This is a genomic window from Acinetobacter sp. GWC1_38_13 (genome assembly GCF_001767535.1).
Taxonomy (GTDB): domain Bacteria; phylum Pseudomonadota; class Gammaproteobacteria; order Pseudomonadales; family Moraxellaceae; genus Acinetobacter; species Acinetobacter junii.
In genome coordinates, this window is sequence record NZ_MELG01000131.1 from 2,931 (window position 1) to 60,601 (window position 57,671).

At 39.4% G+C, this 57,671-nt stretch carries 54 protein-coding genes, 2 pseudogenes and 1 riboswitch (1 of these 57 only partly in view); of the genes and pseudogenes, 20 read left to right on the forward strand and 36 right to left on the reverse strand.

Annotated elements, in window-relative coordinates; genetic code table 11:
- The 13 genes and pseudogenes from A2003_RS14270 to A2003_RS14330 all read right to left on the reverse strand — a co-directional run.
- Window positions 1-117, reverse strand: a pseudogene (locus A2003_RS14270) (phosphoglycolate phosphatase); the annotation flags it as partial.
- 65 nt (window positions 118-182) lie between these two features.
- Complete coding sequence (locus A2003_RS14275) at window positions 183-794, reverse strand: FHA domain-containing protein (RefSeq protein ID WP_286687535.1); 612 nt, start codon at window positions 792-794, stop codon at window positions 183-185.
- 63 nt (window positions 795-857) lie between these two features.
- Complete coding sequence (gene gspD, locus A2003_RS14280; RefSeq protein WP_004957392.1) at window positions 858-3,113, reverse strand: type II secretion system secretin GspD; 2,256 nt, start codon at window positions 3,111-3,113, stop codon at window positions 858-860.
- Between the two features lie 41 nt (window positions 3,114-3,154).
- On the reverse strand, window positions 3,155-4,003 hold the full coding sequence (locus A2003_RS14285) for a type II secretion system protein N (RefSeq protein ID WP_004957388.1): 849 nt from the start codon (window positions 4,001-4,003) through the stop codon (window positions 3,155-3,157).
- Window positions 4,003-4,746, reverse strand: coding sequence for a type II secretion system protein N (gene gspN, locus A2003_RS14290; RefSeq protein ID WP_286687552.1), 744 nt, complete (start codon window positions 4,744-4,746; stop codon window positions 4,003-4,005). Before gspN ends, A2003_RS14285 begins: the two co-directional genes overlap by 1 nt.
- 180 nt (window positions 4,747-4,926) lie before the next feature.
- A complete protein-coding gene (locus A2003_RS14295; protein WP_004958548.1) occupies window positions 4,927-5,253 on the reverse strand; it encodes an H-NS histone family protein in 327 nt (108 codons plus the stop codon).
- Window positions 5,254-5,635: 382 nt separating this feature from the next.
- Window positions 5,636-6,067, reverse strand: a complete 432-nt coding sequence (locus tag A2003_RS14300) for an acyl-CoA thioesterase (protein ID WP_004957383.1) — start codon at window positions 6,065-6,067, stop codon at window positions 5,636-5,638.
- Between the two features lie 8 nt (window positions 6,068-6,075).
- On the reverse strand, window positions 6,076-7,269 hold the full coding sequence (locus A2003_RS14305; RefSeq protein ID WP_286687536.1) for a heme biosynthesis protein HemY: 1,194 nt from the start codon (window positions 7,267-7,269) through the stop codon (window positions 6,076-6,078).
- Between the two features lie 6 nt (window positions 7,270-7,275).
- Window positions 7,276-8,106: a hypothetical protein gene (locus A2003_RS14310; protein WP_286687537.1), complete on the reverse strand. Its 831-nt coding sequence runs from the start codon at window positions 8,104-8,106 to the stop codon at window positions 7,276-7,278.
- Complete coding sequence (locus tag A2003_RS14315) at window positions 8,103-8,879, reverse strand: uroporphyrinogen-III synthase (protein ID WP_286687538.1); 777 nt, start codon at window positions 8,877-8,879, stop codon at window positions 8,103-8,105. Before A2003_RS14315 ends, A2003_RS14310 begins: the two co-directional genes overlap by 4 nt.
- Window position 8,880: 1 nt before the next feature.
- Entirely contained in the window at window positions 8,881-9,798 is a 918-nt protein-coding gene (gene hemC, locus A2003_RS14320; protein WP_286687539.1) for a hydroxymethylbilane synthase, read from the reverse strand.
- Window positions 9,799-9,908: 110 nt separating this feature from the next.
- Window positions 9,909-10,649 carry a LytR/AlgR family response regulator transcription factor gene (locus A2003_RS14325; protein ID WP_286687540.1) on the reverse strand — a complete coding sequence of 247 codons (741 nt, stop codon included), beginning with the start codon at window positions 10,647-10,649 and terminating at the stop codon, window positions 9,909-9,911.
- Window positions 10,650-10,706: 57 nt separating this feature from the next.
- Complete coding sequence (locus A2003_RS14330) at window positions 10,707-11,849, reverse strand: sensor histidine kinase (RefSeq protein WP_286687541.1); 1,143 nt, start codon at window positions 11,847-11,849, stop codon at window positions 10,707-10,709.
- On the opposite strand from A2003_RS14330, the gene argH reads away from it, so the two are divergent.
- Window positions 11,840-13,273, forward strand: a complete 1,434-nt coding sequence (argH, locus tag A2003_RS14335; protein ID WP_004957372.1) for an argininosuccinate lyase — start codon at window positions 11,840-11,842, stop codon at window positions 13,271-13,273. The two genes, A2003_RS14330 and argH, sit on opposite strands and share 10 nt — an antisense overlap.
- 9 nt (window positions 13,274-13,282) lie before the next feature.
- Window positions 13,283-13,558 carry an oxidative damage protection protein gene (locus A2003_RS14340; RefSeq protein ID WP_004916986.1) on the forward strand — a complete coding sequence of 92 codons (276 nt, stop codon included), beginning with the start codon at window positions 13,283-13,285 and terminating at the stop codon, window positions 13,556-13,558.
- Window positions 13,559-13,994: 436 nt separating this feature from the next.
- Here the strand turns inward: A2003_RS14340 and A2003_RS14345 are convergent, their stop codons facing one another.
- Both A2003_RS14345 and phoU read right to left on the reverse strand, forming a co-directional pair.
- Window positions 13,995-14,114, reverse strand: a complete 120-nt coding sequence (locus A2003_RS14345) for a hypothetical protein (RefSeq protein WP_004916987.1) — start codon at window positions 14,112-14,114, stop codon at window positions 13,995-13,997.
- A 222-nt stretch (window positions 14,115-14,336) separates the two neighbouring features.
- Window positions 14,337-15,059, reverse strand: coding sequence for a phosphate signaling complex protein PhoU (gene phoU / locus A2003_RS14350; RefSeq protein ID WP_004916988.1), 723 nt, complete (start codon window positions 15,057-15,059; stop codon window positions 14,337-14,339).
- A gap of 147 nt (window positions 15,060-15,206) precedes the next feature.
- Window positions 15,207-15,326, forward strand: a riboswitch (TPP riboswitch).
- Window positions 15,327-15,410: 84 nt separating this feature from the next.
- Between phoU and thiC the strand changes: the two genes are divergently transcribed.
- From thiC to gluQRS, 5 genes are all read left to right on the forward strand, one after another.
- A complete protein-coding gene (gene thiC, locus A2003_RS14355) occupies window positions 15,411-17,306 on the forward strand; it encodes a phosphomethylpyrimidine synthase ThiC (RefSeq protein ID WP_286687542.1) in 1,896 nt (631 codons plus the stop codon).
- 75 nt (window positions 17,307-17,381) lie between these two features.
- Complete coding sequence (locus tag A2003_RS14360; protein ID WP_286687553.1) at window positions 17,382-17,993, forward strand: NUDIX domain-containing protein; 612 nt, start codon at window positions 17,382-17,384, stop codon at window positions 17,991-17,993.
- Window positions 17,994-18,014: 21 nt separating this feature from the next.
- Entirely contained in the window at window positions 18,015-18,830 is an 816-nt protein-coding gene (cpdA, locus tag A2003_RS14365; RefSeq protein WP_125297249.1) for a 3',5'-cyclic-AMP phosphodiesterase, read from the forward strand.
- 189 nt (window positions 18,831-19,019) lie between these two features.
- Window positions 19,020-19,553, forward strand: a complete 534-nt coding sequence (dksA, locus tag A2003_RS14370; RefSeq protein WP_004916993.1) for an RNA polymerase-binding protein DksA — start codon at window positions 19,020-19,022, stop codon at window positions 19,551-19,553.
- A gap of 133 nt (window positions 19,554-19,686) precedes the next feature.
- On the forward strand, window positions 19,687-20,550 hold the full coding sequence (gene gluQRS / locus A2003_RS14375; protein ID WP_286687543.1) for a tRNA glutamyl-Q(34) synthetase GluQRS: 864 nt from the start codon (window positions 19,687-19,689) through the stop codon (window positions 20,548-20,550).
- 54 nt (window positions 20,551-20,604) lie between these two features.
- Here gluQRS and ftsW read toward each other — a convergent pair whose 3' ends face one another.
- The 5 genes and pseudogenes from ftsW to A2003_RS14400 all read right to left on the reverse strand — a co-directional run bounded on the left by ftsW (window position 20,605) and on the right by A2003_RS14400 (window position 25,691).
- Entirely contained in the window at window positions 20,605-21,798 is a 1,194-nt protein-coding gene (gene ftsW, locus A2003_RS14380; RefSeq protein WP_004916997.1) for a putative lipid II flippase FtsW, read from the reverse strand.
- Between the two features lie 10 nt (window positions 21,799-21,808).
- Window positions 21,809-23,167, reverse strand: a pseudogene (gene murD, locus A2003_RS14385) (UDP-N-acetylmuramoyl-L-alanine--D-glutamate ligase).
- 148 nt (window positions 23,168-23,315) lie between these two features.
- Window positions 23,316-23,567 carry a DUF6587 family protein gene (locus A2003_RS14390; protein ID WP_286687544.1) on the reverse strand — a complete coding sequence of 84 codons (252 nt, stop codon included), beginning with the start codon at window positions 23,565-23,567 and terminating at the stop codon, window positions 23,316-23,318.
- Between the two features lie 13 nt (window positions 23,568-23,580).
- Window positions 23,581-25,434 carry a ferrous iron transporter B gene (gene feoB, locus A2003_RS14395; protein WP_129260991.1) on the reverse strand — a complete coding sequence of 618 codons (1,854 nt, stop codon included), beginning with the start codon at window positions 25,432-25,434 and terminating at the stop codon, window positions 23,581-23,583.
- On the reverse strand, window positions 25,431-25,691 hold the full coding sequence (locus A2003_RS14400) for a FeoA family protein (RefSeq protein WP_020899909.1): 261 nt from the start codon (window positions 25,689-25,691) through the stop codon (window positions 25,431-25,433). The genes feoB and A2003_RS14400 overlap by 4 nt, the downstream gene beginning before the upstream one ends.
- A gap of 149 nt (window positions 25,692-25,840) precedes the next feature.
- Between A2003_RS14400 and xerD the strand changes: the two genes are divergently transcribed.
- From xerD to thrC, 4 genes are all read left to right on the forward strand, one after another.
- On the forward strand, window positions 25,841-26,761 hold the full coding sequence (gene xerD, locus A2003_RS14405) for a site-specific tyrosine recombinase XerD (RefSeq protein WP_112986666.1): 921 nt from the start codon (window positions 25,841-25,843) through the stop codon (window positions 26,759-26,761).
- Between the two features lie 136 nt (window positions 26,762-26,897).
- Entirely contained in the window at window positions 26,898-27,713 is an 816-nt protein-coding gene (locus A2003_RS14410) for a DsbC family protein (protein WP_004917009.1), read from the forward strand.
- A 126-nt stretch (window positions 27,714-27,839) separates the two neighbouring features.
- Window positions 27,840-29,141: a homoserine dehydrogenase gene (locus A2003_RS14415; RefSeq protein WP_004917010.1), complete on the forward strand. Its 1,302-nt coding sequence runs from the start codon at window positions 27,840-27,842 to the stop codon at window positions 29,139-29,141.
- A gap of 58 nt (window positions 29,142-29,199) precedes the next feature.
- Window positions 29,200-30,339: a threonine synthase gene (gene thrC / locus A2003_RS14420; RefSeq protein ID WP_002048893.1), complete on the forward strand. Its 1,140-nt coding sequence runs from the start codon at window positions 29,200-29,202 to the stop codon at window positions 30,337-30,339.
- A gap of 66 nt (window positions 30,340-30,405) precedes the next feature.
- On the opposite strand, the gene A2003_RS14425 is transcribed toward thrC, so the two are convergent.
- The 3 genes from A2003_RS14425 to pbpG form a co-directional block, all read right to left on the reverse strand.
- Window positions 30,406-31,185 carry a hypothetical protein gene (locus A2003_RS14425; protein ID WP_286687545.1) on the reverse strand — a complete coding sequence of 260 codons (780 nt, stop codon included), beginning with the start codon at window positions 31,183-31,185 and terminating at the stop codon, window positions 30,406-30,408.
- Between the two features lie 23 nt (window positions 31,186-31,208).
- Window positions 31,209-31,823 carry a DUF6915 family protein gene (locus A2003_RS14430; RefSeq protein ID WP_004958507.1) on the reverse strand — a complete coding sequence of 205 codons (615 nt, stop codon included), beginning with the start codon at window positions 31,821-31,823 and terminating at the stop codon, window positions 31,209-31,211.
- 163 nt (window positions 31,824-31,986) lie between these two features.
- On the reverse strand, window positions 31,987-33,048 hold the full coding sequence (pbpG, locus tag A2003_RS14435) for a D-alanyl-D-alanine endopeptidase PBP7/8 (RefSeq protein ID WP_004917016.1): 1,062 nt from the start codon (window positions 33,046-33,048) through the stop codon (window positions 31,987-31,989).
- Window positions 33,049-33,259: 211 nt separating this feature from the next.
- Between pbpG and gacA the strand changes: the two genes are divergently transcribed.
- The 3 genes from gacA to A2003_RS14450 are packed head-to-tail and all read left to right on the forward strand — an operon-like array spanning window position 33,260 to window position 36,929.
- On the forward strand, window positions 33,260-33,895 hold the full coding sequence (gene gacA, locus A2003_RS14440) for a response regulator transcription factor GacA (RefSeq protein ID WP_004957336.1): 636 nt from the start codon (window positions 33,260-33,262) through the stop codon (window positions 33,893-33,895).
- Window positions 33,896-33,910: 15 nt separating this feature from the next.
- On the forward strand, window positions 33,911-35,476 hold the full coding sequence (locus A2003_RS14445; RefSeq protein ID WP_286687546.1) for a sensor histidine kinase: 1,566 nt from the start codon (window positions 33,911-33,913) through the stop codon (window positions 35,474-35,476).
- Window positions 35,477-35,498: 22 nt separating this feature from the next.
- Window positions 35,499-36,929 (forward strand): sigma-54-dependent transcriptional regulator, encoded by a 1,431-nt coding sequence (locus A2003_RS14450; protein ID WP_004917021.1) that lies wholly within the window; start codon window positions 35,499-35,501, stop codon window positions 36,927-36,929.
- A gap of 39 nt (window positions 36,930-36,968) precedes the next feature.
- On the opposite strand, the gene A2003_RS14455 is transcribed toward A2003_RS14450, so the two are convergent.
- The 4 genes from A2003_RS14455 to lptF all read right to left on the reverse strand — a co-directional run bounded on the left by A2003_RS14455 (window position 36,969) and on the right by lptF (window position 41,988).
- Entirely contained in the window at window positions 36,969-38,144 is a 1,176-nt protein-coding gene (locus tag A2003_RS14455; protein WP_004917024.1) for a S41 family peptidase, read from the reverse strand.
- A 9-nt stretch (window positions 38,145-38,153) separates the two neighbouring features.
- Window positions 38,154-39,698, reverse strand: a complete 1,545-nt coding sequence (gene gpmI, locus A2003_RS14460; RefSeq protein ID WP_004957318.1) for a 2,3-bisphosphoglycerate-independent phosphoglycerate mutase — start codon at window positions 39,696-39,698, stop codon at window positions 38,154-38,156.
- Window positions 39,699-39,817: 119 nt separating this feature from the next.
- Window positions 39,818-40,888 carry an LPS export ABC transporter permease LptG gene (gene lptG, locus A2003_RS14465; RefSeq protein ID WP_286687554.1) on the reverse strand — a complete coding sequence of 357 codons (1,071 nt, stop codon included), beginning with the start codon at window positions 40,886-40,888 and terminating at the stop codon, window positions 39,818-39,820.
- Window positions 40,888-41,988: an LPS export ABC transporter permease LptF gene (gene lptF, locus A2003_RS14470; RefSeq protein WP_004917030.1), complete on the reverse strand. Its 1,101-nt coding sequence runs from the start codon at window positions 41,986-41,988 to the stop codon at window positions 40,888-40,890. The genes lptG and lptF overlap by 1 nt, the downstream gene beginning before the upstream one ends.
- A gap of 158 nt (window positions 41,989-42,146) precedes the next feature.
- On the opposite strand from lptF, the gene A2003_RS14475 reads away from it, so the two are divergent.
- The 3 genes from A2003_RS14475 (at window position 42,147) to blhA (ending at window position 44,826) form a co-directional block, all read left to right on the forward strand.
- A complete protein-coding gene (locus A2003_RS14475) occupies window positions 42,147-43,595 on the forward strand; it encodes a leucyl aminopeptidase (protein ID WP_286687547.1) in 1,449 nt (482 codons plus the stop codon).
- A 153-nt stretch (window positions 43,596-43,748) separates the two neighbouring features.
- A complete protein-coding gene (locus A2003_RS14480; RefSeq protein ID WP_004917037.1) occupies window positions 43,749-44,165 on the forward strand; it encodes a DNA polymerase III subunit chi in 417 nt (138 codons plus the stop codon).
- A gap of 34 nt (window positions 44,166-44,199) precedes the next feature.
- On the forward strand, window positions 44,200-44,826 hold the full coding sequence (gene blhA / locus A2003_RS14485; RefSeq protein ID WP_151690836.1) for a cell division protein BlhA: 627 nt from the start codon (window positions 44,200-44,202) through the stop codon (window positions 44,824-44,826).
- Between the two features lie 33 nt (window positions 44,827-44,859).
- On the opposite strand, the gene A2003_RS14490 is transcribed toward blhA, so the two are convergent.
- From A2003_RS14490 to glnK, 7 genes are all read right to left on the reverse strand, one after another.
- Window positions 44,860-45,519 (reverse strand): riboflavin synthase, encoded by a 660-nt coding sequence (locus A2003_RS14490; protein ID WP_099949332.1) that lies wholly within the window; start codon window positions 45,517-45,519, stop codon window positions 44,860-44,862.
- Window positions 45,520-45,668: 149 nt separating this feature from the next.
- The gene (locus A2003_RS14495; protein WP_286687548.1) at window positions 45,669-46,508 is read right to left on the reverse strand and encodes an MIP/aquaporin family protein; all 840 of its coding nucleotides are present in this window, start codon (window positions 46,506-46,508) and stop codon (window positions 45,669-45,671) included.
- Between the two features lie 342 nt (window positions 46,509-46,850).
- Window positions 46,851-48,143 (reverse strand): DNA adenine methylase, encoded by a 1,293-nt coding sequence (locus A2003_RS14500; protein ID WP_004917048.1) that lies wholly within the window; start codon window positions 48,141-48,143, stop codon window positions 46,851-46,853.
- A complete protein-coding gene (ribD, locus tag A2003_RS14505) occupies window positions 48,140-49,240 on the reverse strand; it encodes a bifunctional diaminohydroxyphosphoribosylaminopyrimidine deaminase/5-amino-6-(5-phosphoribosylamino)uracil reductase RibD (protein WP_004958479.1) in 1,101 nt (366 codons plus the stop codon). The genes A2003_RS14500 and ribD overlap by 4 nt, the downstream gene beginning before the upstream one ends.
- Window positions 49,241-49,252: 12 nt before the next feature.
- Window positions 49,253-49,717, reverse strand: a complete 465-nt coding sequence (gene nrdR / locus A2003_RS14510; protein ID WP_004957298.1) for a transcriptional regulator NrdR — start codon at window positions 49,715-49,717, stop codon at window positions 49,253-49,255.
- Between the two features lie 170 nt (window positions 49,718-49,887).
- Window positions 49,888-51,300: an ammonium transporter gene (locus A2003_RS14515; RefSeq protein ID WP_004917056.1), complete on the reverse strand. Its 1,413-nt coding sequence runs from the start codon at window positions 51,298-51,300 to the stop codon at window positions 49,888-49,890.
- 67 nt (window positions 51,301-51,367) lie between these two features.
- Complete coding sequence (glnK, locus tag A2003_RS14520) at window positions 51,368-51,706, reverse strand: P-II family nitrogen regulator (protein ID WP_000780326.1); 339 nt, start codon at window positions 51,704-51,706, stop codon at window positions 51,368-51,370.
- Between the two features lie 275 nt (window positions 51,707-51,981).
- Here glnK and A2003_RS14525 point away from each other — a divergent pair, with 275 nt between their 5' ends.
- Both A2003_RS14525 and A2003_RS14530 read left to right on the forward strand, forming a co-directional pair.
- Window positions 51,982-52,209 (forward strand): accessory factor UbiK family protein, encoded by a 228-nt coding sequence (locus tag A2003_RS14525; RefSeq protein ID WP_004917059.1) that lies wholly within the window; start codon window positions 51,982-51,984, stop codon window positions 52,207-52,209.
- A gap of 69 nt (window positions 52,210-52,278) precedes the next feature.
- The gene (locus tag A2003_RS14530; RefSeq protein ID WP_286687549.1) at window positions 52,279-53,766 is read left to right on the forward strand and encodes a YifB family Mg chelatase-like AAA ATPase; all 1,488 of its coding nucleotides are present in this window, start codon (window positions 52,279-52,281) and stop codon (window positions 53,764-53,766) included.
- 35 nt (window positions 53,767-53,801) lie between these two features.
- On the opposite strand, the gene A2003_RS14535 is transcribed toward A2003_RS14530, so the two are convergent.
- On the reverse strand, window positions 53,802-54,590 hold the full coding sequence (locus A2003_RS14535; protein ID WP_004957280.1) for a TorF family putative porin: 789 nt from the start codon (window positions 54,588-54,590) through the stop codon (window positions 53,802-53,804).
- A 345-nt stretch (window positions 54,591-54,935) separates the two neighbouring features.
- Window positions 54,936-55,706 (reverse strand): TorF family putative porin, encoded by a 771-nt coding sequence (locus tag A2003_RS14540; RefSeq protein WP_004917065.1) that lies wholly within the window; start codon window positions 55,704-55,706, stop codon window positions 54,936-54,938.
- A 740-nt stretch (window positions 55,707-56,446) separates the two neighbouring features.
- Between A2003_RS14540 and A2003_RS14545 the strand changes: the two genes are divergently transcribed.
- Window positions 56,447-57,671, forward strand: the 5' portion of a protein-coding gene (locus A2003_RS14545; protein ID WP_125297267.1) for an OprD family outer membrane porin. Its footprint extends 101 nt past the window's final position; only the first 1,225 of its 1,326 coding nucleotides appear in the window; it begins with the start codon at window positions 56,447-56,449; its stop codon lies beyond the right edge, outside the window.

Here is a 57,671-nt window from a genome sequence, read left to right on the forward strand (position 1 = left end):
TCCTAGTTTTTCCAAACTGAGATTCATCGCACGGTACAAATCTGCTGCAGAATCAACAAGTGTTCCATCGAGATCAAAAAGAATAAGGCTACGACGCTCTAACTGTGCAATTAGCATAAATTTACTCGACATAAAAAAGGCATACACTCATGGTATGCCCTGATTGTAAAAGCTTCGCGTAATTATTTAAAGAACAGCCAAGCAATCACAGCCAAAATGATCAGCACGATAATTGAAATCAAACCTACAGATGCATTTTTCTGTTGCTCAACTTGTTGTGCCACTCGTGATACAGGCTCTTCAAATGGAATAGGTTGTTGCTCTAAAGTCGACTGCACATCAACACCTTGTGGTATCGGCGCAGGCTTTGGAATCGCAACTTGCTGCGGCATTCCATCACGACTAATTGGGGTTTCGACAGCACGTTCAGCTATACTCGGCATACCTTGGTCGTGTGATGTTGATGGCGCTGGTTCTGCTTCAATTTCAGGCAATTCAGCATCAACAGGTGCAAGTACAGAAAACATAAAGCTCGCAAATTGCAAAATATCCCCATCATGCAACTCTGTTTCTTGTTCAATTTTCAAATCATTGATAAATGTACCATTTGAAGAATTCAAATCTTGAACCCAAAGCTGCTGATCTTTCAACAACAAGGCAGCATGTCGACGAGAAATATCAGCAGATTGCAACAAAAGGTCAGCATCTTGATGACGACCAACTAACATATCACGCTCTACGCTAATCTCTTGCCCCGTAAATTCACCCGTAATGGCTTGTAGTTTCCAAGTCATAGATGCATATCCTTATAAAATTTCTCTCAATTTTAACATTGTGACATAAGGTCTTCTGTGCATCTACTGTGAAGATGCCGAACGAATCGTCGTAGTTGTCACTGTATTCTTACTACGCTCAGTCGATTTTGCTGGCAGCTGAATAGATTGCTGTTGTACCTGGGGTTCTATAGTCGCTACAGGTGTAGTTACGACACTACTTTGATTTTGTGTTGCTGTTGGAACCTTTTGATACGGTGACGTAGTATTTAACGGTTGTTGACGATAAATATCAGCCACATTTTCAGGTAACTTAGCAAAATTACCATTTTTATCCATAGCTAGCTGCAAGCTATAAAGCTGATTGTAACGTTGTTGAGAAATTCGACGCACATCATCCGAATCACCAACAATCGTTGGGTGAATGAAAACCAAGAGATTACGTTTTTCATTGGTTTTACTGTCTGCACGGAATAATCGACCAAGATAAGGAATATCGCCTAAGACAGGCAATCCTTGTCTCGAATGGATTGAATTGTCGGAAATCAAACCGCCCAGAACAACCGTTTGACCATGATCAGCTAAAACCGAAGTTTTGATGGCACGCTTACTGGTCACCAAATCAGTTGCTTGACCGCGACTTTCCTGTACAGCAGAGACTTCTTGCTCAACCTCTAACCGAACAGAACCACCTTCACCAATATGCGGTACAACTTTTAGCGTTACACCCACATCCTTACGTTCAACAGTAGTGTATGGATTCACACCTGTACTATTAGTCGTCACAGAACCTGTTACGAATGGTACATTTTGACCCACAACAATATAGGCTTCCTCATTATCCATCGTCACAATAGATGGTGTAGAAAGAAGATTGGATTTCGTATTACTTTTTAGCGCCTGAATCAATGCACCATAAAGCTTACGCGAACCATTCGCACCTTCTTTATAGTCACCCACTACAATCGAAGAACCAGCCCCAATTGCAGAGCCCAAACCAGCCGCTCCACCTGTCAGATATCCAGCAGCTAGTTTTGATAAACTAGACCCAACATTAGTAAAGTTTATTAATCCAATACCACTACTTATATCACCTAATGCCCACTGAACACCCAATTGATCTGCATCATCACCAGCAACTTCAATAATTGCTGCTTCGATCAACACCTGTTGACGACGTATATCTAATTGCTGAATCGCTGCCTCAATTTCACGCATTAACTGAGGATCCGCTTTAACGACCAATGCATTCTGCGTACTGTCCGCAATAATGCTAACACCATTACCATTAAAGCTTGAAACACCTGCATTTTGATTATTTGAGCCGCTATTCAAATTAATTGAAGGCGTGGAAATCGAGGAAGATGATCCAGATGTTGAATTTGAGCTTTGATTGTTTGAAACAAGGTTATTGATTGGGTTATTTGATGAGCCTGCATTATTTGATGCTGAAGATGATGAAACCGATTGACCAGTGACCAAGCCTTGCAAAATTTCAGCTAAGTTTTTTGCACTGGCGTATTTCAAACGAAAAACCTTCAAACCGCCCAAACGATCTGCTGAAGGCACATCTAACATTTCGATCATTTGACGTAAACGTTTACGCGAATCAGGATCACCCTTAATCAAAATGCGATTAGTCCGATTATCCGCAATAATGCGTACACGTGAGCCAATAAAATCTTTAGATGCGCCTGTTGCACTCATCGTTTCTAGCAAACCAATGATTTCTTCTGCTTGGCTTGATTGCAAACTAATCGCTTCAATATCATTCTGACCCGTGCCATCAAGATTACGCACAATATTTTCTAACTGATAAATATTTGCGGCACGATCAGAAACAATCAACGCATTTGTTCCAGCTACAGCAGCTAAATGCGCGAATTGCGGCATTAGAGGACGAAGTGCAGGAATCAAATCATTGGGGTTAGTATTTTGCAGCCAAATCACACGTGTAACGATTTGGTCTCCACCCGCACGACTGCGTGAATCATATGGGATACCAGAATTTTTTACATTGCTATCAGGAACAAGTTTTACAGTATTTCCCGATGGTAAAGCCACAACACCGTTAACATTCAAAACACCTAGAAATAGGTCATAAACCTCATCTTTATTTAAAGGCTTATTTGAAATCACCGTGACGTTACCACGTACACGAGGATCAACCGCAAAGTTTTTCCCCGTAATATCTGCAACTTCATTAATAAATGCTGTTAAGTCCGCATCACGTAAATTGATCTTCCATGTTTGTGCTTGCACATGGGTACTGATTGACGCGGCTAAAGGTGCTGCGGCAAGTAATGCCCAAAGTGGACGTTGATGATTTAAAAAAGCCATAACCTGCACTTATTCCTAACTTATGTGGTGACGTGTTATCACTAAAAACTTTGTTGTATGGTCATCACTTGATCACCACGTTTTATTTCTATTTTGGCATGCCCTTCACGACGTACTTGCTCTAATAATTGTACTTCGCTTAGCCCTTGCCCAACAGTTTGACCGTTAATCGAAAGAATACGATCACCTGAGCGCAAACCTAATGTGTTTTTCAAGTTCGATGGTGTTCGATCAGAGATTTCATAACCATCTGAACCTCCGCCGGTCACACCCATATTTTTTAAATACTGCTCTCGGTTATCTTGCATCTGCTGTATCGCTTGACCTAAAGCAGATTGCGGAGAACTTTGAGAAGGTGCTTGGGGCTGCATTTGAGTTGGCTGATTATTCATACTTTCATTTAAAACGGGTGCTATCGGTTGATATAAGCCGTTTTCTAGACCTTTGAATTTAACTTCTCGTGTAGCACCATTTCCTTGCCTAAGAATCACATGATCCCAATAAACCTCTGCAAGTTGGTAGGACGTTGAGCCAATCGTCTCACCGACACGATAACGTTCAGCAACATCATTGAGTTTAATGACAGCAGAGGATAAATAACTTGGATAACCTAGCAAAACACCCTGCAACTCTAAATTAACATTATCTTGAGCAGAAACTGCTGCGGGTTCGTTAAATAATGCAAACGAACTAATGTTGGGTACTTGAGCTTGCTGCGAACCCAACTCAACTCGATCAAACTGCATCGGCTGCGGCGGTGCGACAACAAACCAAAATAAAGAAGCCAACTTCCAACATAGCCATAGCACTAATATTACCAACACCAACGCACCTAGCTTGTCTAATTTCTGCCATCTCAATTGTTGAATCTTTTGAGCAAATTGTTTCATCAGAAGCCACCCTGCATGAGTGGTTGACGTGAGCTAATCACGTAAGTGTCTAAACCAGCTTTTCCTTCATATGATGGAATATTCAAAAGCATTCGTTGCGTCAATTGCACATCAAGCATCAAACTAGGGTCTAGACTTAGATTTGCCATTTTTTGACTACGCTGATCACGTACATCTACTTGTAGCTGACCATTTTCATCTTTTATTTCAGCCATTAATGAAGGCATATTCATACGATCTTGACGTTGACCGAACGTATAATTCAATTCACCACCACCCCAGTTTAGCTGCCCTTCCGCAGCACTAAATCCTTTTTCTTTTTGATAATTTAACTGAACATCTTTTAATTGAATCGCGTTCTCAGGCCACTGCCAATTTGCAAAATACTTTAAGGTTTCAGGTGAAACTTCACCTTGAAGATTCTTGATCATGATTTTTTTACCAAAACCATAACCAAAAACACCATTAAATTGAGTATTTCCACTGTGTATATCGAGATTGGCACCAACACGTAATAACAATAAATCTAGAGGTCTAGTTTTCCAATGGACAGTTCCTCGCAATTGACCACGCTGCCAATCCGCCTGCCCCTGCCAGATATTGCCACTAACATTATGTAATATTTGATTATCTTTAGAAAACTTAGCAATTAACCATGTTGCTGGAATTTGTAAAATAATAAAAATTAAGAATGCAAAAACGGCGAAAATCCACCATCTCAATTGTTTTGTTTTTTTCTTCATTCCACCCTTACCAACACGCAAAATATCATCCTTGTCGAGACACTCGCCCTCTGATTGACATTATGCATACTTTTTCAACATCGCCAATTCTCTCATATAAAAAAACCAAGCTTTTTAAGCCTGGCTTTTTAATAAAGGATAAAATCACCTTATGACAATACGATGACTTTAAAACTTGCCTTAGATTAAGAAATCTTCAAGTTTTGCACCTTTCTCTAATTCTGCAACTAACCAACGTGGTTGCTTACCGCGACCTGTCCAAGTTTCTTCTGCATTATTTTTATTACGGTAACGCGGCTCAACAGCTTTACGGGTTGTTTTCTTACGTTTTTGCTCACCAAGCTCCAAAAGCTCTTCAACGCTGTATCCAACGTTTTCAGCAATCGCAATAATTTGATTATAAGCATCTTCAATTGCTTGATCTTTTTTGCTTGCAATTAAAGCTTCAGCTTCAGCTTGCAAACGCTTGAGATCTTCAACAGATAAATCACTAATATCTGGTTTCATTAGAACCACTCCAACTCAAAAGGGAAATATATCACTCAAAAATAAAATGAATTAAAAATTCAACTCAATATTAGTTTATATGTAATTAGATAATCAATATTAAAATAGTCAACTCAATCACAGCATTCACTTAAATCAGCCATTATTTACAATAAAACACAGAAACTTTCTCGATCTCAAATATTACAGTACATTTTATCATTCTTTTAATCGCTTACTTTATTGTTATTATTTCTTAAAATATCAATTCAAAAATTCACCTTAAAATAAACTTAACCTAGATTTATAAGTAAGCTTTATTTTAAAAAATTTATTGAATTGCACCTCGATACAACTCAATAAATATGACTTAGATAAAATTATACATAACTGTCTTTACATATTATTCAATATGATGCCCAACACTTGATTCCAACGTTATAATACGATTACGAATCTCGGTTGGTATATTAATTTTCTTTGAATCATGTTTGCCAACACACACCATGACGGCCTCACCAGTTGCAACCACTTGAGCTTGATCACGACTCCATAGAACATAATGCATTCTAAACGCACTATTTCTTAACTCTTCAATTCTTGCACCAATATGCAGCACATCAGGATAAAATACTGGGCTTAAATATTTACATTGACTCGAAGCAACAACCGTCAATATATCCTCATCGAATATATTTAATTTCATTAAATAAGCAATTCGTGCACTTTCAATATATCGATAATATTGAACATTATTTACATGTCCAAAAGCATCCATATCCCCCCATGCAACAGTTTGCTCAAGAATTACTGGATAGACAGACAGCTCTTTCATTATTTCACTCATATCTTAAAGTTAAGAAAATTAACATCATTTTCAAAGATTAAATTCAACTGTCTGATTAAATCAGAATCATCACCCAAGGTAGATTTAATCCTTAAATAACTCATTAAAATATTATCAGGATATAAATCCAACAATTGTGCTGCTTCAGTCTGGCGATCTGTCGCCATAAATATATGCCATTTTGCAAAAGCCAGCATTGGAACGCTGGTATATTTTTGTTCCAACTCCATAATTCGTTGTTCAACATAAGCATAATCAGGAATTTGCTTAAGTAGCTGTTGTTGAAACCACAAATAAAATACTTCAGGATCAAAATGCTCTTGCAATAGATGTAAGGCAAGCTCCTCGTGCTGAACACTCATTTCAGGCATTCGAGCCAATAATTTTAACCAAAGTACTTTACTGGTATACGGCCGTGCTTTGATTTCTGAATGCAGCATCATGTAACGTTGTTGAAGTGCACCTAAATCATCGACAGTAGCTTGATCAAATTGAATTAATAATTGCTGCAACCAAAGATCACGATGTTCTGCATCTAGCAGCCCATGTTGAGTACTTTGTAAAAACACCCATGGCTTTTGTAAGGCCAATTTACCCCACAAACTGGTTATTTTTTGCTGATATGCCGTTTCAATTTCGCTTAGCCAAGGGGATAGTTGATGCTGTGCGAGAAATTCCAAATGTGTAAGTGCTTTTTCTGTTTCTTGTCGCTCTAGAAAAATATCCACTCTAAGCAATTCAGCAAGTTCAAAAGCCATAGGGGCTGACTTTTCTAGATTCATCAATGCCGTTTCATAATCACCATTGCGATAATCAAATTGAGCATCAACGATATTACTCAGTAAACCTGACTGTGTGAAAACTCGCTCAATGAACACTTGCTGATCTTTGGCAGCATCTAATAACCAAACGATGCCAAGCTGCTCATAAGGATGTAAATCTTTAAATCGAAGAATTGTATCTTTCTGTCTTTGCTGTTGTGCGAGATATCTTTTTGCTAATAACCATCCTGCCTGAGCGATGAAACTCACAAGAATAAAGCACGTTACTAATCCCCAAAAGCTACTTTGAAACTGCCAGTCCCGCCAATAGATAAAAGCGTAACCACTACCGTAACCATAGCTAAAGACTGAAAAAATAGCGAATAAGCTAAGGATTGCAAGGAAATATATCTTCAATAAATGCTTCATATCGGACTACCCTAGCAAACCGAGAGTCGTTAGTTTCGGAGCAGGAACGACTGGAAGATTAAGCATTTTCTCCACACGTAGTTTCATTTGCTGACTACTTCGATCTGGCAAATCCTCTAAAAGCAGCATAACTTCTTGCATTGACTTGCGATATTCAGCGGCTTGATTTAAATGCAATGCTTGCTCTGCAAGTAATAATCTTAATTGAGCCTCTTTTAGTAAAATACTTCGTTGGATTAAGTCTGGTGGAGTGCGTTGCACCTTTTCAAATTTGAACCATTGCCACCATGAACGTTCACTGTTTTTCTGCAGTCGAATATCGGGTTTCTGCATTTCTTGCTGAAGCTGCTGATCTAAATACTGCAATAACGTATCAAATTGCTGACGCTGCTGAGTTTGCAGCAATACATATTGTTGAATGTTTTGCTTATCTTGCTCAATCGCTTTGATAAGACCATGCTGCAATGCTGGTGAAACTTGATGTTGAGCCATTTGTTGTTGCAACTGATTCAACTGTTCTAACGCAAAAATAAATTGTTGCTGATCCACTGCAAATTGCACTAATTGTAGCTTTTGCTTGATCACAACGGCGGGGGCAATGCCATCAATCGTTATCGGTGCAGTTACAAGTTTATTATTGGTATTTGAGGTGTTTTTGTCTTGTAGTTGTCGTTGCAAACCCACTAATTGGTCATTTAACAAAGAGTATTGTTGCTGTGATTGAACCAACTGCTGTTGAAGCTGAGGAATTGTTTGAGAATATTGCGCAACATCATAACTGAGTTTCGCCAACCACACCAAACCCAGAACCAATATGAAATAAGCAATTTTTCTCATGATTGTCCTTGCCAGCCTTGAATAGAATGAATAATTTCTAATGGTGCTAATGTTTCTAACTGAATATATTCCAACATAGAATCTACTTGATTTTGCGTTTGACACAATACCTGAGCTAAACGCTCACCAAGTACTAAATAAATACAATCCAACTCTTTACTAATCTGTGCGGTGAGCTGTTGCCAGTTTCTCCAACTTGCTTCACTACTAATCAACACAAAAACTGGTTGTTGTGATACCAATTGAGAAACGAGTTTAGGAAATTTAGTCAAACTTAGTTCAGGGCATTGGCGACGATAAAGGATAAAGTTGAGAATATTTACGCCTGTTTGTTGCAAATGTTGCATCATAAATTGACGTCCGCCATGCCCACGCCAAAATGCGACTGTATTTAAGTCAACGCGTTCTCTAAGTATCGGTAGCTGCAACATCCCTTCTGAACTTTCAACATCAGGAACAAGACTATCAATCCCAAAGGTTTTTAGCGCTGCTGCTGTGGCTTGCCCAACCGCGATCCATTGAATATGTTTAAGTTGATCTAAATCAATCCCACTATTCTTGAGATGCAGCATGCCAATCTCAACAGCAGTTGGACTGACAACAACGATCACTTGCGAAGCCTTGAGTTGATCATACAACTGCATCAAATCTACTGTAAATGGCTCAGCAACCAACTCAAGTAAGGGCAAGGATTCAACCTGTATCCCCTCTTGAATCAGAGCTTGATTTAATGAATGTGCTCGATCTTCAGGGCGCGTATTGATGAATAACATTTTAATATAAAGCTTTCAGTAGCTCACCTGCACCCCGTGCCAATAGTTTTTCGGCTAAAACCACACCTAATCGCTCACCCTCACCCAATGCTCCTGACAATTGTTCTTTTAATAGCGTCTTTCCATCTACACTACCGACTCGACCTTCGATATGAAGTTGATTTTGAGTAATTATCGCATAACCAGCGATCGGAACTTGGCATCCACCTTCAAGATAGGCATTAAATGCACGTTCTGCACGTACACAAATTGAAGTTACTTCATGTTGAAGAGGAGAGATTAATTCCAGTAATTCTTGATCATCTGCACGACATTCCAAACCCAAAGCACCTTGCCCTACTGCAGGCAAACTCAATGTAGGTGCGAGGCAATGGCGAATTCTCTCTGCCAAACCTAAGCGTTTTAAACCTGCGCTCGCTAAAATGATCGCATCATACAGTCCATCATCGAGTTTAGATAAACGTGTTCCGACATTACCGCGTAGATCAATAATTTCTAAATCAGGACGTTGCTGAAGTATCTGACATTTACGGCGTAGACTTGAGGTCCCAACTTTCGCACCATGTGGTAACTCATCAAAATGAGCATATTGATTCGATACAAAAGCATCTAGAGGATCTTCGCGTTCACAGATCACTGCAAGTGTTAAGCCTGCAGGTAAATGCATCGGCACATCTTTCATTGAATGTACAGCTAAATCAGCACGCCCATCCAATAGTGCTGCTTCCAACTCTTTTACAAATAATCCTTTACCACCAATTTTTGCCAAAGGCGTATCTAAAATCTTATCACCTTGGGTTACAAACTTAACCAATTCAACCGTTAAATCAGGATAAAGTTCATTTAAACGAGCACGAATATGCTCAGCTTGCCAAAGTGCAAGAGGACTTTGTCGAGTTGCAATTTTTAGAGTTTTCATAAATCTAAGTTAAGTATTGATCAAAGCAATTGCTCCAAACTTAACTTGATCATTTAAAAATGCAAGTAAAAAAAGCAAAAAGTGATCATAACAAGCTTAGCTTCAACAAATTATAGTTGATGCATACACTCTCTTAGACTTGGTAAATGACGGCGACTCACCGACAAGCGCTCCTCAAGTTCACGTAATCGAACTTGGTATTGTCCAGCAGCAACCAGCTCTAAACCTTCTAAATAATCTAGTGAAACAAGCGCATTACGATGGATTCTAATAAAGCGGTCAGCAAACTCATGCTCTAAATCTTTTAATGTTTCGTCTATCAATACACTGCCATTTTTATGGCGCACGGTGACATACTTCTGATCCGCCAAAAAATAATAAATATTTTCTACAGGGATAAGTTCGACCCCACGATAAGTTTTCGCAGCAATTTGGTGACGTTGAGTTTTAGTATCGTACATATGATCTTGTTGTTTTAAACCCGTCATTTGAGCTTGGGTAAGTTGAGTTAAATTATCAAAAACCTGCTGTAAATCTTGTTGGGCTACAGGTTTGAGTAAATATCCTTGGGCTTGAAATTTAAATGCTTCCAATGCATGTTGATCGTATGCCGTACAAAAAATAATAGCAGGACGTGGGTTCAAGTGACTCAATTGCTCAGCGCACTCTAATCCATTCATCCCTGGCATTTGAATATCTAATAAAACAACATCTGGTGAATCATTTTCAATATGATCTAACACATCTTGCCCATGATGTGCTGTCGCAATCACATCATGCCCCATCTGGGTCACTAAACGTGATAAACGCTCTACTGCGAGAGGTTCATCATCAGCAATCAGAACTTTCATCCTCTCCTCCTTGTCACCGTTAACATCATCCATATTTTTTATGGTTAACTGGACTTATTATTTTACTCGATCGTGGTAACTCACCACAGTCGTATATAACGACACTCCCCCATACACTTGAAACTTCACAGCTGGCCCATAATAAGCCTTCAAGCGCTGTTCAACATTTTCTATTGCAATACCATTCCCTGTTCTGGATTTTATTTTATCGTGAGAATAGGGGTTAGTAATGACTATAGTGACTTGATTTTGCAATATTTCAACCAATACGCTAATCGTTGAAGCTTGTAAAACTTTTTCCACCCCATGAAAAATACTATTCTCTAACAAAGGTTGCAACGTTAATAATGGAATAGTCGCTCGTTTTAACTCAATTGGTGTCGCTTGAATATTCCATTCTACGGTTAATCGGTCACCTAAACGCATTTTCTCAATACTGAGATATTGCTTACACAGATCAATTTCTTCCTCCAAACTTACCAGTTTCAACTCCTGAAAACTGGCCCGAAACAATCGAGAAAGACTGATCAACATATTTTCAGCTTTATCTGGATCTATTGAAATCAAACTCACCACACTATTTAAACTATTAAATAAAAAATGTGGATGAATCCTTGCTTGCATCGCTTGAATACGCGCATTTAACTCGCTGTACTGTTGACGCAACCATTGCTCACGCATATATAAATAACGTAAGCAAAAAGCACCCAATAAAATACCATACCCCAAATGCAAACTTACGCCATGAAATAAGACATCTTCGGAAAAACCAGTAGATCGAGCTGCCCAAAACTGAATGATATTCACAACACAAGTTGTAAGCAGCACAATGATTTGCAGGACAACAAACCCCAAAGTCAAAGCGACCTTTTGACTTAACTTAGTAAAGAAATCCTGAAAATAATCGACAAATGCGGAAAAAGATAAAATCACCCAATTAATAAAAAAGGTATATTGTAAAACGCGAATACCTTCCAAAGCATGCCAAGAGCGAGCTTCCGCCAATGCTAAAACCATTGCCAATACATTACTTGCAACAATTAGTTCTAATAAGTGTTGCCATTGACCAATTTTCGTAAAAAAATACGTGCCTGATGAATTCATCTGACGAGATTGCGATAACTTCTTGCGTCGAGTTTCGGCATCTGCGTTTGGATTTGCTATACTCTTTTTTATTTTACTGAGCCGCCATGACCACATCTTCTCAATCCTCATCTTCAGCAAGCCCTAATCAAACCTCTGGTATGTGGGGCGGTCGCTTCTCAGAAGCAACGGATGCATTTGTTGCAGAATTTACAGCATCTGTGCAATTTGACCAACGTTTTTATAAACAAGATATTGCGGGCTCTATAGCTCATGCAACCATGTTAGCGAAAGTTGGTGTACTCACTGAAGCTGAACGTGATGACATTATTCAAGGTTTAAGCACGATTAAAGCAGAAATCGAAGCTGGAAATTTTGAATGGCGTATTGATTTAGAAGATGTCCACATGAACATTGAGTCTCGTCTGACTCAACGTATTGGCATCACAGGTAAAAAACTTCATACAGGTCGCAGTCGTAATGACCAAGTAGCAACAGATATTCGTTTATATCTACGTGATGAAATTGATGACATTTTAGGCTTATTACTTCGCTTACAAAAAGGTTTACTGAGTTTAGCAAGTCAAAATACGCATACTATCATGCCCGGCTTTACTCATTTACAAACTGCTCAACCTGTGACGTTTGGTCATCACTTATTAGCTTGGTTTGAAATGCTTGTTCGTGACACCGAACGTTTACAAGACTGCCGTAAACGTGTCAATCGTATGCCACTCGGCTCAGCAGCCTTAGCTGGTACAACCTACCCGATTGATCGTGCCTATACCGCTGAGTTATTAGGTTTTGAAGCAGTTTCAGAAAACTCTCTCGATGCAGTCTCAGATCGTGATTTTGCGATTGAATTTAATGCCGCAGCATCTTTGATCATGATGCATTTATCACGTATGTCTGAAGAACTAATTCTATGGACTTCAGCTCAGTTCAAGTTTGTGAATATTCCTGATCGCTTCTGTACCGGTTCTTCAATCATGCCACAGAAGAAAAACCCAGATGTTCCTGAATTAGTTCGTGGCAAGTCAGGTCGTGTTTTTGGCGACTTGATTAGCTTATTGACCTTAATGAAAGGTCAACCATTGGCATACAACAAAGATAACCAAGAAGACAAAGAACCATTATTTGATGCAATTGATACCGTTCGTGGCTCACTTATGGCTTTTGCAGACATGGTTCCAGCACTGGTACCAAATATTGAAGTTATGCGTGAAGCGGCTTTACGTGGCTTCTCTACAGCAACTGACCTTGCAGATTACCTTGTTAAAAAAGGGGTTGCTTTCCGTGATGCGCATGAAATTGTTGGTAAAGCAGTTGCTCTTGGCGTAGCAGAAGAAAAAGATTTGTCTGAGCTTTCTCTTGAACAGTTACAACAATTCTCTGATCTGATTGAAGCAGATGTATTTGACAAAGCTTTGACTTTAGAAGCTTCAGTGAATGCACGTGACCATATTGGTGGAACTTCACCTAAACAAGTTGAAGCTGCAATTGTTCGTGCACACACTCGCTTAGAACAGCTATACGCTTAAGGACTGATCATGACTAGACAAGTATTTTGCCGTAAATACCAACAAGAACTTGAAGGTTTAGATTTTGCACCATTCCCTGGTGCAAAGGGTCAAGAATTTTTTGAGACTGTATCTAAACAAGCTTGGCAAGAATGGTTAAAACATCAAACTACATTGATTAACGAAAAACGTTTAAATGTATTTGAACCAGATGCAAAAAAATTCCTCGAGGAACAACGCGAGAAATTTTTCAACAATGACCAAAGCGTAGAAAAAGCCGAAGGCTGGAAGCCTGAACAAGGATAAGCTGAGTAGCGCTCTAACCTTATCGAAAAGCTAAGCTCTGCCAAGTTAAGCAAGGGAGCTTAGTTTTTTAAAATTTCTTGTATCAAAAGCAATGATTCCATCATTGCTTTTTTTATTTAAAAATTGGCAAGACAACTTTGATTTTTTAAATTACAGGATATTTTTACCATAAGTTCAAATTTTAATCCAAAAACACTTATGATTTATCATTTTTATTTACGTGATCTTTACACTAGTAATAAAGGATTACAGAGTATACACAGTTGTCTACATGACAGATTGAACGATTCTATTTAAAGTTACTTATAGAAAGATAGAGATACCCCCAATATCTCAACAATGCATGATATTTCTCTCCCAGACTTTTCCCCCGAAGTCTGGGATTTTTTTATTTACTCTATCTAAATATCTGTGTGACATATTCGTTTCTGCAATCTTATGGAGATAGCAGGAAATACTCCCAAATCACAAATCCTAAACCAAATCCAAGACATGCATATAGAACGATAATAAAGAAAACGAAGCTCGCATTATTTTTCTTTTTTAGGAAACTCATAGCATTCTCGCCTTTAGGTTGAAAATACTATTTTGAAAAAATACTGATTCTAAATATAGCCACAAAGCCTTCAAAAAAAACTATAACAGATCATTTAAATCACCCCAAAATGATCCAAACAAACCGTTTCTCATAAAACAAAAAAGTGAATTTAATCAAAATCCGCTTCAGATTCACTTTGATTAAATTCACTTTCTGTTAAATCTTTTTTGGTGTGCAAAATTACTTTTGATTTACTTTTTGTTCAATTTCTTCAATGCTAGTATGACGAACATCCATACCTTTCGCCATATAGATCACTTGCTCAGAAATATTACGCGCATGATCACCAATTCGCTCTAAAGAACGTAACACCCACATCACATTAATAACACGTGCGATATGACGTGGATCTTCAATCATATATGTCATAAGTGTACGAGTCGCTGATTGATATTCACGATCAATATCGACATCAGCCATAACAACTTTCAAAGCCTGATCCACATCTAAACGCGCAAATGCATCTAATGCATCATGGATCATGACACGAACCTGATTACCAATATGACGTGTTTCCATGTAACCACGTGGTGACTCACCCTCTTCACAAAGATTTTGAGCAATACGTGCAATTTTTGCAGCTTCATCACCAATTCGCTCAAGATCGGTATTGGCTTTGCTCATTGCAATAACCATACGCAAATCGATCGCAGCAGGATGACGGCGCGCCAAAATTAAAGTCAAACCTTCATCAATATCTCGCTCATATTGATTCACCGTGTTGTCTTTAAACTGAACATCAATCGCTAAATTGGCATCTGTGTCTAATAAAGCATGAATTGAGTTAGCAACTTGCTGCTCTACCAATCCACCCATTGTCATAAATTTGGTATGAACATCTTGTAGGTCTTCATTAAATTGTGAAGAAATATGGTGACTTAACACTGGATTACTTGGACACACAGGATGCCTCCACTAGACACATGGAAAAAATGATTGGTGATTAAACCATAACTATGATGAAACTTTTATGACAATAGCATGGATTTGGCAATTAACGAATGGTGTTAATTGATACAACAATAAAGCAAAAATCTGTTAGTCTAAATGCCTAGCTTGACGGAGCGCAGTTAACAAACTGCTGAGATTGTCTTAATTCTCAATTTAAAGACAAGTACCGTTGAACCTGATCAGGTTAACACCTGCGTAGGAATCAAGCCCAGCAAAAACTTCGCCTTTATTTATCAAAGAGATAAATCCGCCATCGTTTTTGGTCGTGCTTGATTCGTTAATGCCAAACATAAGGATCATGCAATGAACCAATTAACGAATCTTTCCCCTGCTGATATTTCTGCTCAACATGAGCAAGATGCTAAAGATTTAACCCGTATCTTACCTGCCTCCAAAAAAGTCTATGTTGAAGGTTCACGCCCAGACATCCAAGTACCGTTCAGAGAAATCAGTCTCACAGATACTCCTACTGGTTTAGGTGGCGAACATAACCCACCAATCATGGTTTACGATACATCTGGAGTCTATACAGATCCAAATGTCCAAATTGATTTGAACAAAGGTTTACCTCTAGTTCGCCAATCATGGATTGAAGAACGCAATGATACAGATGTTTTAGAAACCTTGAGTTCTGAGTTTGGACAAGCACGCTTAAAAGATATTCGCACAGCAGATATTCGGTTTGCTCATATCCAAAATCCTCGCCGCGCAAAAGCAGGCAAAAATGTCACGCAAATGCATTATGCGAAGCAAGGTATTATCACGCCAGAAATGGAATATATTGCAATTCGTGAGAATCAACGCCAACGTCATGACGTTGATATGCGCCAACACGCAGGACAAAATTTTGGTGCACAAAATTTAAGAGAAATTACCCCTGAATTTGTACGTCAAGAAATTGCTGCAGGACGTGCGATTATCCCTGCAAATATTAATCACCCTGAATGTGAACCGATGATTATTGGTCGTAACTTCTTAGTGAAGATTAATGCCAATATTGGTAATTCAGCGCTTGGCTCATCTATTGATGAAGAAGTTGCCAAAATGACATGGGCAACTCGTTGGGGTGCTGACACCATTATGGATTTATCGACAGGTAAAAATATCCATGAAACACGCGAATGGATCATTCGCAACTCACCTGTTCCAATTGGGACTGTTCCAATTTACCAAGCTTTAGAAAAAGTGGATGGTGTTGCAGAAGACCTCACTTGGGAAATTTTTAAAGACACCTTGATTGAACAAGCTGAACAAGGTGTAGATTATTTCACCATTCATGCTGGGGTCTTACTTCGCTATGTTCCTATGACTGCAAATCGCCTCACAGGCATTGTATCTCGTGGGGGTTCAATTATGGCGCAATGGTGTTTAGCACATCATCAGGAAAACTTCTTGTACACGCATTTCGATGAAATTTGCGAAATCATGAAAGCTTATGATGTCTCATTCAGCTTAGGTGATGGGCTACGACCTGGATGTGTTCAAGATGCCAATGACGAAGCGCAATTTAGTGAACTTAAAACACTGGGAGAATTGACACATCGTGCTTGGGAACATGACGTTCAGGTGATGATTGAGGGTCCTGGTCATGTGCCTATGCATATGATTAAAGAGAATATGGATTTACAACTAGAAGTCTGTAAAGAAGCTCCTTTCTATACTCTTGGACCACTCACGACTGACATCGCACCAGGATATGATCACATTACCTCAGCAATCGGTGCTGCGATGATTGGTTGGTATGGTACAGCGATGCTTTGCTATGTTACACCAAAAGAACATCTAGGCTTACCAAATAAGAAAGATGTAAAAGATGGCATCATTACTTACAAAATTGCAGCGCATGCGGCAGATTTAGCCAAAGGTCATCCAGGTGCTCAAGTTCGAGACAATGCTTTATCAAAAGCACGCTTTGAATTCCGATGGGACGATCAATTTAATCTGAGCTTAGACCCTGATTCGGCACGCAGCATGCATGATGAAACACTTCCAAAAGAAGCTCATAAATCAGCTCATTTCTGTTCGATGTGTGGACCAAAATTCTGTTCGATGAAAATCACACAGAATGTGCGAGATTATGCGCAAAATCAACACAATGCCAATCAATCAAATGATGAAGATGCAGAAGTTGAAGCAGGTCTCAATGCCATGAAAACCGCTTATCAGGAACATGGTCAAAAACTGTACCACAAAGTGTAAATCGACTAAAAAAAGATTTTCCAACGAACCATTCTCGGTTAGGATGAGATATGTACAATCTCATCCTAATTTATGATGAATATTCTTGAGCACGCCAGCTTTTCAGCATCCGACGTTTCGATAGAATCTCGAGAGAACTTATTTCGAGGGTTCATTCAGGTAGAGAAAGTCACAATAAAACATAGATTATTTAATAAATCTAATTATTCATCATCTATTCATCGTGAATTAATTCACCGCCCCGAAGCGGCTGGTGTTTTACTATATGATAATCAACAAAGACGTTTTGCTTTGATCGAACAATTTCGAATTGGCGCATTAAACGATACCGTTTCACCTTGGCAATTGGAATTGATTGCTGGTGTTTTAGATGGGGATGAAACACCTGAAACATGTATTCGCCGTGAAAGCTTAGAAGAAGCGGGTTGTGAAGTTCATGACTTACAACATTTATTTACCTTCTATCCTTCGGCAGGGGCATGTTCAGAAATTTTTCACTTATATGTTGCAAATGTTGAATTACCAACATCAGGTGGCGTGTTTGGAATGCCAGACGAAGGTGAAGACATTCAACTTCATTTGTTTGATTACTCCGATGCACCTCTATTATTAAAAAATGGGCGATTGAGAAATGCACCTGTCATTATGGCATTGCAGTGGCTTACTCAGCATTTACGACAACAATAAAAATCTGAAGGGGATAAAGCGGTGACTTTTCAAGTCTCAACATTATCACAAAAAGATTTTGTGATGATCCAGATTACGGATACTCATTTACTTGAATATCCACATTTAGAATTTGTCGGAATGCAACCCGAACAAAGTTTTCATGCAGTAATCGACTTGATGCGTCAAACACACCCTGAGATTGACTTGATTGTTCATACAGGTGATTTAGCTCAGAATCCGACGCCACTCACCTATCATCGCTATCTCGAGTATATGCACAGCTTGAGCATTCCCTTTTTTCAAACACCTGGGAATCACGATGATGTCAATTATTTTCCATTCCATGAGCAAGACAAGACTGCTCCAACAGTTGTCGAGCTTGGAAATTGGTGTGTCATTTTATTAAATAGCGCCCAGCCGAATCGTATTGACGGCAAAATCGCAGATGCCCAATTGCAGCAACTTCCAAAATTATTGACTCAACTACATGATCGTTATGTCATGATTGCATGTCACCACCATCCCTTTGCAATGCAATCTGCATGGATTGATCAGCATAAATTAAAAAATTCTTCTGATTTACTTGAAACCATTCAGCCCTTTAGCAATGTTAAAGCAATTATTTGTGGACATGTGCATCAAGACTCTATTACGTCATGGCAAGGTATAGAGTTTCTATCGACACCTTCTACATGTATTCAGTTCAAACCAAAAAGTGAAAAATTTGCACTTGATGAAGAACACCCTGGCTACCGTTATATCCGTTTGAAAGCAAATGGCGAGATTGAAACACAAGTACATCGTCTGAGTAATTCTCAACGCTTGAGTAGTTCAGAAGTCTTAGGTTATGACTAAACTTTTGATTACAAATCACATCCTAGATTTATCACTAATTCTAGACAGTAATGACTACCATCTTGCTGAAAAAGTCTATATGATGTCGACCCTTGATGGAAAAAACCATCTTAGGTTTCTATAAAAACACTTGCATATCACCATATTTTTTGCGTATAGATAGTACGTGTAAGATGAGGAATGCCCTATATGGCGAATGACAACCAAAATCAAGTCTTGGACGAACACACAGCAGTGATCGACGAACAAAAATCGACTGTAAAACGTGTACGCAAAACCAAACCTAAAGCTTCTGAAGGCGGTACAACTGCGAGCTTGTTTGGGATTGAACCTTATCAGCCGAAAAAAAATGAAGAATACATGTCTGATGGACAACTTGAGCATTTCCGCCAAATCTTAAATGCATGGAAAGCAGAGTTAATGTCAGAAGTTGATCGTACGCTCAACACAATGCAAGATGAATCAACAGCTTTACCCGATGTAAATGATAGAGCGACTCAGGAAGAAGAGTTTGCGATTGAATTACGTACACGTGATCGTGAGCGTAAGCTGATTCGTAAAATCGAGCAATCATTAGAAGCGATCCAAAGTGGTGATTACGGTTTCTGCGAAACTTGCGGTATCGAAATCGGCTTACGCCGTTTAGAAGCTCGTCCAACAGCTACTCAATGTATCGATTGCAAAACTTTGGCTGAAATCAAAGAAAAGCAAAACAACGGATAACCATCCCGCCTAACCTCCCTTTAGAAAGGGAGGAATATTGCGAATTTTAAAAACCCATTGTTTTCGCATATCTCCCTCCTTGTATTGGAGGGATTAGGTGTAGATTTAATTATTTAGACAACAATAAATCTTTATGTCTTATATCGGACGTTTTGCACCCTCTCCTACTGGCCCTTTACATTTTGGTTCTTTACTGACTGCTGTCGCAAGCTATTGTGATGCCAAAGCCAATCATGGTAAGTGGTTAGTACGAATAGAAGATACCGATATTCCTCGCATTTATCCAAATAGCGAAACTCACATTTTATCTTGCATCGATGCCTTTCAATTTGAACCTGATGCCGAGATTATTTTCCAAAAAGATCGTTTAGCTATTTATGAGCAAGTACTCAATCAACTCAAACAGCAACATGCCATATATGCCTGCCAATGCACCCGAAAAATGCTCGGCTCCAATCACATCTATGCTGGCACATGCCGAGATTTAAATCTTGATTTTGCTGAGCAAGCCATTCGTTTAAAAGTCGATGATCTGCTGATTTGTTTTGAAGACAGATTACAAGGTCGACAATGTTCCAACCTAAAAGATGATCTTGGTGACTTCGTTCTAAAACGAAGAGATGGCATCATTAGTTATCAATTAGCAGTTGTGGTAGATGATTATTTACAAGGCATTACGCATGTCGTTCGCGGTGCGGATTTATTAGATAATACCGCTCGACAAATCTGGCTTGGTTCTATATTGAACTATCCAAGTTTGAGTTATATGCATTTACCCCTTGCTATGAATGGTCAAGGTCAGAAATTATCTAAGCAAAATTTGGCACAAGCATTAGACGTATCAAAGGCTTCTGAATTATTACAGCAAGCCCTATTGGCACTTGGGCAACCAAATGTTGAATTAAATCAACCTAGAATAATGCTGCAACAAGCTGTACAGCAATGGGATGTAAATTTAATCCCTAAAGGCATTCATTTGACAGGATCTTATTTATAAAACAAAAGAGACCCTAATAAATTAGGGTCTCTTTTGTATCAGAAACTAAATTCCTTAGAAATTCGATTCTTCTTTGACAGGATTTAGCTCTTGGGTTGAAGCATCAATTTTCAAAATCAGACTAATCATCGCAGCACACATCATCAATGATGTACCACCATAACTAATAAATGGCAGTGTCAAACCTTTGGTTGGCATCAAGCCCATATTCATGCCTGCATTTACCAAAATCTGTAACAGGAAAATAATGCTGATACCATAAGCTAAATAACCTGCGCGTAGATAATTATGCTGTAATGCACGATGACCAATACGAATACAACATGCCAGCATAGTAAATGAGAGAATCATGACCGTGGTTACACCGAAGAATCCAAACTCCTCACCTAAGACTGCTAACATAAAGTCTGTATGTGCTTCAGGAAGATAGGAAAGTTTCTGGACACTATGCCCCAAACCTGTTCCAAACCATTCACCCCGACCAAATGCCATCAAAGCATTTGACAACTGATAACCCACACCTAATGGATCAGCCCAAGGGTTGGTAAATGAAATAAGTCGTTGAAAGCGGAATGGTTCAAATAAAATCAGTGCGGTAATCCCTGCAAGAATCGCCCCTAACATAATCAAAAACTGAGTCGCAGGTGCGCCAGCTAAGAAGAACACGCCAACCATCATTAAAACAATCACCGCTGTTGCCCCAAGATCAGGCTCAGCAACGATAAAACCGACTGTAAGTGCCATTACTCCGCTTAAGCGTAGCAAACCTTTCCAGTGCGTTCGAACCTCTTTCGCACGGCGCACCACATAATCTGCCGTAAAAATTGCCATCACAATCTTAGCAATCTCCGTTGGCTGTATTGTGAAACCACCAACTTTAATCCAACGATGTGCGCCATTCACTTCTGACCCGACCACCAAAACGGCGAGCAGCAATATGATCGTAATCAGCCATAATGGAAACGCATTTTTAAACCATAAGTTTAAAGAGACACGATAAGTCAAAAATGCAACCACAGCGGCGACAACAATCGAAATACCATGACGAATCAAAAAATAAAATGGATTCTCATGGATATATTCTGCATACGGCATGGAAGCAGAGGCCACCATCACCGAACCCAAACAGAGTAAAGACACTACACAGAAAATCAGAATGTTACGTGGTGTCATTTCTGCTGGAAGCTTCGGCAATCGATTTAAGATTTGAGAAATCTTCTGCACTGTATTTTGGGCCAAATCCGCCATAACGCTGTTCCTAGTTTTTATTTTCACTCAAGGCATTTACACATGCCACGAACTGATGCCCGCGATCATTATAACTTTTAAACATATCAAAACTTGCACATGCTGGCGACAACAGAACCACATCTTCAGCTTGCGTTACTTGCTGAGCAAGCTCGACCGCGGCTTTTAAGCTAGATGCGTGCTGAATAACAGTTGTTCCTTGTATCGCTTGTTCAATTACAGGTGCATCCTCGCCAATTAAAATGACAGATTTCACATATTTTTGTATTGCATTACGTAAAGGACGAAAATCCTGACCTTTGCCTTGACCACCTAAAATTAGTGCTAATTTGCCTTTATTGACTTCAATAGCAGCACCAAGACCATCAATCGCCGCTAGAGTTGCACCGACATTTGTTCCTTTTGAATCATTGTAATAACGCACACCATCAATCGTTTGCACATATTCACAACGATGCTCCAAGCCTTTGAATGTTTTCAATGTCTCCAACATACTCGGTAAAGGGAATCCAACCGCTTCACCAATGGCTAAACAAGCAAGTGCATTTGCTACATTGTGCATTCCTTGAATATACATCTCAGAGGTTTTTAAGATACGCTCTCTTCCACGTGCCAGCCACATGGTGCCATCTGCATCTCTCAACACACCATATTGATTTAAATCAGGAGCATTCAAACCGAAACTTTGCATTGGTGTTGCATCAGGCACTAAAGGACGGCTTAAATTATCATCACGGTTATAAACGACTTTTTTAACACCTTGGAAAATACGATGTTTGGCTTTGTGATAACCCAACATATCACCGTGACGATCCAAGTGGTCTTCACTCATATTGAGAACAACCGCAACTTCAGCATTCAAATGCGAAGTAGTTTCCAACTGGAAACTCGATAACTCCAAAACGATGAGTTCAGGTTTATCTTTTAATAAATCTAAGGCTGGTCGACCTAAGTTTCCACCAACAGCCACTTTCTTTCCAGCATCCTGAGCCATCAAACCCACGAGTGTTGTCACTGTACTTTTAGCATTTGACCCTGTAATCGCAATAATGGGAGCATCAGTTGCACGGCGTAAAAGCTGAATATCCCCTACAACTGGAATTCCTTTATCAATGGCTTGTTGAATTTCAGGTAATTATGGTGCTAAGCCAGGACTTAAAATAATCTCTTCGGCCTGAAGTAATAGCTCTGTATCGAGTCGTCCAAAGCTCGTTCTCACCTCAGCAGGAATTTGATCATGACCTGGTGGAGTTTCTCGAGAGTCTGTTACTGCAACTTGGTAGCCTTGTTCATGCAGAAAGTTTACTGCTGACACACCAGAAATACCCAAGCCAGCAACAACTTTTAATCCACCACGTTGTATTAACATTTTTGCCCCATTTTATCGCAGATCACAGAATGGCAAAAATGTTAGCACTTTGCTGTTTTGAATGCTTTTTCAGTTTTATCTTTATTCGCATTTTTTTGTGTCAGTGCGTAAAAAAGCCATCATTCGATGGCTTTATAAACAAAAAATCTTAACGCCATTTCACAGCTTGAATCTCTTCAGTTTTTTTATTGTCCTTTTCATCGCTTGCACAACCACATCCACCACCACATCCAACAACCATTTTAGGTTTCAATCGTAGTGCTAAGCGTCGCCAACCAAAACGTTGACATACATTCGACAAAGACATGAACATAGCATTTGCGGTTTGAGGAAATACCTTTTTAAAGACAACTATGGCACTCCAACCGACCAAAACCGCAATAATCAGATACTCAAACATATGCAACTCCTATCTAGCCCCAAATTCGCGAAGCGATTTGGTAAGTAAAGAAAGACATCAAATAAGCCAAACCAAATAAATATGCGGTCATCACAGCCACATGTTTCCAAGAACCTGTTTCTCTACGCACCGTTGCCAAAGTTGCTAAACAATGTGGCGCATAAACAAACCACACTAGCAAAGACAGTCCTGTAGCTAAAGACCAACCTGTTCCATCTGCACTAATTAAATGAGCCAAGCCTTGGGCAACAGCTTCATCATCAGCTCCAGATAAGGCATATACTGTACCCAGTGCAGCAACTACTACTTCACGTGCTGCCATCGCTGGAATAAGTGCAATACAAATCTGCCAATTGAATCCAACTGGGGCAAAAATAGGCTGCATTAAATGCCCCAACATACCAGCAAAACTATAATCAATCGCAGGTTGAGTGGCACCTTCAGGCGCTTGTGGGAAAGTACATAAAAACCAAAGTAAAATCGAAAGCGCGAAGATAATTCCACCCACGCGTTTTAAGAAGATTTTTCCACGATCCAATAAACCAATGCCGACACTTTTTAAATCGGGGATACGATAGCTTGGCAACTCCAATAAAAGCGCATGTTGTGATTTATCTTTTTGCAAAAATTTCATCACAAATGAAACACATAATGCGCTAACAATACCCGCCATATATAGACCAAACAACACTAAACCTTGAAGATTAAAGATTCCCCAAACGGTCTGAGCTGGAATAAAAGCTGCAATCAATAAAGCATATACAGGTAAACGAGCTGAACAAGTCATTAATGGCGCGACCATAATCGTCGTGAAACGATCACGGGGATCACTAATACTTCGAGTAGCCATAATGCCCGGAACAGCGCAAGCAAAACTTGAAAGCAATGGAATAAACGCGCGACCACTCAAACCTGCTTTAAACATCAATTTATCAAGCAAGAACGCAGCACGAGGTAGATATCCAGATTCTTCCAAGACTAAAATGAAGAAGAACAGGATCAGAATTTGTGGCAAAAACACCACTACTCCACCAGCACCTGCAATAATCCCATCAACCACTAAACTTTGTAAAAGCGGTTGACTGATATGAGCACCTAATGTTTCACCAAGCCATCCAAAGAATGTTTCAATTCCATCCATAAATGGTGCTGCCCAAGCGAATACGGCTTGGAAAACGATGAACATCATCACTGCTAGACTGAGCAAACCCAACACTGGATGCAAGAAGATTTTATCAAGGAAATCTGTACGCTTATCTTCCTGATCTACGAAATTCACGACATCTTTGAAAATGGTTTCAATTTTCTGATGATGCTCACCAGTCAAACCACTCAGCTCGGTCTGCGGAACGGTATATTTCCCTTGATCAAGTGCATGTAATAAATTTTCGATTCCTGAATTACGTACAGCAACCGTCTCAACCACAGGTACACCTAAACGTTGAGATAATTTTTGTGTATTGATTTGAATACCACGACGACGTGCTTCATCCATCATATTCAAAACCACGAGGATCGGACGACCAAGCTCAATAATTTCTAATACGAGACCAAGATGTAGTTTTAAGTTCGTCGCATCTACCACACACAAGAAAGCGTCTTGCTGACCTTCCTCAGCTATTTTACCTTGGCAGACGTCACGGGTAATTGCTTCATCGGGACTGGTTGCTTGTAAACTATAAGTTCCTGGCAAATCTAGAACACGAACATTTTTACCTGATGGCAGCTGAAAATGTCCGACTTTACGTTCAACCGTAACACCCGCATAGTTTGCTACTTTCTGGCGGGTACCAGTTAAATGATTGAATAAAGATGTTTTACCGCAGTTTGGATTTCCCACAAGGGCAACACGAAGTGCATCACTCATGTAGGTGCTCCTTCCAGCTGAATTTCAATTTTATCGGCTTCAGATTTGCGCAGAGCAAAACGGGTAAAACCTATTTGGATTAGAATCGGGTCACCACCAAAAACACCTTTGGTAATCACTTGAACTTGTGCGCCAGGCACAAAACCCAAACTCTCAAGACGTATCGCTACCAGATCTGGTTCATCATTATCATTCACTAGGCGATTCACTTGCGTGATTTTCGCTGTTTGTTTGACTTTTAATGCTGACAATCGCACCGTTTCTAACCCATAACTCTTTTGCACGTAGTATACAAGCAAATGAGAATAATTACCAAAAGCAATCTCAGTGGCATTTAGTCTTGTCACAGATCGACAACAAATACTTTTTCTTTTACAGTGCAGTAGATGAAAGGATTTAAGCTGTTATGTTAAATAAAAAACCTCGTATTCCTGCTGCTGTAAAAATCCCTGAACATTTAAGTTTTTTACATGGATTTCGTGATTATTTAGTTGCACAAACAGTAAGCCCGCATACTCGTAATGCCTATTTATCTGATTTAATTCAATGTAGTGACTTGCACGACACAGTGGTACTTACTGAGTGGTCAAGTGATGATATTGCCGATGTACTGATCGCACTGACCAAACATGGCAAAAGCCCACGCTCGATTGCTCGGTGTTTATCAGCTTTACGGCAATTTTTTAAATTTCTCAGAGAACAAAAACTTAGAGATGATAATCCTGTTGCGACACATCAATCCCCAAAGATTGGTCGAGCATTACCCAAAGATTTATCAGAGCATGATGTTGAAGCACTGATAAATGCACCAGATATCAGTACCGCTTTGGGTTTACGTGATCGAGCCATGCTTGAAGTTTTATATGCTTGTGGTCTACGTGTTACAGAACTACTGAATTTACGTTTAGAGTTAATAAATTTAAAACAAGGCTTCTTACGTATTACAGGTAAAGGAAATAAAGAGCGTCTTGTCCCGCTAGGTCAATACGCATGTGAATGGGTCGAGAAATACTTATCAAAATCCCGTCCACAGCTTTATAAAAGTAATACCGATTATTTATTTCTTACCCAACATGGCGGAATCATGAGTCGGCAAAACTTTTGGTACGCGATCAAACGCTATGCTTTACAGGCCAATATATCTGCAGAATTATCCCCGCATACCCTGAGACATGCGTTTGCCACACATTTACTCAATCACGGCGCTGATCTGCGTGTAGTACAAATGCTACTCGGTCATAGCGATCTTTCAACCACACAAATTTATACGCATGTCGCTCAACATCGAATGCAAGAGCTGCATAGCAAACATCATCCAAGAGGTTAAACCGACCGTTTATCTATGACGCATTCAACAAGTTGATTGAGTTCACAAAGCTTAAGCAAGATTTAACGAAGTCAGATGTTTTTTTTGCTATGCTTAGACCCTTAATACAAATGAATACGTAGAAAAAAGGTTCTTTATGGTATTTACTCGGTCTAAGCTTGCACTTGCTTGTGCATTAGCATCAACTTTATTAGTTAGTGCCTGCTCAAAAGAAAATTCAGCGCAAAAACAAGATGCTCTTACAGCAACAGCGCCTGCTACGGGTGAAGCATCAACCTTAAGTGAACGAAACGCGCAACAACGTTTAGTCTCAACCTTAGAAAAGCATCTTAAAACTGCAAATATCAACGCTAAAATTATTGCAGTTAAAAAAACAGAAGTTCCTAATCTATTCTGGGTGAGTCTAGAAGGCATGGGTTCTGTTTATGCCACTAGTGATGGTCAATATATCATCCAAGGCGATGTGATCCGTTTAGGCGACAAACAGCTACAAAATGTTAGCGAAGCTCTGCAAGCTACAGAAAATAAAAAACATTTAGCAGCACTCAAAACTGAAGATTTAATTGTTTACCCAGCGGAAGGCGGTAAAGCTAAGCATGTGATTTATGTCTTTACCGATTCAAGCTGCCCGTACTGTCACAAGCTGCATGAACATTTACCTGAAATTAATGCCAAAGGTATTGAAGTTCGTTATATCGCATGGCCACGTGGTGAGCAGTTTATGCCTACGATGCAAGCAATTTGGTGTAGTGAAGATCGCAAAGCTGCATTTGATCAAGCATCACAAGGTCTTCCTGTTGCTGCAGCAGAATGTAAAAACCCTGTACGTGATCAATATCAGTTAGGTTTAAACATGGGCGTTAATGGCACACCAGCAATTTATAACGTTGACGGCGAATATCTTGGTGGATATATGACACCAGAAGAAATCATTAAACGACTCGAAAAATAAATCCTCACAGCAACTCCACAAAGCGACTTGGGCGACAGATTAAAGATGATCTTAGCCCTAGTGTCTGCGCACTTTTTTAGCTATGATCAAGCTTCATTAAAATGATTGAATAAAATGGAGTGTGACGTGAAACCAGTTCGTCTGGCGATACTCGGTCTTGGTACTGTAGGTGGTGGAGCCCTTAAATTATTACAAGAAAATGCTGCTGAAATTAAACGCCGTACTGGTCGAGAAATTCAAATTACACACGTAGGCACCCGCCGTCCACGTCCAGATCTACAACTCGAAGGCATTAAACAAAGCTCAGATCTCATGGAGATTGTGCGTCAACCTGATGTTGATGTAGTCGTTGAAGTCATGGGTGGCATTCATCCTGCTTATGAAGTCATCATGGAAGCCATTAAGCATGGCAAGCAAGTTGTTACCGCAAACAAAGCTTTACTCGCAGAACATGGTAATGAGCTATTCAAAGCAGCAGAAGACAATGCCGTACAAATTGCTTATGAAGCAGCTGTTGCTGGTGGTATCCCAATTATTAAAGTCATCCGTGAAGGTTTAGCAGCTAACCATATCGAATGGCTTGCAGGCATCATCAACGGTACAGGTAACTTCATTCTGACTGAAATGCGTGAAAAAGGTCGTGCATTTGATGATGTTCTCAAAGAAGCTCAAGAGCTTGGCTATGCTGAAGCAGATCCGACATTTGATGTTGAAGGGATTGATGCTGCACACAAACTGACGATTTTGGCATCTTGTGCGTTTGGTATTCCACTTCAATTCGATAAGGTTTATACCGAAGGCATTAGTAAAATCACAGCTCAAGACGTGAAATATGCTGAAGAACTTGGCTTCCGTATCAAACATTTAGGTATTGCGCGTCGTGCTGAAAAAGGCATTGAGTTACGAGTACACCCAACCTTGATTCCTGCTGAAGAATTGATCGCAAACGTGAATGGCGTAAAAAATGCGGTACTTGTTCAAGCAAATGCGGTGGGTCCGACACTGTATTACGGTGCTGGTGCAGGCGCAGGACCAACAGCTTCCGCAGTCGTAGCTGATGTGATTGATATTGTTCGGGATATCTCATACACCGAAGATGGTGCTGGAACAATCCCTCAACTTGCATTCGAAGCGCTTACAAATGTACCAATCCTAAGCCGTGAAGAAATGACAACGGGATATTACATTCGTTTAAATGCAGAAGACCAAACTGGTGTGCTCGCTGATGTCACTAGCATTCTCAGCCGTTCAGGTATTAGTATTGATGCGATCATGCAACAATCTCGCCTTAAAGACCTCATCCCAATCGTGATTTTGACTGATCCAATTGTTGAATCAAAAATGGATGAAGCTCTTGCTCAAATTCAAGCATTACCAGCTATTCGTGGCGAAATCGTAAGAATTCGTTTAGAATCGCTCGATAGTTAATCAGGTTGAGGGAAAATGCCTTCCCTCACCCCGCTCTACCTCATATTGGAACACCATCATGTCGAATGCCAATCGTTATACTGGTCTTGTAGATCGTTATCGTGACCGTTTACCTGTGTCTGCAACTACACGTGCAATTTCTTTAGGCGAAGGAAATACTCCTCTTATTAAACTTGAGAACATTCCACGTATTATTGGCAAAGACGTTGAAATCTATGTGAAGTACGAAGGTCTTAACCCAACAGGTTCATTCAAAGACCGTGGTATGACGATGGCTGTAACCAAAGCGGTTGAAGAAGGCTCGAAGGCAATTATCTGTGCATCAACAGGGAATACTTCAGCTGCAGCAGCGGCATATGCAGCACGTGCAGGAATTAAAGCATTCGTTTTGATTCCTGAAGGCAAAATTGCAATGGGTAAAATGGCTCAAGCAATGATGTACGGTGCAATCACCATGCAAATCCGCGGTAACTTCGATGACGGTATGCGTCTAGTAAAAGAAGTAGCAGATCAAGCGCCTGTGACTATCGTAAATTCAATCAATCCTTACCGTTTACAAGGTCAAAAAACCATTGCGTACGAAATTGTTGAAGCTCTAGGGCGTGCACCTGACTACCACTGTTTACCAGTAGGTAACGCAGGGAATATCACTGCACACTGGATGGGGTATACAGAAGCAGTAGCAAATCAACCTGCTGATCAGTTCGAACAAGTCATCTATGATGCAGCAACAGATCAATTCACTGGTCCTAAACCTGAAGGCTTACCAACGATGGTTGGTTATCAAGCTTCTGGTGCAGCGCCATTCTTACGTGGTGCTCCAGTGGAAAGTCCAGAAACCGTTGCAACGGCTATTCGTATTGGTAATCCACAAAGCTGGAATCATGCAAAAGCAGTTGTACGTGATTCGAAAGGTTGGTTCGATGAACTTCAAGATAGCGAAATTCTTGAAGCTCAACGCTTACTTTCTATGTATGAAGGTGTTTTCGTAGAGCCAGCTTCTGCTGCTTCTATCGGTGGTGCTATTCGTGACATCAAAGCAGGTAAAATTGCTGAAGGTTCTGTGATCGTATGTACTGTGACAGGTAACGGTTTAAAAGATCCAGATACAGCAATCAAACAATGTGCGGATGCTGTGATGTTATCCATCGATGCAACGATGGATCAAGTTAAAGATTCTATTCTTTCAAATATGTAAGAATAAATTTTTAGTAATAAAAAACCAGTTGCTTGCAACTGGTTTTTTATTAACTAGAACATGATTTTATTCTTCATATTCATAATCTTCATCATAGCTATATTGTTTCGCTAAGTCTTTTTCAATTTTTTGAATTTCTTCTAGACTAATTTCCTTAATTTCAAACAAAGGCTGCTTCAATAGCGAATTCACAGCATACAATGCTTCATCTTGCCAAGCATCAATGACAAGGGTTTGTTTTGCTTCATCATAACTTAAACCAGATCGTGTACTAATCATTGCTTGCAATAAAATCGGTTGGGCTGAAAGTTCATCCAAGCTGCCTTTTATTTCAATTGCTGAATAATCATAATCAGCAAAAATATGCTCAACTTTAGATTTAAAAGCATCTAAACTTTCTGAATATATTAAACCCGCAAAGCATTCATCATGTTCCTCAACCCATTGTTGTTTTTTTACAGACCATAAACCATAAAACTTGACTTGATTTTCGAATTCAACCAATTGGAATTTTTGCATTCCAGCAAGCTGAATAAATTCAAAGGTATCATCGTCACTTAAACTTGCAGGTAATACATCGTCAGAAATATCCCCTTCTTCGCAAATATGTTCACCACAACGCGAATATACGAAATCATCTAATTGTTGCAATAATGCTTCATCAGCATCAAAAAGAGATTCAACTTCATATAATGCAAAATCACGTGCTCCATCTATCTCAAGTTTTTTATAAGCTAATTCAGCCTGTTGCTTATTATCAAAAACATTCGCAATACGATTGCCAGCTACGTAGAAAACTTCATCGTTATAACCAAAATACTTGGCACGAATCACATATGTGCTCATTTTATTCCCCTAAAAATATATCGTTAAGTCGTTTGTTTTATTTGATGTAATGCTTGCGCACTCAGAGGAATTGCCATCCCATTGTCCATCCACAATTCAAAATGCATCGCATTAAAAAAATCAGCAGGGCTATAACGAATATTTCCCAAACTAGGCAGTGATCCCAATCGAGGTAAGATATCAAAAATAAACCAGCTATTATGTGTCAGTAATAAAGAATGTAATTTACCCGTCAATGCTAATGGCGATAACATCATTTGCGAAATTGTTTTATCCTTTACATAGTTAAGATGTAATTGTTCTAAATGTTGTTCAAAGTTTTGGGGTAATTGTTTTACATCTATCGCATTTACAAAATCATGTAAGGTCGGAATAAAACGCTGTTGATAGTCCACTAACAAATGATCACGCTCACACAAATCTTTAACATCAACAGATTTGCCTGTACTCGTCACTAGACTATGCCCAAAGATAGGTACTACAACTGAGTTAATTCCCCATAAAGTATGCAAAACTCGGTGTCGTGCATCACTGCATAAGCTTTTGGTACTATCTATAAAAGCATGAATTTCATAGTAGTCTTCAGGCTCCCCACCCCAACGTTTTGCGGAAATCCGAGCATGTTGCATCGCATTCATGATTGAATGTCATCATTTATTGTAGTGAATAAATATTACTCTATTTTTTATTTATTAATACATATAATTATTTGATAAAAGACAAGTTATGTCGTCTTTCTCTGATTTTTTAAAGACATAAAAAAGCTCTTCATAAAAAAGAGCTTTTAACAATCCAATGCTACTAAATACGTTTTGGTAGGGTAGCCACCCAATTTAATAGATTAGTCGCATCATTTGTACGTGCTTGAGAAGTTGAAGCCCCGAGCAATACGACAACAGCTGGACGAGAATTAACTGTGGTGTGCATCACTACACAACGTCCTGCCTCATTGATATAACCTGTTTTTGATAAGTTAATATTCCAACCACCATTACGTACTAATGCATTGGTATTATTAGACTTCAAAACACGATAGCCTAAATTAAAATCATAAGTAGGTGTTGTTGAGAACTGACGAATCAAACCATATTGAGATGCAGCACTAACCAAAATACCTAAATCTCTTGCTGATGAAACATTATGTGGATCAAGGCCTGTGGATTCAGCATAACGAGTTGATGTCATACCTAATTGTCTTGCTTTAGCATTCATCGCAGCCACAAACGCTGAACGACCACCTGGATATGTACGAGCTAAAGCAGCAGCAGCAGGATTCTCAGATTTCATCAATGCAAAAAGCAGTAGTTCTGCGCGATTCATCGTATCCCCAGCACGCAATGTAGAACTTGAGTTCTTACCACCAGCACCAGCGAAATCGATTTGTTGTAAGGTGATCTCTTCCGACATGTCTAAACGAGCATCAGCTGTCACAACTGCGGTCATGACTTTAGTAATCGATGCAATTGGAACTGCTAAGCTACTATTTTTACTGTACAGTACTTCACCAGTTTGTGCATCCATGACTAATGCTGCACGTGCATTGACAGAGGGTTGATTGCTATACCCGAAAGTGTCACGTATTTGTACGTTCTTTTGAGGCGCCGTTGATGAAGTAATGGAAGCAGAGCCACTCCCTCGTAAAGTTGTCGTGACTGAAGTTGAACCTTGTGGGCTAATCTCAGTCTCATCATCTTCCAGAAATTGACTGACATCATTTGCAGACCAACTAATCGAAGCTGACGAACTGCCCGCACTCGGAGATACTGAATTATTATTCACTAATTCAGCAAAACTTGTTGAACTCCACGCCAACAAGATCGACATGCTTAACACATGCAAGACAGATTTTTTAGAATTTTTCACGACACAATACTCAACTCAGGACGCTGTACATTTGCGCTTACTATCATTATGCCTTACATTTGAACAAATCGGGTAAAGCTTTTGTAGACACAATTGTGTACAACTATTCTCTAATCACAAAGAATAGGATTGCTAATTTTGTCGTTTCATTGCAAGCTAATTTTGCTTTATGTAACAAAAAACCAGTTTTTTGAAAAAAAAGGAGGTCTTCTTGATCACTGTTCTCGTTGTTGATGATCATGAACTCGTACGCACAGGCATTTGCCGTATGTTAGAAGACCATCCAGATGTAGATGTTATTGGACAAGCTGAATCTGGCGAGGAAGCAATTGCATTGGTTCGTCAAAAACACCCTCAAGTGGTGTTGCTTGATGTCAATATGCCAGGAATTGGTGGCGTTGAAACTACTCGCCGACTACTCCAGTCAGCACCAGATACAAAAGTGATTGCTGTCAGTGGTTTAGCAGAAGAACCCTACCCATCACTACTGCTCAAAGCTGGTGCTAAAGGTTATATTACCAAAGGTGCACCAATTTCAGAGATGGTTCGAGCGATCAATAAAGTCATGCAAGGTGGTAAATACTTCAGTGCTGATATTGCAGAGCAGTTAGCTAGCTCATATCTTTCAGATACTCAACAATCCCCATTTGATTCGCTTTCAGAACGTGAAATGCAAGTTGCGATGATGGTCGTTAACTGTATTAGTGCTCAGGAAATTGCTGATAAATTGTTTGTAAGCGTTAAAACTGTCAATACTTATCGTTATCGTATTTTTGAAAAACTTGGGATTGATAGTGATGTCAAACTCACACACTTAGCGATTCGATACGGTCTTATTAAACCTTAAGAAAAGTGATCACATATGCTGGGCAAAATAGCCTCTTCCGTCTCCCAAACCGTCTATAAGCTTGGTATTTGGTATAGTGGATATCGGCTGATTATCTCTATCAGCCTTTTGCTCATTTATTTATTAACGGCTGAGCAATTAGCCTCAGACTATGATTACCCTTTTTTATATTTCTATACACTGATTTGCTTTATTGCATTTAGTATTTTCCAGCTTTTTTTACTCAAAATACTTCCAGTACAAGTCACTAAACAGCTCATTTTAATTTTTCTTATTGATGTGATTTGTTTAGCGTTGATTACTTTCTCTGCGGGGGGGCCAAACTTACAATTAAGTTTGCTGTACGTAATCGTAATCTTTTCTTCTGCAATTCTACTAAACTCTCAGCTCTCGCTGATCGTGACACTTTTTGCTGTCATTATGGTGGTTTATCAACGTTTTATCGGTGATTTTTTTAGTTACAATAACTTAAATCATTTAAGTAATAGTATCTTTCTCGCTTTTCTATTCTTTGTTGTGCATACGATTGGACGTATTGCAGTACACCGTTTTAAAATTTTGGAAATATTAACATTCCATCAATCCATAGAGATTCATCAACTTCAAAATATCAACCGCTACATCCTTGAACAGATTGAAGATGGTTATCTCGTTCTAGATGAAAGTAACCATATTGTTTTAAGCAATCCTGCTGCGAATACTTTACTTGGAATTAACGTTCCTGTTTCTACTGAGAAAACACCTTTAATAAAATGGCAACCCGATCTTTTTGAGCTGATCAAATTTAGTGAGCTAAAAGATGGTGAGGAATTTAGTTTTGAATCACAACTTAGCCCATACACGGTCAATGTTCGAGTCAAACATTTAATTGTTCCTGAACAACCCCTATTCTTATTGATCCTGAAAGATGCCCAAAAACTTACTCAACAGGTTCAACAATTAAAATTGGCGGCTTTAGGACAACTTTCTGCAAGTATTGCACACGAAATCAGAAATCCACTTGCAGCTATTGTACAAGCCAATGAATTACTTAAGGGTAGCGATATCCATCAGCAAGACATGCTATCTCGAATGATTAGCAAACAGGCAAAAAGGATCGATAGCATCATTCAAGATACTCTGGGAATGGCACGTAATAAACCTACTGAACCACAAATTATTCAATTAACAGAATTTTTTGAAACATTATTAAATGAAGATTTAGCAGATGTTAAATCTAAGATCCGAATCAGTTTGCCTGAAAATTTAACGATCATGTTTGATGAAAAACAATTAAGACAAGTATTAATCAATCTTATTCGTAATGCTATAAGACACAATGCACCTGAAGCAGAATATATTGAAGTGAATATTCATCTAAATGATGGTCGCACCCGAATAGATGTGATTGATTTTGGTACAGGCGTTGCAAAAAGAGATATTTCTCAGTTATTCAAACCATTTTTTAGTACCGAAATTAAAGGAACTGGTTTAGGATTGTACTTGTCTCATAGTTTTTGTGAGGCAAATCATGCAAAGCTCAATTATATAGAGCAACAACAAGGAGCATGTTTCAGGATTGAATGCTCAAAAATTCATTGATTAAATTAGGTTTTTCGGGGAAATGGCAACTAAACAACCTCTCGTCTTACTCGTAGACGATGAAGAAGACTTGTGTCTTCTTATGCAAATGACGCTCGCACGTATGGGAATCAAAACTCATCTTGCATATCGTGTGGAGCAAGCCAAAAAATTCTTTACCGAGTTTCAGTACGATGCATGTCTAACCGATCTTAACCTTCCAGATGGAAATGGTCTCGATCTCGTCAAACATGTGACTCAAAACTATCCAAACACACCAATCGCTGTTCTTACTGCTTACGGAAATATGGACATTGCAATTGCAGCACTGAAAGCTGGGGCGTTTGACTTTGTTAGCAAACCAGTGAATCAGACACATCTTGATCAACTGATTCAAAAAGCTTTAAACCGCCCTCAACCAGAACAAGAGGCGGTAGAAACAGCCTTAGAAAACAAATTGTTGATTGGGCGTTCAGCACCTATTCAGCAATTACGGATCGCTTTAAAAAAGATTGCTCGTTCTCAGGCACCTGTTTTTATTACAGGTGAATCAGGAACAGGAAAAGAAGTTGTTGCAAACTTAGTTCATCGTTTAAGTAATCGCAGCGAAGGACCTTTCATTGCCATCAACTGTGGTGCTATTCCAACAGAATTAATGGAAAGCGAATTGTTCGGTCATAAGAAAGGCAGCTTTACAGGTGCAACACAAGATAAACAAGGTCTTATCTTATCGGCACACGGCGGCAGCCTTTTTTTAGATGAAATCGCAGAACTTCCCTTAAATATGCAAGTAAAACTTTTACGTGCAGTACAAGAGAAAAAAATTCGTCCAGTTGGCTCAGATCAAGAAATTGATGTGGATTTCCGTGTGATTAGTGCCAGCCACCAAGATTTAGAACTCTTGGTTCAGCAAGGTCGCTTTAGACAAGATTTATTCTTCCGCATTCATGTGATGGATATCGTATTGCCCCCACTTCGTGAACGTGGTCAAGATATCTTAATTCTGGCAAATCATTTTATTCAAAAGATTAGCCAAGAATGGGAGTTACCTGTTAAATCCCTCACCACACGTGCAGAGCAATTCCTCTTGCAGCAATATTTTCCAGGTAACGTTCGCGAACTTCGAAACATTATTGAACGTGCAATCACTCTCAGTGATGATGAAACCATTGATTTGGCTCATTTGCAAACTGCACCTCTGCGTAGCTCAATCAGTATTCCTTCAAATGCTTATGTTCAGTCAGATGAAAGTGAAATAACGCTGCAAAGTGCGAGTCCAAACCCAAGCTCTAAAAAATTACCGCCAGAAGGTTTGGAGCGCTATTTAGAAAATATTGAAAAAGAAGTGTTATTGAATGCTTTAAATCTGACCCACTGGAATCGAACGCTAGCAGCAAAAAAACTTGGAATGACCTTCCGATCTTTACGCTATCGTTTGAAAAAGTTTGGTTTAGATACTGAGGATGATGAGTAATCTTCGAATAAAAAAGCCCCATAAAATTTGGGGCTTTTTTTAGATTTTGCTTTTTAAAGTCAATTCTGCCACATGTTCTAGATATGCATCTTCCCTTGTTTCAGGCGACAACGGATAGGTTTGATGAGGTTGAATCCCTTGACCTTCAATCATATGTCCTTCAGGCGTATAATAATGAGAAACCGTCATTTGTAAGGCGGCTCCGCTAGGAAGTGGAAAAAGCTTTTGCACCACGCCTTTTCCATAACTATTTTCACCAATTACCCACGCTCTTTTATGCTCTTTTAATGCAGCAGTAAATACTTCAGCAGCTGATGCGGAACGATGATTAATCAAAATTCCTACTTTTAGATTTTGAAAGTCATTTGAAGGAAGTGCTTGAAATTGTTGATCTCCCTCGGAACGACTTTTTGTCGTCACGATCAAACCTTGGTTTAAAAATAAATCGGCTGACTCAACAGCAGCGGATAACAATCCACCTGGATTATTACGTAAATCCAAAACAACAGCTTTCAAACGATTTGAACTATATTCATCAATAATTCTTTTGATTTCATTTGCAGTGTCTTGTTGAAAGACACGAATTTTTAAAACTAAAACTTGATTGTGCAGTAACTCAGGTTCGATATCCGTTTCAACTTTTTTGTTTCTGACTAAGATGATAGTACTCGTGCTATTTTCAGCTTGTATTTGTACTGTACTTCCGATGGACCCATAAAGTAAGCCGAGAACTTGATCTTGATTTAGATTTTTTAATTCTTGATTATCAATTTTTAAAATTGTCTGCCCATTTCGCAAACCCAATTTATTTGAATCAGAACCTGTTTTTAAATCTTGAATCTGCCATGCGCGCATATGCGTGTCGTAATTCAAATTAAAATCAACTGATGCTAAATCACCTTCGGTATATTGAATGAGTTGGCGATATTCTTCTGCAGAAAGATAACGAGAATAACGATCTAGACCACTGACTAGACCTTGTATGGATTGTTGGAACAAAGCATCATCAGATTTTTTATCGACGTAATTGTCCTTCACAATGCTATAGATTTGAACAAACTGTTGAATTGATTCTATCGGAACTTCGGCACTACGAGATTCAGGATTCTCATCCCACTCATGTGTATGTGAGATCGGTGCAGCAAAGGAAGAGTATCCCCCACACATCAACAAACTAGCAAATAATGCGCGATATATGTTGTTGTGTGGGGTCATTCTCTCACCTTATTGTAACGTAATTAGATTTTTGCCTTGCATCTCTTGTGGAACAGGAAGATTCATCAAACTAAGCAAAGTTGGTGCTACATCTGCAAGCACGCCACCTTCAGCAATTGTTGCTTGTGTAGGTCCAACATAAATGAATGGTACCAGCTCAGTGGTATGTTGCGTATGTACCTGTCCGCTTTCATAGTCCTGCATTTGCTCTACATTACCATGATCAGCAGTAATTAACATATGACCTTTGTTTGCCATCACCGCTTCGTAGACTCGACCTAAACATGCATCCACAGTTTCTACTGCTTTCACAGCAGCATCAAACACACCAGTATGACCAACCATATCACCGTTAGCATAGTTCACAACTAACAGATCAAACTCACCTGAATTGATTGCATTAACCAACTCATCAGTGACTTCAATTGCACTCATTTCAGGTTTTAAATCGTAAGTTGCAACATTCGGTGAAGGAATCAAAATACGCTTTTCACCTGCATATTCATCCTCACGACCACCACTAAAGAAGAACGTAACATGTGCATATTTTTCTGTTTCAGCAATTCGTAACTGTGTCTTACCCAACCCTGATAGATATTCACCAATCGAATTCTTCAACTCTTCAGGCATATAAGCAACGGGAGCATCAATACTTGCTTGATAACGAGTCAGCATAACGAATTTGGAAAGTGCTGGAATTACTTTACGTGTAAAACCTGTAAAATCTTTTTCAACAAAAGCACGAGTAATTTCACGCGCACGATCAGCACGGAAGTTCATAAATACAATACTGTCGCCATCTTGTACTTTAACAATGTCACCAATACGTGTTGCTTTGACAAATTCATCGTTTTCATCAGCGGCATAAGCGAGATCCAACGCTTCAACCGCATTGCTAGCAATACGAGTCGCCTCACCCTCAGTCATTAAACGATAAGCTTGTTCAACACGATCCCAGCGATTATCACGGTCCATTGCAAAATAACGACCAATCATCGAAACAATGCGACCTTGATTTGGGTATTGAGCAAATACAGCATCTAATTTTTCTAATGAAGGTTTCGCACTACGTGGTGGAGTATCACGACCATCTAGAAATGCATGTAAGTAAACCTTTGCACCACGTTTTAGTGCAAGCTCACACATCGCCACGATATGGTCTTCATGTGAGTGAACGCCACCCTCTGACAGCAAGCCCATGATATGCACAGCACCATTTGCAGCTTTGGCTTTTTCTACAGCATCAACCAACACTTCATGCTCAAAGAAAGCACCAGTACGGATATCTTTAGTAATACGAGTAAAATCTTGGTACAACACTCGACCCGCACCAAGATTCATATGTCCAACTTCAGAGTTACCCATTTGCCCATCTGGCAAACCGACATCTTCACCTGAACCAGAGATTAAACTATTTGGATGCTTCGCTTTCATGGCGGTTAGATTTGGCGTTTTTGCTGCTAAATACGCGTTATCTTCAACTGCTTCACGATGTCCTACACCATCCATGATTACAAGAACGTGAGGAATTTTGCCAGCATTTGCATCCGTCATATTGGACTCTCTGTTTGTCTATCATTTGATCGGCATAGTTTACCGAAATTTGACAAAATTCTCTATGACCTGACGGATGGCTTTGCTCAATCGATAAGATAGGGAAAGCAAATGCTGCGTTAACGTGCTCGATAGAGCAAATAACTACCGATGCCGAACATCAGCATAATTGGCAACAATACAAACCATGCAGGTGATGGTGCATAGACTAAACTTGCATAACCCAAGAAGTCTTGTAAATAGAAGAATCCTAACCCCGTAAAAAGTGCAATCACGAGCCTAAAGCCCATCGATTGTTGACGCAATGGACCAAAAATAAAAGAACACGCAATTAAAACCAGCGCAATCAATGCAAAAGGAGAAGATACTTTCTGCCAGAAAGCCAGTTCATAGCTCTTTGGTACTTGGCTATATTCTTCCAAATAGCGCATAAAACTAACCAACTGACTTGGAGATAAATCTTCAGGATCTAAGGTCACCATATGCACATATTTCGGCTGCAAAGCGAGACCTAATGCCTGCTGAGCATGATCAGTTTTGATCGCATTACCTTGAGCCAGCAAATCAACTTGATGTGAGTCCTGTAAAGTCCATTGACCATCTTTCACAAACTGACCTTTCTCAGCAGTAATAAAAGACTGAAGACGATAATTTTGATCAAAATCAATTGACTGAATATTGCGTAATTGCCCTTGAGAGTTTGCATAGTCAATATATGTAAAACGTTGACCTTCTCTCGACCAATATCCTTTTACTTCACCTAAAGTCGCAACACTACGTTGTTTTTTAATGCTTTGAGCTTTTTCATTTGTATATGGAATAACCCATTCACTTAATACAAAAGACAAAACAATTAATAACAGTGCTGAACGCATAACCCAGCCAACTATACGCCATAGGCTGATACCCACCGAGCGCATGACAATCAGTTCACTGTTCGATGCCAATGCCCCTAGACCAAGTACAGAACCTATCAACGCTGCTACAGGTAAAATTTCATACAAATATCGAGGCGCACCCCACAAGACATACAAAAATGCCTGCCATGCGTTGTAATTAGGTTTAAGTGAACCTAACTCACCTAGATACGTAAACAACACTTGTAAAAAGGAAAGCACCAATGTTGTTCCCAACATTGCGAGTACCGTGGTTTTTGTCACATGTTTGGCGACTATTCGACGTGCTAACATCATAACCCCACTCGCTGAATGCCTTTCTTAATTTTAGGCGCTAATTTCTGTTTGCGTGCAAAAATCGCTGCTGCAATTGCATAGACAAGAAGCACAACTGGATATGCCCAAATATCTAACTCTTCTTTACTAATTCGGGTCTTAATTGCAATCATCAATACAATTAAACTGGCAAAAATAAAAATCGCAGGAATGAGACGATAATAACGACCTTGCCTCGGGCTAACTTCAGATAATGCTACGGCGAGCAACAAAGCAACAAGGATGACAAACGGTCCAAATATCCGCCATCCCAACTCACTACGAACCACCGAATCATCACGTTTTTGCCATAATTTACTCATCGATAATGCTTCAACATCATCACTTTCAAACTTAATGTCTTTATCATTTTCTAAACGTAAGCGATATGACTGAAATTCTGCTTGAGTGTAGCGTGGCTGATTTGGATAAATTTCGTAACGTCGCCCCTGAACGAGGTCCACCACATTGGCTGTATCATTAGCCATTTCCACACGTGTAGCTTCTTTTGCCAAGATCATGACATCAGGTTTGTCTTCACGTTCAGCTTTTTGATAATAGAAAATATCTTTTAAGTTTTTGCGATCTTCTGACAAAGAGCCAGCATAAATGGTGTATGGCCCAGAAGAAATAAACTCTTTCGGTCGAACCAAATCAAAACCTGCCCGCACTGCTTGAGTTTGCATCAAACTCTCGTAAGCTCTGATTCCCGACGATGATCCCCAAAACATCAGAAAAGATTGAACAAGCAAATAGACGAAGGTCATCGGTAATAATAATTTTGCCAATTGATTTCGACTGACGCCACTACCATTCAACACCGCCATTTCATGGTCAACATAAAGTCGACCAAATACCAGCATCAATCCAATAAAGAAACCGAGTGGAAGAATCAACGTCAAAAATTCGGGTAGACGATATGCAATGATACTCAGCAAAACGCCAGCATCTAAACGACCTTGTGCAGCTCGTCCAAAAATCTTGATTAACTGACCACCCATAATAATGAGCGTAAGTAATGCAGTTACAACCAAAGAAGTGGACACCACTTGTTTGACGAGATAACGCCGAATAATCAAAGTAATGCTTCCAAAAAATAGACCAATCGTGGGGTAACGCTAGTTTACCCGAATGTTAAAAATATAAAACCTATCGTATGTTGCCGATTGCAAGCTCATACCTGAACGTGTTTAATGGACTTATCTATCTTTTTTGCTCATTAGGTTTTACATAAACAATGAAATTTACACTTCATACCGCACTACCAACTCAAGCGTCTAGTGAATCTTTGTGGATTTTAGTTGATTCAGAGCAATTACAACAAAGCACAAAGCCTTATAAAATCAACAATCTAGACAATCTTATTTCAGCAACACAATTTAAAGCAGCCTTCAACGAGAATTTACCGCTTATTGCTCAAATAGAAGAGCAAGCTAATGCCCAACTGCTTGGTTTAGGTAAAAGTAACGAGTTAAAACCGAATAAATTAGCAAAACTCGCACAAAGCATTATCAAATCGTCACAAAATAAATTTAAAGAAATTACGATTGATCTCACTGCTTTGCCAACAGATTTACATGCCTTATTCGCACTCAGTTTAAGTCAAGCAGGCTATGGTTATGACGAATTCAAATCCAAGAAAAATGAATTTGTCTTAGAAACCGTTCATCTTGTTACTGAAAAAACTCTATTAAATGATGCACAACTCAACTTAGTTCATGCTGTTCAGTCTGGACAAAACTATGCACGCGACTTAGGCAATCGACCAGGAAATATTTGCTTCCCAGAATATTTAGCTGATCAAGCACTGGCACTTGCGGCTCAATATCCAGATATGTTGCAAGTTACCATTCTTGATGAACAACAAATGGCTGACCTTGGGATGTATGCGTTCCTTGCCGTAAGCAAAGGATCTGATCGTCCAGGTCGAGTGATTACTCTTGAATACAAAGCCAATACAGATCAAGCTCCGATCGTACTTGTCGGTAAAGGTGTAACCTTTGATACAGGTGGTATCTCACTGAAGCCTGGTGCTGGTATGGATGAGATGAAATTTGATATGTGTGGTGCTGCTTCAGTACTTGGCACAATGCAGGCTCTTTGCGAAGCACAGCTACCAATTCATGTGGTAGGTGCGATTGCCGCAGCTGAAAATATGCCATCAGGTCGTGCAACTCGACCTGGTGATATTGTAACGACCATGAGTGGTCAAACTGTAGAAATTCTAAATACTGATGCAGAAGGTCGTCTGGTTCTATGTGATACGCTCACCTATATCAAACGCTTTAACCCTGCTCTTGTGATTGATATTGCAACACTTACAGGTGCATGTGTCGTTGCATTAGGTAAAGTTGTAAGTGGCTTATTTACTCCTGATGATGAATTGGCTCAAGAGCTGCTACAAGCTGGCGAACAATCACTCGATCGTGTTTGGCGCATGCCTGTAATGGAAGAATATCAGGAATTGCTAGATTCACCTTTTGCAGACATTGCGAATATCGGCGGCCCACATGGTGGGGCAATCACAGCAGCATGTTTCCTCGAACGTTTCACACGTGACTATCGCTGGGCACATCTCGATGTTGCTGGTACAGCATGGTTATCTGGAGCAGCTAAAGGAGCAACAGGTCGCCCAGTTCCATTATTGATGCAATTTTTAGCAAATCGTGCTCAAGCAAATAGCTGAATGTTGTGACATTTATTTTTGTCATAAAAATAGGGCTTGAATATAACTTTGGACGATTCAAACTTGAGAAGTTTCAAGCCCTATTTGAGCATATTGATGTATTCGCTAGTGAATACATCAACCCAACCATAAAAAACAGATATGTGTAATTAGATGTCAACTCAAGCTCAAATTAGTTTTTATCTATTTGAAAATAGTACTGAGCGACAAGTTGAAAGTGCTTGTCGTTTATGCCGAAAAATTTTGAACCAACATCCTAAAGTGTGGTGGTATTGCGATAATGCAGAAATGCAGAACGAACTTGATGAGAAGCTTTGGACTTTTGATCCAACAAGTTTTATCCCCCATGGGATTCATTTAGAAAATAGTGCCGTATGTATTTCAGAAGAATTACCATCATCCAATGATTGGATTGTCTTTAATTTTAACAATCATGCACTTGAACAAACTCAAGAATTTCGACACATTATCGAAATTATTGAAAATAATGAAATTGCGAAACAAATCGGTCGAGAAAAATTTAAAATGTATCGTCGTCTAGGTATAGCACCTCGAACATTTAAATTATAAATCCGAAATTAGAGCGTCATTCGAGGAGTGTCAGGTGGCATTAAATGTAGGTCAAGACTTTAAAAAACGTTGGTTAAACACGCCTGAAGCGGTTCGCCAAACGTATCAAGAAGATTTAGCTCGCATCTGTGATTTACTCCTGCCCCAAACACCCATCCAAACTTGGGTTCATCATGATGAACAAGCACAACGAAATTCTGCACAACGAATTGAAAAAGCATATGCTGATCTCAAAGCAGAATTAATCGAACAAGCAAGAATCCGTAAACAATTGGCTTTAGAAAAGGCGCTTGAAGAAAAACGAGCTGCTGAAGCAGCATATGCAGCACAGCTTCAAGCGGACGAAGAGCGTCAGTTCGAACAACAAACTGAACATTTAGCAGCATTACGTCATCATATTGACCAAGAAATTGCAGACCAAACTGAACGTTATCAAGTAAATCCAGAACAACCAAGTATTGATTATGCTCAAGCTCAACACATGGTCATTAAAGATGAGCAAATTCAATCTGAGCTTGAAAGTGTGCGTGTCCGACTGGAACTAGAAGCTGAAAGTATGATTGAACAAGCGGTCACAGTTTTTAGAGCAAAATTACATGCGATTGCGCAAGACGAAATAGAATACATTCTCAAAAATAGTCAATTTTCAGATAAAGAATAATAAAAAGCCCAGTTCAAACTGGGCTTTTTTGAATCATTTCAAGAAACCATTTTCGGCCAAAAATGCCATACTGATATTGGATTCAGTTTTCTGCTCAGCCGCCTTATCACCGAGTAGTAATCTTTCGATATAACGAGCCAACACATCAACTTCAAGATTGACTTTGCTTCCAACTTGCCAAGTTCCAATATTGGTACGTTCAGCCGTATGCGGGATCAAATTCAAACTCAAAATATTGCCGCGTAAATGGTTAATGGTCAGACTGATCCCATCAACTGTCACAGAACCTTTTTCTGCCAAATATTTGGCTAATTCAACAGGTGCAGTCACTTCAAAATACAATGAACGAGCATCATGGCGGACTAAAGTAATTTCACCCAAGCCATCAACATGACCACTGACAATGTGCCCACCAAAACGAGTCGTTGGCAGCATTGCCTTTTCGACATTCACCGCTTGACCAACTTTCCACTGCCCCAATGTCGTACGATTCAAACTTTCACGGGAAACATCAGCCGCATACCAATTATCGCCCCATTCGATCACCGTCAAACAGATACCATTGGTTGCAATCGAATCCCCCAAATGCACATCCGACATATCCAGATCAGTTTGAATACGTAAACGAACATCGCCGCCCACACTTTGTAAGCTCTCAACCTTACCTAAACTTTCAATAATGCCTGTAAACATGGGAGTTTCAACCTATCTTTATGCAATACGCGCCATAGTCAATGAGATACCTTAAAGCAAAGAACTTGAGATAACAAGCCACTCAGAGTTCAAATCATCAGAGATAAAAAAGGTAGTCATTTGACTACCTTTGAACAATTCGATGAAGTTTATTGAAACTCAGAAATTTGTGAGTTCATCTTTTCTTTAACTTCGACTTGCTGATGTTTTAGAAATTGGCTAAAGAAAAATTTATAACCTAATACACCTAAACACGCACCTAAAATTGGTGCAAAAATAGGAACCATAAAATATGGAACATCACGACCACCAGTAAAAGCGACAGGTCCCCAGCCCATAAAGTAAGCAACCAACTTAGGACCAAAATCACGTGCAGGATTCATTGCAAACCCTGTTAATGGGCCAAAAGAAGCACCGATTACAGCGACAAGCAATCCGACCAAAATAGGTGCTAAAGCTCCACGTGGTAAGCCATTAGTATCATCACCAATCGCCATAATTAACCAAAGTAAAAGCATAGTGATAAACATTTCCACCATGAATGCTTGACCAATAGACAACAACGGATGTGGATAGGTTGCGAAAATCCCAGCTAACTCTAAACTTTCTACGCTGCCGCGGAGCATATGATGAGTCTGCTCATAGTCCAGAAATAAGTTACTGTATAAAGCATATACAAGGAATGCACCCAAGGCTGCACCAGCGACTTGTGAAATGATATAAAAAGGGACTTTACGTTTATCAAACCCAGCAAATAAAGCTAAAGCGATTGTAACCGCAGGATTGAGATGAGCACCTGAAATACCCGCTGATAAATAAACAGCTAGAGCAACTGCTAAACCCCAAACGATACTAATTTCCCATAAACCTAAGTTTGCTCCTGCAAGCTTAAGTGCAGCCACAACACCAATACCAAATGATAGAAATATTGCAGTAGCAAAAAACTCTGCGACACATTGACCCCATAAAGTAGGTTCCGAGTGACTCATAACAACCTCACTTGGTCATAGCCACTGATCAGCATGACCTTAAATCAAGCTCGGCAAAATATATTCATTTTCGAAAATGATCAATATTTTTAAGGTTCTTTTTAGACCAAAAAGTAAAATATTTTTCAAACAACAAAATCAACAAGTTCAAATGAAAATAATATAAGCTTCTGTTTTTGATTATTATTTATAAAATTAATAATTAAATATGAATTTATAAAAGTGCTTTATAACTCACATACAAAACAATAACTTAATCTAAATATTAGCTCTAATGATTAAAAAAGATAAAAAATATAAAAGCCCAGACACCATTTTATAAAAAATGATGTCTGCATGAACCTACCATAGTGCAAGTTGCGTGCTGTTGCCTGTTGTATCGACCCCGCCTAGCTCAGCGAAATGATAAAGCTGCCCTAATAGTTGTCTTAATGGAGGACCAGACTTAGCATGAGTATCTGTAATGACAATAAATTCAAGTACACGTGCACGTTCAGATTGGCGTTGTTTACTAACTCGATAGCGTGGAACATCTTGCGTCAGTAATGTTACTTTGCCGCGTTTTAAATTCGCTGTAAGTAAATCTTTAGGCTCGATATTTCCATCAGTTGAATAGCTTGTCAAAATATAACGTGCATTAATCGTTTCAAGTAACTTCTCATAAGCATCTTTGGCATGCTTCGAAGAGTTATAAGGGCTAGGACGCTCTTTACGCCATGCTCGATCAATACCACTCTTGAAGCCCTTTGTATCAGGTGATGGCAAGTCAACTTGATCCCACAAAGTCAAAGCATTTAAAACATGATAATTACTGCTGTAAGCATGCTGGTTGTAAGGAGGATCAAGATAAGCAACATCCACCTCAAAACCACTCATTTGATTTGCTAAATGCTGAGCATCTACACACCACATTTCAGCAGCAGGTCGTTTGCTATCACCAATTTCACAAAAGCGACTTGGGGTAAGCCACAATAAAGATTCAATACGTTCTAGTGCAGTTTGAGTTCGCCCACCCCACCCTTGATGGAAACTCTTGAATACACCACTGGTATTACTCACAAAACTGGCTGAATAAAGTAATGGCGCCAACAAAGCACTCATCTCGACATCATTGATTGCACCTTGAGCTTGCCATGTCGCAATCTGTTGTCGAATTGCGTCTATACGCATGCCATTGCGGCGTTTAAAGAACAATCGATCACGGGAAGGATCGTAAATATCATCATTGCGCGGGCATAAATTATGGGTCACCCAGCCTTTGACTTCAGGGAGCCTGTTTAAGTAATCAATCGCCTTTTGATAACCACCCAACTCTTTGAAAGCTGGTGCATCCACACAAGCTAAAATGGCATGATTGAGTGCATGACTATAGGGCTCCCAATCATTAGCAATCACACGATACCCATTTTGGCGGGCTAAACGAGAAACAACACCACTCCCTGCAAAAAAATCCGCAAAAATCGGTGGGTTCTTCTTTTTACTATTCAGAGTACCTGTAATCTCAAGCGCTTCTAAAATCAAATGTAGAAGTCGACGCTTATTCCCGAGATATGGAACTAACTGATGAAAAAGATACTCGTCAGTGGTACGTGCTGCATGACGACGTTTGTGATAAACCGATGGTTCTGGATTCATATCATCTCTTGGATAGGGAGCAATCTCAGGCGAATATCTTGCCCAAGTTGGGTTACATCGACCAACTCAAAACGAAGTTGCTCTGCCATTTTGCTAAACTTAGCGTTGAACATTGGACGGGCAGATTGACCAAGTAAAGTAGGTGCAACATAACTAATCATTTCATCAACCAAACCTTGTTCTAAAAAGGCGGTTGATAAGGTTGCACCCGCCTCTACCAACACATCATAAATTTGATATTGCTGAGTGAGGGTTTGCAATAATTGATTCAATGGTTGCGGCGCTAATTGTATCACGCCTAAATCGGCAAGTTCTTGACGAAATGGTGTCATCACCATGACAGTTTCAGGATTTTGTAAAATCTTGGCACTCAGGGGTAACTGTCCCTGACGATCTAAAATAATTCGTTTAGGTTGTACAACCGAGCTGAGATCAATCCCGTCTAAGGAACGGACATTGAGTTCACAATCATCTGCCAGAACGGTCTGAATACCTGTAATCACAGCAGCGGAGATGGCTCGCCAATGTTGTACATCTTGACGTGCTGCTGTTCCAGTAATCCATTTCGATTCACCAGATGCCATCGCAGTCCGCCCATCTAAGCTAGATGCAATTTTCAAACGTACATAAGGTAAACCTGTCGACATCGCTTTTAAGAAGCCAAAATTTAAAGTTTTGGCTTCTTCATCACAAATCCCAGTTTCCACTTCTATGCCTGCATCTTGCAAGATTTTGACACCTTTACCAGCCACTAGAGGATTTGGATCAGAACAAGCAACGACAACCTTTTTGACTTGAGCTTTTACTAAGGCTTCCGCGCAAGGTGGTGTCCGACCAAAATGGGCACACGGCTCTAAAGTCACATATGCCGTGGCATCTTTGGCATTTTCTCCAGCTTGTCGAAGTGCAAATACTTCTGCGTGTGGCTGACCTGCTTTGGGATGAAAACCCTCACCTATGATTTTTCCATCTTTAACAATAACGCAACCCACATTTGGATTTGGTTTAGTCGAATACTGACCACGTCGTGCTAAATCAATAGCCTGTTGCATCCAGTACTGATTTTCAGAAAGATGATCTTGGATTAAATCGGACATGATTTCCCTAACTTAAGCTTCGTTTTCACGTTGTTGCATTTGCTCGATTTGACGACGAAATGCCTCTACATCTTGGAAATCCTGATATACAGAAGCGAAACGAACATACGCCACATGATCCAATGCAAACAAAGCCTGCATGACAATTTCGCCAATGGTTCTAGATTTGACATCGCGTTCACCGAGACGACGAATTTGGGATTGAATGTCGCTCAGCACTGTCTCAATTTGCTCTTGAGTCACAGGTCGCTTCTGCAAAGCGTGCATCAGAGAGCGACGGAGTTTTGCTTCATCAAAAGGCTCACTTTTCGCATCTGATTTAATAACCCGCGGCATTACCATTTCATAACTTTCGAAAGTTGTAAAACGCTCACCACACACCACACATTCACGACGGCGACGAATCTGACTACCTTCGGCAGCCAAACGGGAATCGATAACTTTACTATCAGCGGCGTTACAAAATGGACAATGCATAGTTGTGCAATTAGTTATTCACGTCAACCAAGTGTATCAAAGTTTCAGCTATTGCTAAACAGAGAGCCACAATAGCGCATCAGTACAACCAAAAGTATATAAACGCTTCTTCATAGACATAAAAAAACAGCCCTTACGGGCTGCTTTTTTATCGATATTCGAAAGATCAATTATTCGATACGTTCGCCATGTTGGCTAAGGTCAAGACCCATACGTTCATCATCAGCGCTTACACGAATACCAATCACAAGATCAATCACTTTAAGGATAATGAAAGTCACAACACCACTATATACGATTGTTGCTAATACACCTTCAATTTGAACCCAAAGTTGGCCAGCGAATGTCGGAGCAAGTACAACACCAGCAGCTTTAATGATTTCATCACTGTAGAAGATACCTGTCAGTACTGCACCTACGATACCACCAACAGCGTGTAAACCGAATGCATCCAAAGCATCATCAGCTTTAAGTAAGCGTTTCAGTGCAGTAATACCCCAGAAACATACTACGCCACCGATCAGACCCATGATCAATGCACCACCTACACCAACGAAACCAGCAGCAGGAGTGATTACAACAAGACCAGCCACCGCACCAGATGCACCACCAAGAACAGAAGCTTTACCACGGATTAGACGTTCTACAAGTAACCAAGAGAATGCAGCAGCGGCAGCAGCAACTTGAGTTACCAAGATTGCCATACTTGCACGAGCACCCGCACCTAATGCGCTACCACCATTGAAACCGAACCAACCTACCCAAATCAAGCTCGCGCCGATTACAGTTAAAGTAAGGTTATGTGGCGCCATAGATTCACGACCAAGACCTGTACGTTTACCTAACATGTATGCAGCAACTAGACCCGCAACACCCGCGTTGATATGTACAACAGTACCACCAGCAAAGTCTAAAGCACCTGCTTTGAATAACCAGCCGTCTGCAGCCCAAACCCAGTGAGTAATTGGAGCGTAAACGAGGATGACCCAGATTGCGATGAATGCCATGAACGCAGAATATTTCATACGATCAGCAATAGAACCACTGATAATTGCCACAGTGATGATCGCAAACGTCATTTGGAAAATTACAAATAAGCTTTCAGGAATCGTTCCACTCAGCGCATCAAAAGCAACGCCATTTAACATCGCCTTCGCCAAGTCACCAACATAGGCACCTGAACCAGAGAATGCGAGAGAATAACCAACAATCACCCAAATCAAGCTCACAAGAATTGCAGCTGAAAGGCTGAACATCATGGTACTAAGTACGTTTTTCTTACGAACCATACCACCATAAAACAGCGCTAAACCTGGAATAGTCATTAACAGAACAAGTGCTGTTGAAACAAGGATCCAAGCGGTATCACCTGTATCTGCTGTTGGTGTCTCTTCAGGTGCTGGAGCAGCCTCTGCAGGAGCGGTAGTTTCAGCAACAACAGTCGTTACTGTTTCAGCGACGGTATCAGATGCTGCTACAGTTTGTTCTGTTGCTGGTGTTGAAGCAGCTTCTTCTGCCCAAACAACAGCCGAACCACCTAAGAGTGCGCCAGATAGACTGAGCGCCATAAGCATTTTTTTCATTCGTGTCCCCCAACCTTATTTTGTGAGCTATTTCTCTTATTTCTAACTCAGCAAACTTTATGCCAATTTAGACAGCATCTGGCCCTGTTTCACCAGTACGAATACGGATGACTTGTTCTAAATTCGTAACAAAGATTTTTCCGTCACCAATTTTTCCAGTGCTTGCGACACGAGTGATTGATTCGATTACGGCATCAACCATTTCATCGCTAATCGCAATTTCAATCTTCACTTTTGGTAAAAAATCAACCACATACTCTGCACCACGGTACAATTCTGTGTGACCTTTTTGACGCCCGAAACCTTTGACTTCAGTTACGGTAATCCCTTGAACACCAATATCAGAGAGCGCTTCACGCACGTCGTCTAATTTGAATGGTTTTACAATTGCAGTTACAAGCTTCATGTTTGTTTTCCTTCGGCTTATTTTCACCAGTAAGGTTTTATGTTCAATTTTCGTGCCAATATTTAAAGGTTGGGGATTTTTAAATATCAGGCACAAGCTTTCTTTATAACCTATTTAGCCTTGAAGATGTAGATATTCAATCGAAAATAAGTTTCATTTGCCTACGTTTAGCGAAAACAAGTCTCCAGTCATCCAACGTTCAACAACAAGTCTAGAGGATTCAGACAAGCAGTGTTACACTGAGCAGCAAATATACATAACTCATTGAGCTCATTATGATTGAAACTCTTTTACAAGCGATTTTGCAGCAAATTGATCAACCTAAAAAAGATTTAGAAAAGAACCTCCGCGCATTATTAAATGAAAGCATCGAGAAGCTCGATCTTGTTTCCAAACAAGAACTAGATCGTCAAAGAACTGCCCTCAATTTAGCCAACCAACGTCTTACTGAGTTACAACAACAGATGAAAGCTCTTGAAGAAATGGTGCAGAACAAAAAATAAGCACCTTTTCAGTGCAATTTGCACATTTAAATGATTAAAAATAAAGCACCACAATGGAACAATAATAAAATGTCTTTTGCAAAAATTTATACAAGGGGATTATTGGGGCTACATGCCCCTCAAATCGAGGTCGAAGTTCATATTAGTTCTGGCCTACCGTCTTTAACCATCGTGGGTTTACCTGAAGCAGCCGTCCGAGAAAGTAAAGATCGCGTTCGATCTGCAATAATTAATAGTGGTTTTCTTTTCCCAACCAAACGCTTAACCATCAATTTAGCACCCGCAGACTTGCCCAAAGATGGGTCACGACTTGACCTGCCAATTGCTTTAGGGATTTTAATCGCTTCAGGTCAGCTTCCTGAAAATTGTACGGAAGGATTTGAATTTATTGGCGAACTTGCTTTGGATGGTCATTTACGTCCAACTTCAGGGGCATTAACTATTGCTATGGCTTGTCAGCAAGCTAAGCATCATTTAGTTCTTCCAGAATCAAATGTGGACGAGGCAAATCAACTAGAAGACTTTCAAGTTTATCCTGCCAAACATTTACAAGATGTATGTGCACATTTTTCGGGCAGTAGCCAAATAAAAGCCGCACCACAACGATCTATTTCATCATTATCACAATATCAATATGATCTTGCCGATGTTAAAGGTCAACTTCGTCCTCGCCGAGCATTAGAAATTGCGGCTGCAGGAGGTCATTCATTACTCTTTAAGGGACCACCTGGCACTGGAAAAACATTACTTGCATCTCGACTGCCTTCAATTTTACCCCCTTTGAATGCTCAAGAAAATTTAGAGGTTGCTAGTATCTATTCCGTAGCAAATGCTCAACATCATTTCGGTCAGCGCCCTTTTCGTGCACCTCACCATACAGCATCTGCGATCGCTTTGGTTGGTGGAGGCTCTCAACCAAAACCTGGGGAAATTACGCTTGCTCATCGCGGCGTTTTGTTTTTAGATGAATTACCTGAATTCGACCGCAAAGTGCTTGAAGTTCTGCGCCAACCTTTAGAGTCTAAAGAAATCGTAATTTCTCGCGCGGCGAGACAAATGACCTTCCCTGCAAATTTTCAGTTTATCGCTGCAATGAATCCATGCCCTTGTGGATATGCATTTAATCAAGATAGTCGTTGTCAGTGTTCGCCTGAAAGTATCCAACGTTATCAAAATCGAATTTCAGGTCCACTTTTGGATCGAATTGATCTGCATATCGATGTTCCCCCCTTGCAAGCTCATGAGCTACAAGACCGAAAACCCTCAGAAAACTCTGAAACTGTTCGTCATCGAGTGATAAAAGCATATCAGCAACAAATCAAAAGACAGCAATGCTTAAACCAAGCGCTTTCACCCCAACTTTTGGATCAACATGCTCGTTTTGACGAGGGATCTGCAAAAATTATTGAAATAGCACAACAAAGATTAAATCTATCGGCCCGTGCTTATCATCGGGTACTTCGCGTTGCAAGAACGATTGCTGACTTAGCTGAGAGTGAGATGATTTCTAGCTCACATTTAACAGAAGCCTTGTCTTATCGAGGTAGCAATAGCTAAAAAGCGACCTAATGGTCGCTTTTTTCTCAAATCAGTTAGAACGCATAACCTAAAGCTAAAACAACTTTGTTTTTCTGTTTAGTTTCATCACGCGTATAACCGCCAAAAATGTAATCTAGACTCCACGTTGCACCAGTTTCACCCAAAGGATGCGATAAACCTAGTGTAGCGTGTCGGAATGCAAAATCTGTTTTGGTGACATCACCTGGTTTTGCTTGATAAGCCAAGTACTCATCATCATCACCATAATAATAAGCCGCAACTTGTGCTTTACCTGTAAATCCGCCAGCTAATTTAGGTGCATAAGTTGCCAAGAAATAGGTGTCACCTTTATTACCAAAAGTCACATTATTTAATAATGTCTGAGCAGTAATATTAAAGTCTTTGTAGCTCAGCCCGACAATTGTTTCATAACCCGTTGATTCCCAGCCTGGATAGTAATAATAAACAGTCCCACCAATTTGATAGCCCAAATCTTCTGTGATTTTTCCTTTGTATCCTGCATACAAATCATTTTCAAATGACTTCTTTTCTTCCTTCACGTCTGTAGGTGAGGTATTAAAATCTGCATAAGCAGCTGTCAATGTTGAAAACCAATAACCCAAATAAAAACCACTATCATGTGCATAATCAAGTCCACCTTGCACCGCAGGTGTATCACTTTCAGGTGAGTTGGTCATACCACGCAAGTTATAACTAGACACAACATTGATATTGCCTGTGATCGTACCTGGAAATGGAAGTTTTTTTTCTTCTGCCATAGTGAGTGTCGAAGCGAATGTAGCGACCCCTAAAGCAACAGCTTGAACTGCAAACTTCATCATATTGATTGCCCCTTTTTATTTACATTTTAATGATTTAGGTCTTAAAGTGAATCAATAGATATTTTGCAAATGCCATGCCATTATTAACAACAATACAAAATTTAATAAATTATTATAAAACAATTATTTAGATAAAAATCAGCATGATTGTTTTTTAGAATAATTAAGTTGCAAAATTAATGATCGAATACCTAACCAAACTGGAGCAAAAAGCGTTCATTCTGGCGCAGTGATGCACGTAATACTTAACTCAATTTCAAACAATCAAATTGATTAAAAATAAAATGACTAAAGATAAAAAAGCCAGCAAATTGCTGGCTTTCAAAGCATCAATCAATTACATGATTAGAATGTTTTGTTTAATGTAAATACTGCACCTGTTTCAACACCACGTTTATATGGTTGAGCATTTGCATCAATGTTTGTTCCTACAGCAGCAAGTTCAGCTGACAAACCAGGTACTGATTTCACGCTATAAGTTACACCGACTTTCCAATCGACATAGTTATCGTCTTCACTACCGTTGTCGCTAAAGTCGTAATCATCAGCTTTAGTATAACCAACGCTAGCTACACCACCAAAACCAGTGTCAGCGAAAGGCACAGTATAAGTTGCATTTAAATACCACGCATCTTCTTCTAAACCAAAGAAGTCGTTGGTGTAGTTAACAGCAGCTAAAAGACTGTCACCAGAAGCAATAACACTGCTGAATCCTAATTTAGCGTATAATTCAAGCCAGTTAAAATCTGAAGCACTTGGATAACCGTAATACCATAAACCAACATCTAATTTTGGCTTACCAGCAAATGGTAATTCAGTTGCATAACCTACATATGGGTCTAACTCCAAATGTGGATCAGCAGAACCAAAATTTACATTTGAACCCCATACCCCTGCATACAAACCAGAAGAATGAGATAAAGCAAAACCACCTTGTAATGCTGGATCACTTTGAGTTTGTGTCATACCACGATAACGGTAGTCTGTAGTTAAAGCAGCATTACCAGAAAAGCTAAGGCCATACTGAGATAAAGTATTTGTTTCTTCGGCCATAGCAAAAGTCGAAGTCACAGCAAAAATACTCAACGCGATCGCTTTACATGCAAATTTCATCATATTGATCTCCCCCATGATGGATATTCGACTGATTTATGTTTTAAGTTGCATCATTTTGTAATTAGCAATTGCTGTGCCAACTTTTAGAAATGCTTGCTAAATCTAGCTTCTGTTCAATAAGAGTGCTATCGACGCCATTTGGCTGTGCTGAAATATTATTTTTTCTTTAATAAGGTTCATTTTTCTGAACTATTAAGAAGAACTGCCATTGTTGCGCCTAAAAAATGCACAAAAATAATGCAATTCAATTTAATAAAAAGTGCTGTTCTCCTTAAATAACAATCAAATATGTTGATATAGCCTGAATCGCCCCCTAAAAGTGCACAGATAAAACTTAAATCTGCCTGAAAATAATGGTGCGTTTTTGTACAGCAAAAAATGTCATTCGTCGGGATGTAATTTTTTGCAAATCAGTCGAATAGCTTTTGATCAAAGAAAAAATAAATCATTAAAATAAAAGAGAAAAAATAGAAACAAATCACGTATTTTAAATGCATTAAGCTAAAAAATAATCAATATATTTTACGATTAAAATAAAACAATATATTAATAAAAATCAATATATTAATTTAAATATGATTTAATTTTAAACGATAATTAAATCATAAAATGTTAGCTTAATTTTGTGTAAAAATGATTAAAATAATTTAATAAAAATCTATATTTTTTATGTATAACTTATACAATTGGTCAAAATTTCTATTTGATCGAAATTGATCTTATTTATTATGAGGCCACCTATGCCAAAGGCAAAGAAACTAACATTAGCGGTTTTGATTAATGCCGCATTGATCTCCTCAACATATGCAAGCGAACAAAGCGAAGCTAAAGGTTTTGTTGAGGATGCAAATGGTTCAGTATTGTTCCGCACAGGCTTTTTAAATCGTGATAAAAAAGACGGTTTAACAAATGATACAAGCTCAACAGCGCAAACTGCCATTTTTGATCTTCAATCAGGCTTTACAAAGGGTGTTGTTGGCTTTGGTGTTGGCCTAGTAGGTGATGCATCTTTCAAGCTTGGTGCGAATAATAATACGGGTAATCAAATGATTCCTGTAGATGATCGTGGATTTGCTTATGATCATTGGGCTCGTGGTGGTGCCAATGTGAAAGCACGTATTTCCAACACAACCGTGACTTATGGTACACAGGTGTCAACACTTCCTGTCATGGCAAGTAATCAAGCCCGTTTAGTGCCTGAGTATTACACAGGTGTTTTCATTCAAAGTAATGAAATTCCAAATCTAAATGTGGTTGCAGGTAAATTCACAAAAAACCAAATGTCAAACCAAATTAGTACCGATAAAGATGTGACAGGTCAAGGGCTTGATCGTGCAGTAGTTTGGGGTGCTAAATATAAATTTAATGATCAACTCAATTCATCGTATTATGGCTTAGATGTTCAAGATAAGTTAGAACGTCATTATGCTAATGTAAACTTTACCCAAAGCTTAAAAGACAAGAGTACCTTAACACTTGATGCCATGGGTTATCATACAAAATGGGATAAAGATGCACTCACTGATTCACATACCACAGATGATCTAGCAAACCGTAAAAACTCGATTTGGGCTGTTTCAGTGGGCTATGGCAAAGATGTACATAATGTCATGCTTTCTTATCAAGATAACACAGGTAATACTGGATATGACTATGGCTATAATGCTGATGGTTTACAAAGTATCTGTGTCCCTAATTCCTATTTAGGTGACTTTAATGGTAATGATGAAAAATCTGTCGGGCTACAATATAACTACAACTTCAAAAATCACGGTTTACCTGGTCTAAACTGGACAACTGCATTTGTTTATGGTTGGGATATTGATATCGCTAAAATAACAGATCGCTCAAAAATCATTGACCAAGCCGAAGAACATGAGTTCTTTAACCAAGTCAAATATACAGTTCAAACAGGTGCATTGAAAGATGCAAGCCTACGTGTTCGCTATTCTTACTTACGTTCAA

Excerpts from the sequence above, each read along its gene's own strand:
- A2003_RS14285 (WP_004957388.1), bottom strand. The coding sequence starts at position 4,003 with ATGAAACAATTTGCTCAAAAGATTCAACAATTGAGATGGCAGAAATTA.
- A2003_RS14450 (WP_004917021.1), top strand. The coding sequence starts at position 35,499 with ATGGCAACTAAACAACCTCTCGTCTTACTCGTAGACGATGAAGAAGAC.
- lptG (WP_286687554.1), bottom strand. The coding sequence starts at position 40,888 with ATGTTAGCACGTCGAATAGTCGCCAAACATGTGACAAAAACCACGGTA.
- glnK (WP_000780326.1), bottom strand. The coding sequence starts at position 51,706 with ATGAAGCTTGTAACTGCAATTGTAAAACCATTCAAATTAGACGACGTG.
- A2003_RS14345 (WP_004916987.1), bottom strand. The coding sequence starts at position 14,114 with ATGAGTTTCCTAAAAAAGAAAAATAATGCGAGCTTCGTTTTCTTTATT.
- hemC (WP_286687539.1), bottom strand. The coding sequence starts at position 9,798 with ATGAAAACTCTAAAAATTGCAACTCGACAAAGTCCTCTTGCACTTTGG.
- A2003_RS14275 (WP_286687535.1), bottom strand. The coding sequence starts at position 794 with ATGACTTGGAAACTACAAGCCATTACGGGTGAATTTACGGGGCAAGAG.
- thiC (WP_286687542.1), top strand. The coding sequence starts at position 15,411 with ATGAACCAATTAACGAATCTTTCCCCTGCTGATATTTCTGCTCAACAT.
- gspD (WP_004957392.1), bottom strand. The coding sequence starts at position 3,113 with ATGGCTTTTTTAAATCATCAACGTCCACTTTGGGCATTACTTGCCGCA.
- A2003_RS14330 (WP_286687541.1), bottom strand. The coding sequence starts at position 11,849 with ATGTGGTCATGGCGGCTCAGTAAAATAAAAAAGAGTATAGCAAATCCA.
- xerD (WP_112986666.1), top strand. The coding sequence starts at position 25,841 with ATGTTAAATAAAAAACCTCGTATTCCTGCTGCTGTAAAAATCCCTGAA.
- A2003_RS14525 (WP_004917059.1), top strand. The coding sequence starts at position 51,982 with ATGATTGAAACTCTTTTACAAGCGATTTTGCAGCAAATTGATCAACCT.
- nrdR (WP_004957298.1), bottom strand. The coding sequence starts at position 49,717 with ATGCATTGTCCATTTTGTAACGCCGCTGATAGTAAAGTTATCGATTCC.
- A2003_RS14305 (WP_286687536.1), bottom strand. The coding sequence starts at position 7,269 with ATGAAGCATTTATTGAAGATATATTTCCTTGCAATCCTTAGCTTATTC.
- A2003_RS14515 (WP_004917056.1), bottom strand. The coding sequence starts at position 51,300 with ATGAAAAAAATGCTTATGGCGCTCAGTCTATCTGGCGCACTCTTAGGT.
- A2003_RS14315 (WP_286687538.1), bottom strand. The coding sequence starts at position 8,879 with ATGTTATTCATCAATACGCGCCCTGAAGATCGAGCACATTCATTAAAT.
- A2003_RS14390 (WP_286687544.1), bottom strand. The coding sequence starts at position 23,567 with ATGTTTGAGTATCTGATTATTGCGGTTTTGGTCGGTTGGAGTGCCATA.
- A2003_RS14410 (WP_004917009.1), top strand. The coding sequence starts at position 26,898 with ATGGTATTTACTCGGTCTAAGCTTGCACTTGCTTGTGCATTAGCATCA.
- A2003_RS14500 (WP_004917048.1), bottom strand. The coding sequence starts at position 48,143 with ATGAATCCAGAACCATCGGTTTATCACAAACGTCGTCATGCAGCACGT.
- feoB (WP_129260991.1), bottom strand. The coding sequence starts at position 25,434 with ATGAGTGATGCACTTCGTGTTGCCCTTGTGGGAAATCCAAACTGCGGT.
- A2003_RS14540 (WP_004917065.1), bottom strand. The coding sequence starts at position 55,706 with ATGATGAAATTTGCATGTAAAGCGATCGCGTTGAGTATTTTTGCTGTG.
- A2003_RS14430 (WP_004958507.1), bottom strand. The coding sequence starts at position 31,823 with ATGAATGCGATGCAACATGCTCGGATTTCCGCAAAACGTTGGGGTGGG.
- A2003_RS14425 (WP_286687545.1), bottom strand. The coding sequence starts at position 31,185 with ATGAGCACATATGTGATTCGTGCCAAGTATTTTGGTTATAACGATGAA.
- gspN (WP_286687552.1), bottom strand. The coding sequence starts at position 4,746 with ATGAAGAAAAAAACAAAACAATTGAGATGGTGGATTTTCGCCGTTTTT.
- A2003_RS14490 (WP_099949332.1), bottom strand. The coding sequence starts at position 45,519 with ATGTTTACAGGCATTATTGAAAGTTTAGGTAAGGTTGAGAGCTTACAA.
- A2003_RS14300 (WP_004957383.1), bottom strand. The coding sequence starts at position 6,067 with ATGAAAGAGCTGTCTGTCTATCCAGTAATTCTTGAGCAAACTGTTGCA.
- ftsW (WP_004916997.1), bottom strand. The coding sequence starts at position 21,798 with ATGGCGGATTTGGCCCAAAATACAGTGCAGAAGATTTCTCAAATCTTA.
- A2003_RS14340 (WP_004916986.1), top strand. The coding sequence starts at position 13,283 with ATGACTAGACAAGTATTTTGCCGTAAATACCAACAAGAACTTGAAGGT.
- gluQRS (WP_286687543.1), top strand. The coding sequence starts at position 19,687 with ATGTCTTATATCGGACGTTTTGCACCCTCTCCTACTGGCCCTTTACAT.
- dksA (WP_004916993.1), top strand. The coding sequence starts at position 19,020 with ATGGCGAATGACAACCAAAATCAAGTCTTGGACGAACACACAGCAGTG.
- A2003_RS14475 (WP_286687547.1), top strand. The coding sequence starts at position 42,147 with ATGAAATTTACACTTCATACCGCACTACCAACTCAAGCGTCTAGTGAA.
- A2003_RS14360 (WP_286687553.1), top strand. The coding sequence starts at position 17,382 with ATGAATATTCTTGAGCACGCCAGCTTTTCAGCATCCGACGTTTCGATA.
- A2003_RS14530 (WP_286687549.1), top strand. The coding sequence starts at position 52,279 with ATGTCTTTTGCAAAAATTTATACAAGGGGATTATTGGGGCTACATGCC.
- gpmI (WP_004957318.1), bottom strand. The coding sequence starts at position 39,698 with ATGACGGATGCAAATGCTGGCAAAATTCCTCACGTTCTTGTAATCATG.
- ribD (WP_004958479.1), bottom strand. The coding sequence starts at position 49,240 with ATGTCCGATTTAATCCAAGATCATCTTTCTGAAAATCAGTACTGGATG.
- A2003_RS14445 (WP_286687546.1), top strand. The coding sequence starts at position 33,911 with ATGCTGGGCAAAATAGCCTCTTCCGTCTCCCAAACCGTCTATAAGCTT.
- argH (WP_004957372.1), top strand. The coding sequence starts at position 11,840 with ATGACCACATCTTCTCAATCCTCATCTTCAGCAAGCCCTAATCAAACC.
- A2003_RS14310 (WP_286687537.1), bottom strand. The coding sequence starts at position 8,106 with ATGAGAAAAATTGCTTATTTCATATTGGTTCTGGGTTTGGTGTGGTTG.
- A2003_RS14495 (WP_286687548.1), bottom strand. The coding sequence starts at position 46,508 with ATGAGTCACTCGGAACCTACTTTATGGGGTCAATGTGTCGCAGAGTTT.
- A2003_RS14455 (WP_004917024.1), bottom strand. The coding sequence starts at position 38,144 with ATGACCCCACACAACAACATATATCGCGCATTATTTGCTAGTTTGTTG.
- thrC (WP_002048893.1), top strand. The coding sequence starts at position 29,200 with ATGTCGAATGCCAATCGTTATACTGGTCTTGTAGATCGTTATCGTGAC.
- A2003_RS14480 (WP_004917037.1), top strand. The coding sequence starts at position 43,749 with ATGTCAACTCAAGCTCAAATTAGTTTTTATCTATTTGAAAATAGTACT.
- A2003_RS14295 (WP_004958548.1), bottom strand. The coding sequence starts at position 5,253 with ATGAAACCAGATATTAGTGATTTATCTGTTGAAGATCTCAAGCGTTTG.
- A2003_RS14325 (WP_286687540.1), bottom strand. The coding sequence starts at position 10,649 with ATGAAAGTTCTGATTGCTGATGATGAACCTCTCGCAGTAGAGCGTTTA.
- A2003_RS14535 (WP_004957280.1), bottom strand. The coding sequence starts at position 54,590 with ATGATGAAGTTTGCAGTTCAAGCTGTTGCTTTAGGGGTCGCTACATTC.